The organism is Anaeroplasma bactoclasticum, from assembly GCF_003550015.1.
Lineage (GTDB): Bacteria > Bacillota_I > Bacilli_A > Acholeplasmatales > Anaeroplasmataceae > Anaeroplasma > Anaeroplasma bactoclasticum.
Genome location: NZ_QXEV01000004.1, coordinates 57,672 through 114,727, shown reverse-complemented (window position 1 = coordinate 114,727; position 57,056 = coordinate 57,672). Strand labels below are relative to the sequence as shown.

General features: G+C 32.6%; 59 protein-coding genes, 2 rRNA genes and 1 riboswitch (1 of these 62 only partly in view). Of the genes, 49 read left to right on the top strand and 12 right to left on the bottom strand.

Features of this window, described 5'->3' with window-relative positions; genetic code table 11:
* From EI71_RS03275 to EI71_RS03240, 8 genes are all read left to right on the top strand, one after another.
* A 23S ribosomal RNA gene (locus EI71_RS03275) occupies positions 1–168 on the top strand; the annotation flags it as partial.
* Between the two features lie 42 nt (positions 169–210).
* Positions 211–323: ribosomal RNA gene (gene rrf, locus EI71_RS03270) — 5S ribosomal RNA — on the top strand.
* 147 nt (positions 324–470) lie between these two features.
* On the top strand, positions 471–1,865 hold the full coding sequence (locus EI71_RS03265) for an SPFH domain-containing protein (protein ID WP_119015825.1): 1,395 nt from the start codon (positions 471–473) through the stop codon (positions 1,863–1,865).
* Between the two features lie 46 nt (positions 1,866–1,911).
* Entirely contained in the window at positions 1,912–3,219 is a 1,308-nt protein-coding gene (locus tag EI71_RS03260) for a TFIIB-type zinc ribbon-containing protein (protein ID WP_119015824.1), read from the top strand.
* Positions 3,220–3,315: 96 nt separating this feature from the next.
* Positions 3,316–4,086 carry a CPBP family intramembrane glutamic endopeptidase gene (locus EI71_RS03255; RefSeq protein ID WP_119015823.1) on the top strand — a complete coding sequence of 257 codons (771 nt, stop codon included), beginning with the start codon at positions 3,316–3,318 and terminating at the stop codon, positions 4,084–4,086.
* A 12-nt stretch (positions 4,087–4,098) separates the two neighbouring features.
* Entirely contained in the window at positions 4,099–4,734 is a 636-nt protein-coding gene (locus tag EI71_RS03250) for a zinc ribbon domain-containing protein (protein WP_162849721.1), read from the top strand.
* Entirely contained in the window at positions 4,731–5,234 is a 504-nt protein-coding gene (locus EI71_RS03245) for a flavin reductase family protein (RefSeq protein WP_119015821.1), read from the top strand. Before EI71_RS03250 ends, EI71_RS03245 begins: the two co-directional genes overlap by 4 nt.
* 1 nt (position 5,235) lies before the next feature.
* The gene (locus EI71_RS03240) at positions 5,236–5,934 is read left to right on the top strand and encodes an HAD family hydrolase (protein ID WP_119015820.1); all 699 of its coding nucleotides are present in this window, start codon (positions 5,236–5,238) and stop codon (positions 5,932–5,934) included.
* Positions 5,935–5,969: 35 nt separating this feature from the next.
* Here the strand turns inward: EI71_RS03240 and aguB are convergent, their stop codons facing one another.
* From aguB to EI71_RS03220, 4 genes are all read right to left on the bottom strand, one after another.
* On the bottom strand, positions 5,970–6,833 hold the full coding sequence (gene aguB / locus EI71_RS03235; protein WP_119015819.1) for an N-carbamoylputrescine amidase: 864 nt from the start codon (positions 6,831–6,833) through the stop codon (positions 5,970–5,972).
* A gap of 10 nt (positions 6,834–6,843) precedes the next feature.
* Positions 6,844–7,920, bottom strand: a complete 1,077-nt coding sequence (locus EI71_RS03230; RefSeq protein ID WP_162849720.1) for an agmatine deiminase family protein — start codon at positions 7,918–7,920, stop codon at positions 6,844–6,846.
* Positions 7,913–9,406, bottom strand: a complete 1,494-nt coding sequence (locus EI71_RS03225; protein WP_119015817.1) for an aminotransferase class I/II-fold pyridoxal phosphate-dependent enzyme — start codon at positions 9,404–9,406, stop codon at positions 7,913–7,915. Before EI71_RS03225 ends, EI71_RS03230 begins: the two co-directional genes overlap by 8 nt.
* Before the next feature lie 118 nt (positions 9,407–9,524).
* Complete coding sequence (locus EI71_RS03220) at positions 9,525–10,034, bottom strand: CarD family transcriptional regulator (RefSeq protein ID WP_162849719.1); 510 nt, start codon at positions 10,032–10,034, stop codon at positions 9,525–9,527.
* A gap of 141 nt (positions 10,035–10,175) precedes the next feature.
* On the opposite strand from EI71_RS03220, the gene EI71_RS03215 reads away from it, so the two are divergent.
* From EI71_RS03215 to udk, 4 genes are read left to right on the top strand one after another with little or no spacing between them, the layout of a single operon-like run.
* Positions 10,176–10,796, top strand: a complete 621-nt coding sequence (locus EI71_RS03215; protein ID WP_119015815.1) for an epoxyqueuosine reductase QueH — start codon at positions 10,176–10,178, stop codon at positions 10,794–10,796.
* Positions 10,786–11,652, top strand: a complete 867-nt coding sequence (locus EI71_RS03210) for an RluA family pseudouridine synthase (protein WP_119015814.1) — start codon at positions 10,786–10,788, stop codon at positions 11,650–11,652. The genes EI71_RS03215 and EI71_RS03210 overlap by 11 nt, the downstream gene beginning before the upstream one ends.
* A gap of 1 nt (position 11,653) precedes the next feature.
* The gene (locus EI71_RS03205; RefSeq protein WP_119015813.1) at positions 11,654–12,301 is read left to right on the top strand and encodes a leucine-rich repeat domain-containing protein; all 648 of its coding nucleotides are present in this window, start codon (positions 11,654–11,656) and stop codon (positions 12,299–12,301) included.
* A 9-nt stretch (positions 12,302–12,310) separates the two neighbouring features.
* Positions 12,311–12,934, top strand: coding sequence for a uridine kinase (gene udk / locus EI71_RS03200; protein WP_119015812.1), 624 nt, complete (start codon positions 12,311–12,313; stop codon positions 12,932–12,934).
* 39 nt (positions 12,935–12,973) lie between these two features.
* On the opposite strand, the gene EI71_RS03195 is transcribed toward udk, so the two are convergent.
* Entirely contained in the window at positions 12,974–14,344 is a 1,371-nt protein-coding gene (locus tag EI71_RS03195; RefSeq protein WP_119015811.1) for an aminopeptidase, read from the bottom strand.
* Between the two features lie 141 nt (positions 14,345–14,485).
* On the opposite strand from EI71_RS03195, the gene EI71_RS03190 reads away from it, so the two are divergent.
* The 14 genes from EI71_RS03190 to EI71_RS03125 all read left to right on the top strand — a co-directional run bounded on the left by EI71_RS03190 (position 14,486) and on the right by EI71_RS03125 (position 28,074).
* The gene (locus tag EI71_RS03190) at positions 14,486–15,214 is read left to right on the top strand and encodes a pseudouridine synthase (RefSeq protein WP_245951351.1); all 729 of its coding nucleotides are present in this window, start codon (positions 14,486–14,488) and stop codon (positions 15,212–15,214) included.
* A 59-nt stretch (positions 15,215–15,273) separates the two neighbouring features.
* Positions 15,274–15,942, top strand: a complete 669-nt coding sequence (cmk, locus tag EI71_RS03185) for a (d)CMP kinase (RefSeq protein ID WP_119015810.1) — start codon at positions 15,274–15,276, stop codon at positions 15,940–15,942.
* On the top strand, positions 15,932–17,308 hold the full coding sequence (locus tag EI71_RS03180; protein WP_162849718.1) for a S1 RNA-binding domain-containing protein: 1,377 nt from the start codon (positions 15,932–15,934) through the stop codon (positions 17,306–17,308). Before cmk ends, EI71_RS03180 begins: the two co-directional genes overlap by 11 nt.
* A 32-nt stretch (positions 17,309–17,340) precedes the next feature.
* On the top strand, positions 17,341–18,645 hold the full coding sequence (gene der, locus EI71_RS03175; RefSeq protein ID WP_119015808.1) for a ribosome biogenesis GTPase Der: 1,305 nt from the start codon (positions 17,341–17,343) through the stop codon (positions 18,643–18,645).
* Positions 18,646–18,647: 2 nt separating this feature from the next.
* Entirely contained in the window at positions 18,648–19,649 is a 1,002-nt protein-coding gene (locus EI71_RS03170) for an NAD(P)H-dependent glycerol-3-phosphate dehydrogenase (protein WP_119015807.1), read from the top strand.
* 15 nt (positions 19,650–19,664) lie between these two features.
* Positions 19,665–20,567 (top strand): DegV family protein, encoded by a 903-nt coding sequence (locus EI71_RS03165; protein ID WP_119015806.1) that lies wholly within the window; start codon positions 19,665–19,667, stop codon positions 20,565–20,567.
* A gap of 70 nt (positions 20,568–20,637) precedes the next feature.
* A riboswitch (Lysine riboswitch) is annotated at positions 20,638–20,804 on the top strand.
* A gap of 65 nt (positions 20,805–20,869) precedes the next feature.
* Entirely contained in the window at positions 20,870–22,105 is a 1,236-nt protein-coding gene (lysA, locus tag EI71_RS03160) for a diaminopimelate decarboxylase (protein ID WP_119015805.1), read from the top strand.
* Positions 22,106–22,107: 2 nt separating this feature from the next.
* Positions 22,108–22,923 carry a diaminopimelate epimerase gene (gene dapF / locus EI71_RS03155; RefSeq protein ID WP_119015804.1) on the top strand — a complete coding sequence of 272 codons (816 nt, stop codon included), beginning with the start codon at positions 22,108–22,110 and terminating at the stop codon, positions 22,921–22,923.
* 2 nt (positions 22,924–22,925) lie between these two features.
* The gene (gene dapA / locus EI71_RS03150; RefSeq protein ID WP_119015803.1) at positions 22,926–23,810 is read left to right on the top strand and encodes a 4-hydroxy-tetrahydrodipicolinate synthase; all 885 of its coding nucleotides are present in this window, start codon (positions 22,926–22,928) and stop codon (positions 23,808–23,810) included.
* Positions 23,810–24,523 (top strand): 4-hydroxy-tetrahydrodipicolinate reductase, encoded by a 714-nt coding sequence (dapB, locus tag EI71_RS03145; RefSeq protein ID WP_119015802.1) that lies wholly within the window; start codon positions 23,810–23,812, stop codon positions 24,521–24,523. The genes dapA and dapB overlap by 1 nt, the downstream gene beginning before the upstream one ends.
* Positions 24,524–24,720: 197 nt before the next feature.
* Positions 24,721–25,761, top strand: coding sequence for an aspartate-semialdehyde dehydrogenase (locus EI71_RS03140; RefSeq protein WP_119015801.1), 1,041 nt, complete (start codon positions 24,721–24,723; stop codon positions 25,759–25,761).
* Positions 25,762–25,771: 10 nt separating this feature from the next.
* Positions 25,772–27,076 (top strand): aspartate kinase, encoded by a 1,305-nt coding sequence (locus EI71_RS03135; protein ID WP_119015800.1) that lies wholly within the window; start codon positions 25,772–25,774, stop codon positions 27,074–27,076.
* 92 nt (positions 27,077–27,168) lie between these two features.
* Positions 27,169–27,435 carry a hypothetical protein gene (locus tag EI71_RS03130; protein WP_211321018.1) on the top strand — a complete coding sequence of 89 codons (267 nt, stop codon included), beginning with the start codon at positions 27,169–27,171 and terminating at the stop codon, positions 27,433–27,435.
* Positions 27,436–27,456: 21 nt separating this feature from the next.
* Positions 27,457–28,074, top strand: coding sequence for a hypothetical protein (locus EI71_RS03125; RefSeq protein ID WP_162849717.1), 618 nt, complete (start codon positions 27,457–27,459; stop codon positions 28,072–28,074).
* Between the two features lie 393 nt (positions 28,075–28,467).
* On the opposite strand, the gene EI71_RS03120 is transcribed toward EI71_RS03125, so the two are convergent.
* Positions 28,468–29,661, bottom strand: a complete 1,194-nt coding sequence (locus tag EI71_RS03120; protein WP_119015797.1) for an ATP-grasp domain-containing protein — start codon at positions 29,659–29,661, stop codon at positions 28,468–28,470.
* Positions 29,662–29,787: 126 nt separating this feature from the next.
* Here EI71_RS03120 and EI71_RS03115 point away from each other — a divergent pair, with 126 nt between their 5' ends.
* The 7 genes from EI71_RS03115 (at position 29,788) to EI71_RS03085 (ending at position 40,175) form a co-directional block, all read left to right on the top strand.
* Complete coding sequence (locus tag EI71_RS03115; RefSeq protein ID WP_119015796.1) at positions 29,788–30,813, top strand: hypothetical protein; 1,026 nt, start codon at positions 29,788–29,790, stop codon at positions 30,811–30,813.
* Positions 30,814–31,000: 187 nt separating this feature from the next.
* Positions 31,001–32,281 carry a trigger factor gene (gene tig, locus EI71_RS03110; protein ID WP_119015795.1) on the top strand — a complete coding sequence of 427 codons (1,281 nt, stop codon included), beginning with the start codon at positions 31,001–31,003 and terminating at the stop codon, positions 32,279–32,281.
* Between the two features lie 181 nt (positions 32,282–32,462).
* Positions 32,463–34,784, top strand: a complete 2,322-nt coding sequence (gene lon, locus EI71_RS03105) for an endopeptidase La (protein ID WP_119015794.1) — start codon at positions 32,463–32,465, stop codon at positions 34,782–34,784.
* A 116-nt stretch (positions 34,785–34,900) separates the two neighbouring features.
* Positions 34,901–35,776 (top strand): LysR family transcriptional regulator, encoded by an 876-nt coding sequence (locus tag EI71_RS03100; RefSeq protein WP_162849716.1) that lies wholly within the window; start codon positions 34,901–34,903, stop codon positions 35,774–35,776.
* A gap of 4 nt (positions 35,777–35,780) precedes the next feature.
* Positions 35,781–36,422 (top strand): RluA family pseudouridine synthase, encoded by a 642-nt coding sequence (locus EI71_RS03095; protein WP_211321017.1) that lies wholly within the window; start codon positions 35,781–35,783, stop codon positions 36,420–36,422.
* The gene (locus tag EI71_RS03090; protein ID WP_119015791.1) at positions 36,423–37,379 is read left to right on the top strand and encodes a PhoH family protein; all 957 of its coding nucleotides are present in this window, start codon (positions 36,423–36,425) and stop codon (positions 37,377–37,379) included.
* Between the two features lie 150 nt (positions 37,380–37,529).
* A complete protein-coding gene (locus EI71_RS03085; protein WP_119015790.1) occupies positions 37,530–40,175 on the top strand; it encodes a hypothetical protein in 2,646 nt (881 codons plus the stop codon).
* A gap of 68 nt (positions 40,176–40,243) precedes the next feature.
* Here EI71_RS03085 and EI71_RS03080 read toward each other — a convergent pair whose 3' ends face one another.
* Genes EI71_RS03080 through EI71_RS03070 form a run of 3 tightly spaced genes read right to left on the bottom strand, consistent with a single transcriptional unit; the run spans position 40,244 to position 42,791 of the window.
* Positions 40,244–41,428 (bottom strand): NAD(P)-dependent malic enzyme, encoded by a 1,185-nt coding sequence (locus EI71_RS03080; RefSeq protein WP_119015789.1) that lies wholly within the window; start codon positions 41,426–41,428, stop codon positions 40,244–40,246.
* A 2-nt stretch (positions 41,429–41,430) separates the two neighbouring features.
* Positions 41,431–41,958 carry a FumA C-terminus/TtdB family hydratase beta subunit gene (locus tag EI71_RS03075; protein WP_119015788.1) on the bottom strand — a complete coding sequence of 176 codons (528 nt, stop codon included), beginning with the start codon at positions 41,956–41,958 and terminating at the stop codon, positions 41,431–41,433.
* Positions 41,955–42,791: a fumarate hydratase gene (locus EI71_RS03070; RefSeq protein ID WP_162849715.1), complete on the bottom strand. Its 837-nt coding sequence runs from the start codon at positions 42,789–42,791 to the stop codon at positions 41,955–41,957. Before EI71_RS03070 ends, EI71_RS03075 begins: the two co-directional genes overlap by 4 nt.
* A gap of 119 nt (positions 42,792–42,910) precedes the next feature.
* Between EI71_RS03070 and epsC the strand changes: the two genes are divergently transcribed.
* The 8 genes from epsC to EI71_RS03030 all read left to right on the top strand — a co-directional run bounded on the left by epsC (position 42,911) and on the right by EI71_RS03030 (position 50,941).
* Positions 42,911–43,726, top strand: a complete 816-nt coding sequence (gene epsC / locus EI71_RS03065; RefSeq protein WP_162849714.1) for a serine O-acetyltransferase EpsC — start codon at positions 42,911–42,913, stop codon at positions 43,724–43,726.
* 4 nt (positions 43,727–43,730) lie between these two features.
* Entirely contained in the window at positions 43,731–44,474 is a 744-nt protein-coding gene (locus EI71_RS03060; protein ID WP_119015785.1) for an esterase family protein, read from the top strand.
* A gap of 270 nt (positions 44,475–44,744) precedes the next feature.
* On the top strand, positions 44,745–45,962 hold the full coding sequence (locus EI71_RS10475) for an ABC transporter ATP-binding protein (RefSeq protein WP_425453575.1): 1,218 nt from the start codon (positions 44,745–44,747) through the stop codon (positions 45,960–45,962).
* A 1-nt stretch (position 45,963) separates the two neighbouring features.
* Positions 45,964–46,833 carry an ABC transporter permease gene (locus EI71_RS03050; protein ID WP_162849713.1) on the top strand — a complete coding sequence of 290 codons (870 nt, stop codon included), beginning with the start codon at positions 45,964–45,966 and terminating at the stop codon, positions 46,831–46,833.
* On the top strand, positions 46,830–47,780 hold the full coding sequence (locus tag EI71_RS03045) for an ABC transporter permease (protein WP_119015782.1): 951 nt from the start codon (positions 46,830–46,832) through the stop codon (positions 47,778–47,780). The genes EI71_RS03050 and EI71_RS03045 overlap by 4 nt, the downstream gene beginning before the upstream one ends.
* Entirely contained in the window at positions 47,767–49,263 is a 1,497-nt protein-coding gene (locus EI71_RS03040) for a type 2 periplasmic-binding domain-containing protein (protein WP_119015781.1), read from the top strand. Before EI71_RS03045 ends, EI71_RS03040 begins: the two co-directional genes overlap by 14 nt.
* A 194-nt stretch (positions 49,264–49,457) precedes the next feature.
* Positions 49,458–50,342, top strand: a complete 885-nt coding sequence (locus EI71_RS03035; protein ID WP_119015780.1) for a phosphatidylglycerol lysyltransferase domain-containing protein — start codon at positions 49,458–49,460, stop codon at positions 50,340–50,342.
* 68 nt (positions 50,343–50,410) lie between these two features.
* Positions 50,411–50,941 (top strand): hypothetical protein, encoded by a 531-nt coding sequence (locus EI71_RS03030; protein ID WP_119015779.1) that lies wholly within the window; start codon positions 50,411–50,413, stop codon positions 50,939–50,941.
* A 33-nt stretch (positions 50,942–50,974) separates the two neighbouring features.
* On the opposite strand, the gene EI71_RS10100 is transcribed toward EI71_RS03030, so the two are convergent.
* Positions 50,975–51,139 carry a hypothetical protein gene (locus EI71_RS10100; RefSeq protein ID WP_162849712.1) on the bottom strand — a complete coding sequence of 55 codons (165 nt, stop codon included), beginning with the start codon at positions 51,137–51,139 and terminating at the stop codon, positions 50,975–50,977.
* 42 nt (positions 51,140–51,181) lie between these two features.
* Here EI71_RS10100 and EI71_RS03020 point away from each other — a divergent pair, with 42 nt between their 5' ends.
* Positions 51,182–51,781, top strand: coding sequence for a helix-turn-helix domain-containing protein (locus tag EI71_RS03020; RefSeq protein ID WP_119015777.1), 600 nt, complete (start codon positions 51,182–51,184; stop codon positions 51,779–51,781).
* A 20-nt stretch (positions 51,782–51,801) separates the two neighbouring features.
* On the opposite strand, the gene EI71_RS03015 is transcribed toward EI71_RS03020, so the two are convergent.
* Positions 51,802–52,332, bottom strand: a complete 531-nt coding sequence (locus tag EI71_RS03015) for a hypothetical protein (RefSeq protein ID WP_119015776.1) — start codon at positions 52,330–52,332, stop codon at positions 51,802–51,804.
* A gap of 291 nt (positions 52,333–52,623) precedes the next feature.
* Here EI71_RS03015 and EI71_RS03010 point away from each other — a divergent pair, with 291 nt between their 5' ends.
* The 5 genes from EI71_RS03010 (at position 52,624) to obgE (ending at position 55,330) form a co-directional block, all read left to right on the top strand.
* The gene (locus EI71_RS03010) at positions 52,624–52,917 is read left to right on the top strand and encodes a hypothetical protein (RefSeq protein WP_211321016.1); all 294 of its coding nucleotides are present in this window, start codon (positions 52,624–52,626) and stop codon (positions 52,915–52,917) included.
* Between the two features lie 142 nt (positions 52,918–53,059).
* Positions 53,060–53,368: a 50S ribosomal protein L21 gene (gene rplU, locus EI71_RS03005; protein WP_119015774.1), complete on the top strand. Its 309-nt coding sequence runs from the start codon at positions 53,060–53,062 to the stop codon at positions 53,366–53,368.
* 2 nt (positions 53,369–53,370) lie between these two features.
* Positions 53,371–53,679: a ribosomal-processing cysteine protease Prp gene (locus EI71_RS03000; protein WP_119015773.1), complete on the top strand. Its 309-nt coding sequence runs from the start codon at positions 53,371–53,373 to the stop codon at positions 53,677–53,679.
* Between the two features lie 13 nt (positions 53,680–53,692).
* Positions 53,693–53,980 (top strand): 50S ribosomal protein L27, encoded by a 288-nt coding sequence (gene rpmA / locus EI71_RS02995; RefSeq protein WP_162849711.1) that lies wholly within the window; start codon positions 53,693–53,695, stop codon positions 53,978–53,980.
* A 75-nt stretch (positions 53,981–54,055) separates the two neighbouring features.
* Complete coding sequence (gene obgE / locus EI71_RS02990) at positions 54,056–55,330, top strand: GTPase ObgE (protein WP_119015772.1); 1,275 nt, start codon at positions 54,056–54,058, stop codon at positions 55,328–55,330.
* Between the two features lie 33 nt (positions 55,331–55,363).
* On the opposite strand, the gene EI71_RS02985 is transcribed toward obgE, so the two are convergent.
* The gene (locus EI71_RS02985) at positions 55,364–55,960 is read right to left on the bottom strand and encodes a hypothetical protein (protein ID WP_119015771.1); all 597 of its coding nucleotides are present in this window, start codon (positions 55,958–55,960) and stop codon (positions 55,364–55,366) included.
* A gap of 136 nt (positions 55,961–56,096) precedes the next feature.
* Between EI71_RS02985 and EI71_RS02980 the strand changes: the two genes are divergently transcribed.
* Positions 56,097–56,579 carry an Lrp/AsnC ligand binding domain-containing protein gene (locus tag EI71_RS02980; RefSeq protein WP_119015827.1) on the top strand — a complete coding sequence of 161 codons (483 nt, stop codon included), beginning with the start codon at positions 56,097–56,099 and terminating at the stop codon, positions 56,577–56,579.
* Positions 56,579–57,056, top strand: the 5' portion of a protein-coding gene (locus tag EI71_RS02975; protein ID WP_162849710.1) for a pyridoxal phosphate-dependent aminotransferase. The gene runs 683 nt beyond the window's last position; 478 of the gene's 1,161 nt are visible here — the first part of the coding sequence; it begins with the start codon at positions 56,579–56,581; its stop codon lies off the right edge, out of view. The genes EI71_RS02980 and EI71_RS02975 overlap by 1 nt, the downstream gene beginning before the upstream one ends.

The window sequence follows — 57,056 nt, the reverse complement described above, 5'->3', positions numbered from 1 at the left end:
ACGTATGGAAAGGATAAACGCTGAAAGCATCTAAGCGCGAAGCCTCCTCTAAGATGAGATTTCCCAAATAGTAAGATCCCTTATAGACGATAAGGTTGATAGGCTGGGTGTGGAAGCATGGTGACATGTTCGAGCTGACCAGTACTAATAGATCGAGGACTTAACCTTAACTAATTCGAATAAAATTTTATCTAATTTTCAAAGAAAAGGTCTGGTGGCGATGGCAAAGTGGACACACCTGTTCCCATCCCGAACACAGAAGTTAAGCACTTTTACGCCGATGGTAGTACGTTCGATCGTGCGAGAGTAGGAAGCTGCCAGGCTCTCTCTTTGAATAATATAATTATCCCAAGCGCTAGATTAGCGCTTTTTTTTGAATTCTAGGGTATATAATAGCCTAGAATTTCTTGAAAACGCTTTGATTTTATTCTATAATAAACTTAAATTAAACGATGGAGGTTATAAGTTATATGGGTTTAATTAAAGCTTTTGCTGGCGCATTAGGCAGTACACTTGCTGATCAGTGGAAAGAATACTTCTATTGTGAAGCACTTCCAGCAGACGTAATTGTTTCAAAGGGTCAAAAGAAGACTGGTTGGAGAAGCTCCAATACAAAAGGTAGCGAAAATATTATCTCCAATGGTTCTAAAATAGCTGTAGCTGATGGTCAGTGTATGATTGTTGTTGATGATGGTAAGGTTGTTGAATTCGCAGCAGAGCCAGGTGGATATATATTCGATAAGAGTACTGAAACCTCAGTATTTGCAGGTTCCTTCGGCGAGAGAATTGGTGGTTTCTTTAAGACTATCGGACGTCGTTTCACTTATGGTGGAGATACTGGCCATGATCAAAGAGTTTATTATTTCAATACAAAGGAATTAATGGATAATAAGTTTGGTACTCCAAACCCAGTTCCATTCCGTGTTGTAGATAACAATGTAGGACTAGATATCGATGTATCTGTAAGATGTAATGGTATTTTCTCTTATAAGGTTACTAACCCAATTTTATTCTATCAAAATGTTTGTGGTAACATTTCTGAAGATTATAGAAGAGGAAACCTAGATAATCAGCTTAAGACTGAATTTATTAGTGCACTTCAGCCTGCCTTTGGTAAGCTTTCTGCAATGGAAATGAGACCAAACCAGATTGTTGCACATATTCCTGAATTATGCGAAGCAATGAATGATGCTTTAACTGCAAAGTGGAGAGATCATAGAGGTCTTGAAATTATTTCTATTGCATTAGGCTCTGTTACTCTTCCAAAGGAAGACGAAGAATTAATTAAGGAATTACAAAGAAAGAATGTTCTTGCTAGAAACCCAGGTATGGCTGGTGCTACATTAGTTGAGGCACAGGCTGAAGCTATGAAGGCAGCAGCAGGTAATGCTAATGGTGCAGCAATGGGATTCTATGGATTAAATATGGCAGCTAACGCTGGTGGTATGAATGCTCAGGGATTCTATAATATGAATCAACAGCAACAGCAGCAAGCTCCTCAGCAGAATGCAAATGGTTGGATTTGCCCTAACTGTGGTAAGATGGCATCTGGAAAGTTCTGTCCAGAATGTGGCACACCAAAGCCTGTAGCTGATGGTTGGACTTGCCCTACATGTGGTAAACAGGTAACTGGCAAATTCTGTCCAGAATGTGGTACAGCAAAGCCTTCTGCAGATGGATGGAAGTGTGATTGCGGAACAGTAAATAAGGGTAGATTCTGCGCAAACTGTGGTAAACCAAAACCAGCAGGAACTCCTAAGTATAAGTGTGATAAGTGTGGTTGGGAGCCAAAGGATGCTTCAAATCCACCTAGATTCTGTCCAGAATGTGGCGACCCATTTGACGATAAGGATTTACAAAAATAATATAAGAAAAAGCCTTTAAAAGGCTTTTTTGCTATGGAGGGTTAATATGGCAAATTTAGATTTTAAATGTCCATGCTGTGGTGGTGCTTTAAATTTTGATAATAAGAGTCAAAATATTGTTTGTCCTTATTGTGATACTGAATTTTCAGCAAACGATTTAAAAGCATATACAGATGATATTGCTGAAACTGGAAAAGAAGATACTTCTTGGGATGAATCCCAGGTTCAAGCATATACAAATGAAGATACAAAAGATATTAAAATTTATACTTGTGAATCCTGTGGTGGTGAAATCATTGCAGATGAAACTACATCTTCAACATGCTGCCCATACTGTGGAAATAATTTAGTTGTATCTAAGGAATTAAATGGTGATTTAAAGCCAAATTATATTATTCCTTTTAAGAAAGATAAAGACTTCGCTTTTGATGCATTAAAGAGCTTTATTAGAAAAAGACCATTATTACCAGGCTCTTTCTCTAAAACAAATAAAATGCAGGAAGTACAGGCTTTATATGTACCATTCTGGATTTTTGATGCTGATGTAGATGGTAGAGTTCGTTATGAAGGTACTATTGTAAGAAAGTATGTTCAAGGCGATTATGATGTAAGAGAAGAAAAACACTATTCCGTAGTACGTGATGGTGGTATTGGATTTACTCATGTTCCTGTAGATGGCTCTAAGAAGATGCAAGATCAATTAATGGAATCTATTGAACCATTCGATTTTAATCAAGCAGAACCATTTAATGCAGCTTATTTAGCTGGTTATAGGGCAGACCGTTATGATGTTTCAAAAGAAGAAACATTCAATCGTGCAACAACAAGATTTAGACAAGGTACTGAACAAGCATTTAGAAGAGATATCCATGGATATGATACTCTAGAAGTAAAGGAATCTACTTTACAATTCTCTAATACAGAAGCTAGATATGCATTATATCCTGTATGGTTATTACATACACTTTGGAATGATAAGCATTTCTATTTTGCTGTAAATGGTGAATCTGGTAAGATTGCAGGTAATCTTCCTATTTCTAAGGGAAAATTCTCTTTCTTCCTATTCTTATTCTTGTTAATTTTTGGTGGCGCAATCTTTGGTATTGTCTATGCAGTATCAGGAGACCTAGCTATTTCAGCATTAATTGGCCCTATTGCAGGTTTACTTATTGCTATTTTAATAATGGTTGGAATGCGAAGAAAGATGAAAAATGTTCGATTCCAATATGGTGCTGCAAATTATGAAAAGCCAAATAGCTTAAGAATTACTGGTAGAAAAGATATTTATCTTTATAAGAAGGTTACTAGAACTAAAAGAGCATCTTCATCTTCAAGTTCAAATAGAAGAAGATAGTAACGAATATGCAGGATTTTGTCCTGCATATTTTTTTTCTACTTTTAAATACTATTTAAAAATGGTATAATTTTTTAGGTGAAAGGTGTGTTTTATATGGAAAATCAGAAAAAAAGCTTTACTTCACCAAGTAAGCTAAAAGCGGCAATTGTATATGTTTTAATGATTTTTATAGGAACAACCTTTTTATCTATTTTATGTGGAATGATAGTTGCATCGATAAAAGGTGTTGACGCAAATGCTGTAGCGAATAGCTTTTGGAGTAAAGACCCTATCCCTAGTGATATAAAGGAATGTATGCTTATAGGCCAAGGGTATGGTAATTTTTTAGGCTATTTTATAGCCTTTGGGGCCGTCTTATTATGGATGAGAGATGATTTCATTATAGATTTTAGACAAATCAAAGAAGATAAGAAATTTTATGGTATTATTATTCCAGCCTTTATGATAGGATTTGCTGGTATAGCAATATTAATAGATTACTTATTTGGATTAATCGTAAGTTCTTCTGAAAATCAAAATACGATTGTTGAATTATTAAAATCTGATGGAAGAATTCCTATGATTATTTCAACAGTAATATTTGCTCCTATTATAGAAGAAATGATTTATCGTAAGGCTATATTTAGTGTTACACAATCATATAATTTACCACTTACTTATGTTATGTCTATAATGCTATTCGCATTACCACATATGCTATCAACTTCCGCAAACATTGGAACCTGGTTTTTGCAGCTAATTCCATATGTATTATGCGGTGGATTATTATGTATGATTTATCATTTATCTGGATATAATGTGTATGCATCTATTGCTGCACATATGTTAAATAATATACTTGCAGTTCTATTTGTATTTATTTAGGAGGAGATTATTATGTATTGTAAGAATTGTGGAAATATCTTAGCAAGCAATGCAAATTTCTGCCATGTTTGTGGTGCAAAGGTTGAAATTGATGATATCTTTGATGCACCAAAGACTGAAGAAAAAAATGAAGAAGTTGAAGCATTCAAAGAAGAATTAAAGGATTACTATAATCAAGAAGAGCCTAAAAAAGAAGAACCAAAGCCAGAGCCTGGCTTTTATCAGGATTTTTATGGATATAAATCAAGCCCTGAAGAACAACAAGCATATAGAGATAAAGCAATGAAAAAAAGAGCCTTTATTCCAGGATTAATTGGAACTATTGGTTGTGGCTTTTTGCTTATGGATTCTATAATGACATATCTTGTGAATATTTTCTATTATAATCAGCTATATAATTCTGGCGTTGATTCATCCCAAACTTATTTAGAGAATTGTTATAATGCATTAACTTCAAGCATAGTAACATTAGCCTTAGCTACTATTTTAGGTGGAGTATTAGGTACTATTGGACTTGTAACAGCATCTAAAGTTAACAACAAAAAGGCGCGCATCTTTGGGGCTATTGCAGTAGCTTTAGCTTGTATCGCATTAGCACTTGCAGTATTAGTATTTGTATATCGTGTGGAAGTAGGTAATCACATATGAGAGAATTAGATTTAAAAGAATATAAAAGATGTGTATTTGATGAGATTGATAATAAATGGGGAATCATTACTGCTGGCGATAAAGCTATTGGCTTTAATGGAATGACAGTATCCTGGGGCGGATTAGGTATCCTTTGGAATAAGCCTGTTGCGTATATTTTTGTTAGAAAATCTAGATACACTCATGATTTCTTAGTTAAATCAAAATCCATGAGTATTTCATTTTTATCGGATGAATACAAAAAAGCCAAAGGCTTCTTTGGTAGTAAAAGTGGTAGAAACTTTGATAAGTTTAAAGAAACTGGCTTAACTCCAAGCTATGATGAAAAAACAAATACATACTATATTGAAGAAGCAGATACGGTATTCTTAATGAAGGTATTATATGAAATTGAAATCACAGATAAGGGAATGCCAGAGGAAGTATTAGAAAAATGCTATCCTACAAAGGATATGCATACTATGTATGTTTGTGAAATTTTAAGGTATTTGGAAAAGTAATATGAAGACATTTTTCTTTGACCTAGATTCCACATTACTTGAAATGAATCAGGATGAATTCTTAGGGGCTTATTATAAAAGTATTGCAGAATACTCCTATAAGCTAGGTTATAATCCTAAGGAATTCATGGAGGTATTCTATAAGGCAGCCTATGCCATTATATTAAATGATGGAGCTATGAGTAATGAGGATAGATTTTGGAGCGTAGTAGAAAAGAAATATAAGGAAATAGATTCCTTAAAGGAAGCATTTTATAGCTATTATAGAAATGAATTCCAAAATCTAAAATCCTATATTCATAAAACCAATTATCCTTTAGAAATTATTACTTACCTAAAGAATAAGGGCTATAAGGTAATACTTGCTACAAATCCAGTATTCCCAAAAGTAGCAACAGAAGAAAGAATTAAATGGGCTGGCTTAAGCTATGATATGTTTGATGATGTCACAACCTATGAGAATTGCTATTTTTGTAAGCCAAATCATTTATATTATGAAGAAATCATTAAGAAGCATAATTTAAATCCACAAGATTGTATAATGGTTGGAAATGATGTTGATGATGATTTTTCAGACCTACCAAGTGGAATTAAAGGCTATTTAATTAATGATTATTTAATCAATAGAAGAGATATAATTCTTCCAGTAGAAAGCTTTAAAATAAATGAATTTTATGAATTCATAAAAGAGAACTATTAAAAAATGCCATGAGCTTAATTGCCCATGGCATTTTCTTAATTATTGTCGTTATGCTTAAGAATAGGAGTATATAAATCACATCTACGATCTCTAAATACACCCCAAGAATATCTTTTCTTTTCGATTTCATCTAAATCGAAGGTATGAAGAATAAATCCTTCATCGGTTCTATTCATTTCTTCAACCTTATTACCTTCTTCATTAGCAATGAAAGAAGAACCAAAGAAGGTCATAGAAGAATCACCCTCAGTTTCTGTACCAATACGGTTCGATGCAACAACTGGCATAATATTTGCAGCTGCATGACCACACATTGTATTCTGCCAATGATCCTTAGAATCCTTTGGTAAAACAGGCTCAGAACCAATAGCTGTAGGATAGAATAAGATTTCTGCTCCCTTTAAAGCTAAAATTCTTGCAGTCTCTGGGAACCATTGATCCCAACAAATTCCTGCACCAATTCTACCATACTTAGTCTTAAATACCTTAAAACCTGTATCTCCTGGAGTAAAGTAGAATTTTTCTTCATAACATTCACCAGTAGGGATATGGCTTTTTCTATATAATCCTAAAACAGTTCCATCTGCATCAATCATAGCTAAGCTATTATAAAATACATTTCCTGCTCTTTCGAAGAAAGAGATAGGTAATACAACATCATATTTCTTTGCAATTAGAGAAAAATGATGAATTAATGGATTGTCCTTAAACTCCTTTGCAAGCTTAAAATAATCATAGTTTTCCTTTTGGCAGAAATATGGAGCTTCAAATAACTCCTGAAGTAAAATGATATTTGCGCCAGCCTTAGCTGCATCTTCAATCATTTTATCTGCCTTTTTAATATTGTTTTCAATATCCCATGTAATGGACATTTGTGTTGCTGCAACAGTTACTTTCATATTACCCTCCTTAAATTTGCATAGTAATGCAGTGGATATTACCACCACTAACTAATATATTTCTTGATTCTATAGAATAAATCTTTTTAGTACCCTTATAGAATTCATTTAATAAATTGTAAGCTTCTAAATCCTCTTTAACATTGAATTTAGGTAAAATTATAAAATCCTTACCCATATAGAAATTGACATAAGAAGCAGCAAGTCTATCTCCTTTAAGTCTTTCCTTTGCTCCTGAATCTAGTTTTATTGCATTTGCTTCCTCATTTGTTAAAGCTAAATATGGATTTGGAGTATTTACTAATAATACATTTATTTTTTTACCGGAAGCAGTAGTTTCGTTTTCTAGTATTCTTTTTGCTTCCATACTCCATTTATATTGAATATCATTTGTATCTTTAGATGTTGCAAGTAAAATTGTATTCTCATCTAAAAAACAAGCCATATTATCAATATGCTCATTGGTTTCATCATTATAAATTCCATGAGGAATCCATAATACCTTATCCATTCCAAGCATTTCCTTTAAATGGTTTTCAATTTCTTCTTTAGATAAATTAGAGTTTCTACCTTTAGATAATAAACATGCTTCAGTAGTAAGTAATGTTTTATTACCATTTGTATGAATAGAACCACCTTCTAATATAAAATCCTTATCTAAATAGCATTCTATATTTAATAGCTTAGAAAGATTAGAGCCAAGTTTATTATCATCTTCCCAATTGGAATATAATCCATCAACTTTACCACCCCAAGCATTAAAACCAAAATCTACAGCCTTAATTTTATTATCCTTCTTTAAAAAGATTAAGGTATTATCTCTAGCCCAAGAATCATCATAATCTAATTCATGAATAGATACATTTTTCATATTTAAACAAGAAGTATCATATTTCACCTTTGGACTTTTAATTACATATACGTGCTCATGCATTGAAATAGTTTCAATAATACTTTTAAATTCAGGGAATGCTTTTAATCCACCATCTTCCCAAGTATCTTCTCTATATGGAAGAAGAATAATTGTACCTTCATGGGCTAATCCCTCAAATGGGAATGTATAGCCATCATTTTTTGGACTAATCATCGAATTTATCCTCCACTGCATCTCTATTTGCTAAATATTGGTCATAATCAACAGTAGAAACAGTTAAATCATCATAATCCATTAATACTGTAGCATTTGTTTTCTTATACATCTTAATACGATCAATAATGGATTGATCAAATTTTTCACCAGGAATGATTAGTGGAATTCCTGGAGGATAAATCATAATAGATTCCTTTGAAATTAATCCAATTGCATCATCTAATGGAACTCTTTTAAGTGGTGCCTGATATGCAACTCTTGGACGCATTACCATTTTAGGGAATGGTGTATCATAATGATATTTAGGGTAGCTTCTATCTGCAACATAATATTTTTTAGATATTTCCTTTAATGCATGAATTAGATTATCTAAATGAAGCTTTTTTGTACCTATAGCTAAAATACCTAGAATAACATATTGCTCTGCAAGCTCCATTTGAACATTGTATTCATCTCTTAAGATATTATATAACTCAAAGCCATTTATTGTTAAGCTTTCAAGCTCGATAACAAGCTTTGTAGAATCATATTGATATTCCCCATTAGCTATAAAGTAGTCAGAGCCTCTAGCTTTAATTCCTGGAATTCTATTGATTTCTTCTCTAGCATAATTACCTAAATCAATAATTTCATTTAATTTTTCTTTACCATGTAAAGCCATATATTTTCTTGCAGAATCCAAGGATGCAATTAATAGATTTGAAGGAGAAGTAGTATTGACAACCATTAATGCTTTAAACACATCATAATGGCTTACTCTATTTCCTTTTCTTAATAATACGGATGCTTGTGTTAATGCACCTGCAGTTTTATGCATAGATACTGCAGATAAATCACAATCTGCTTGCATCGCAGATATTGGAAGCTTATCTGTAAATCCTAAGTGAGCACCATGTGCTTCATCTGCAAGGCATAGCATTCCATTATCATGAGCTATTTTACAAATGGTCTTTATATCATTATTTGCACCAAAATATGTTGGATTGATTACAAAGACTGCCTTCGCATTTGGATGTCTTTTTATAGCACGCTCATAATCTTCAATTCTTGGTTGATTTGAAATTTCTAAATTCTTATCAAAGGATGGCATTACAAATACTGGAATAGCACCAGCAATGATAAGTGCATTTATAACAGATTTATGTACATTTCTTGGAAGAATAATTTCTTCATGGGCTTTAACAGTAGCCATAATCATGGCTAAAATACCACTGGATGTACCATTGATAAGGAAGAAGGCCTCATCTGCGCCATAGCAATCTGCCATAAGTGCCTCAGCCTCACTAATGACTCCACTAGGATGATTTAGGTTATCTAATCCTCTTGGGGCATTAACATCTGCAGTATAGGTAAGCTCTCCTATATAATCCTTAAAGTCATTTTCTGCGTTTCCCATATGATGACCTGGAACATCAAAAGGGGATATTCCATCATCAATATATTTCTTTAACGCATCTAAAAAGGGAGTTTTACTTTGATCCATTTCTATTCCTCTCCTTAGATATATAATATCTAAACTTAATAATTCGAACAAAGTTATTATAGTAAAAATAAAATAAAAATCAATATATTTATAAAATAAAAAAAGATTAACCCGAAGATTAATCTTTATCGATATTGAATTTAAGCTTAATTTCCTCTGCAAGAAGTAATCGATCTTTGCCTAAAACATAAGATAATTCATCTAAAATAAGCTTTTCTCCATCTCTCATACATTGTTCATCAGAAACATGAAGCTTTCTACCCTTATTCTTTAAAGTAGAAGCATGAGTATAAATGCTTTTCATCATTTGTAAAATCTTTTCTCTATCTCCACTCTTAACGATATCAGAAAAATCTCTTTTTCTTTGATTATCATTATCAATCCACATATTTTCTAAGAAAGGAATTCTTTCAATGATATCTTTTGCTTCATCTTGATTCATAAGTGTATGTAATCTAGAAAGGATAATAGGATTTTCAGCTGGAATTGTAATTCTTGTTTTAGCATCACTTAATGGTACTAAAACAAAATATTTAGCGTCTGCTCCATTGAATACACGCATAGTTTCTTCTTGAATCGTACATATGCCATATAGTGTATAAATTACAATATCTCCAACATTATACATTTTCCCACTCCTTCCAAAAAACATTTATTATACTCTAATTATAACACCAATTCAAGAAAATTTCTAATTTTTTTTGAAATAAAAATATTTTATTTTTATAGATGGTTGTTATATAATGTTTATGGATAGAAGGTGATTAGGATGAAAATTGAAAATTATAATGATTTTAAGAAGTTTCTAGATACACTTACCTATAAACCAAAGCTATTATTACATGCCTGTTGTGCACCATGTTCTAGTCATTGTCTATTCTTACTTGAAAAGTATTTTGATATTACAATCTTCTATTCCAATGATAATATTTATCCGGAAGAAGAATTTGATAAACGTTTAGATGAAATAGAAAAGTTTACAAATAAATTACCATTTAAGGTTAATGTTATCTCAAATGGATATAATCCTATGGATTATGATAATGCCATTTTGGGATTAGAAGAATTAGGTGAAAAAAGTAAAAGATGCTATATGTGCTATAAAGAGAGGCTAGAAAAAACAGCTATTAAGGCCAAAGAAGAAGGATATGAGTATTTTTCTACTACCCTTTCTATATCTCCATATAAGATTACTAGATGGATCAATGAAATTGGTCGAGATTTAGAAGAAAAATATAATATTAAATATTTATATTCTGATTTCAAAAAGGAAAGTGGTTATCTACATTCCATTGAATTATCAAAGGAATATGGACTATATAGACAAGATTATTGTGGCTGTAAGTACTCCATAAAGGAAATGGAGGAACACAAGAAAAATGCTTCATAAGTTTGATTATAAGGTTTTAGAGGATATTCATTTAAGAGATTATTTATTAAGCTTTTATTTATCTAGATCTAAAATATATAAATTGTTTTTAGAAAAGAAAGTGCTTGTAAATGGTGAATTTAAAAATGAATCCTTTCAATTAAATAAGGGAGATATAGTATCTATATCTTTAGATGAAGAAATAGATTTTAAGCCTATCGATAAGCCTATTGATATTTTATATGAGGATGATTATTTATTAATTATCAATAAGCCTAGTGGAATTATTATTCATTCAGAGGATAAAAATGAAGAATCCTTATCGGATTATGTTGCAGGCTATTATAAAAAGCAAGGCTTACATTTAAATGTAAGATATGCTCATAGGCTAGATAAGGAAACCACAGGAGTTATCGTATATTGTAAGGATATACTTTCTCATGCATATATGAATTATTATATTTCTACTCATGATATTAAAAGAGAATATAGATGCTTAGTCCAAGGATATCCAAAAGAGAAAAGTGCAAGATTATGCTATCCTATTGGTTCCAATAGACATGATTCTAAAAAGATGGTTGTATCTAAAAATGGCAAAGAAGCAATTACTAATTTTGAGCTTTTATATAAATATAAAGGATATTCCTTATTAAGAGTAATACTAGAAACAGGAAGAACTCATCAAATTAGGCTTCATTTGTCTCATTATGGAAATCCACTACTTGGGGATAGTCTATATGGTGGACAAATGATGAAAATTAATCGAGTGGCACTTCATAGCTATAAAATAGAATTTATTCATCCTGTAACAAAAGAGAAAATATCTGTAGTAGCAAATGTACCACAAGATATGAAATCTTTAATGAGGGAGGAATAATATGAAAAGAAAATTATTATATCTTTTAATTCCTCTTATCCCTATTTTAATAGGTATATTCTTTGCAGTCTATTATTCTATTCCAAGATTAGAGTTTGAATATAATTCCCTATATGAAGGATATTTTGTTTCCTATGCTTATGGCGATTTAGAAGAATATACAATTCCTAAGGAATATAAGGGAGCAAAGGTTAAAGGCTTTTCTACAAGAGCATTCTTTAGACATAAAGCTTTAAAAAGAATCATAATAGAAGATGAATTATCTATTGAATATGTTGGAAGATTAGCATTCTCTGAATGCGATAATTTAAATGAAATATCTATTAAATATGCAAAGGAAATAGGCAAAAATGCCTTTGCCTTTGATGTATCACTAAAGAAAATAGAGCTTAGTGCACCACTAATTGGTGGGGCAGCATTTTATGGGTGTGAGGCACTAGAAAGTGTAACCTTGGAGCCTGGAATTATTTCTTTAGGAAGCTATTCTTTTAGTGGATGTAAGAATCTAAAAACATTAACAATACCAGATACTATCATTGATATATATACTGGATGTTTTAATTCATCAGGACTTGAGGAGTTGTTTGTACCAAGTCATATAAAGAATAATGCATATATTCAATCATTAGATTATGTAAAATATTATTAGGAGAAGAAAATGAATCATAAGCCAATTTTAATTTTAATTGCAGGTGGAACTGCAAGTGGAAAAACAACTGTAGTAGATAAAATTATTAAATCCTTTAATCCATATGATGTATCTGTAATATGTATGGATAATTATTATAAAAAAAGAGATGATTTATCCTTTGAAGAAAGAAAGAAAATCAATTATGACCATCCGGATGCAATTGATATGGAATTATTAAAGCGTCATATTCGAGCATTAATGGATAGTAGAAATATTGATTGTCCTGTTTATAATTTTGCACAGCATAATAGAGAAGAGTCAAAAACAATTAAAATTAATCCTGCAAAGGTAATTATTATTGAAGGTATTTTAGCATTATATGATCCAGATATTCGTTCCTTAGCGGATATTCAAATATTCGTTGAATCAGATGCAGATATCAGATTTATAAGAAGATTAAAAAGAGATATGGAAGAGCGTGGAAGAAGCTTAGATAATGTAATTGAACAATACCTAACTACAGTTAAGCCAATGTATGAGGCTTATGTTGTTCCTACAAAGAGATTTGCAGATATCATTATTCCTAATGATACAAAGCATGATATTGCAATAGATATCCTATCTACAAAAATTAAAGATATCATTAGATAAGAAAAAAAGGAAATCCAGTTTTGGGATTTCCTTTTTCTATTACTGGATGTCTTTTACGAATGCTTTATAAGCTAAATAAGCTTCATAAACATCTACTTTAGATACAACCTCGTTTGGAGCATGCATAGATAATACAGGAACACCTGCATCTAATACATTCATGTTTTGGTTACCCATGATGTAGGCGATTGTTCCACCTCCACCAACATCAATTCTACCAAGCTCTGCAGTCTGGTAATTGATATTGTTGTCATCCATTACCTTACGTACATCTCTTACGAATTCAGCAGAAGTATCGTTACAACCAGATTTACCTCTAGCTCCTGTATACTTATTGAAGGTAATACCATTACCTAAATAAGCAGCATTCTTTGCTTCAAATACAGATGGGTATAATGGATCAAAGCCAGCAGATACATCGCTAGATAGCATTCTTGTATTGCTCATAGCACGTCTTAGCTTTAAATCATTATAAGTGCCTTCCTTGGCAATCATTTCAGCTAATACATCACTATACCAAGTGGACTGTGCACCTGTTGCTCCAATAGAACCAACCTCTTCCTTATCCACTAAGTATGCACAAATAGTTCTTTTAGAAGTAGTAGAATCTAAAATAGCACGTAAGGATGTATATGCACAAACTCTATCGTCATGGCCATAGCCAATAATCATAGAGCGGTCAAGGCCTAAGTCTCTAGCCTTACCTGCAGGTACGATTTCAAGCTCTGCAGAGATGAAATCCTCCTCTTCAACATCATACTTATCCTTAAGTAGCTTTAGGATGTTTGCTTTAACAGCATCCTTTTCTTCACCCTCAAGTGGCATATGACCGATAGTTAAATCTAAATCCTCTCCATCAATAGTTTTTGCTGCAGGCTTAGAAAGCTTATCTGCTGCAAGGTGTGGAAGTAAATCTGTGATACATAATACTGGGTCATCTAAATCCTCACCAATATTAACCTCAACAGTAATACCATCCTTTTTGCATAATACACCATGAATAGCTAGGTTTCTTGCAACCCATTGGTATTTAACGATACCACCATAGTAGTGAGTATCTAGCATTGCATATCCGTTTCTTTCATAAAGTGGATTTTGCTTAATATCTAATCTTGGGGAATCGATATGTGCACCAAGTACATTTAAGCCCTTTTCAAGTGGCTCCTCACCCATAATGAATACACAAATATTCTTTTCTCTATTTGTCGCATAAACCTTATCACCAGGTTTTAATGTTTCATATTCAGATAATTCCTTAAATCCATACTTTTCAGCTAATTCAACACTAAATTGAACAGCCTCTCTTTCTGTTTTACATAAAGAGATAAATTCTTTATATTCTTCGTTGAATTTCATTAATTCATCTAGGCTATCGCCTTTATATTTTTCCCATGCATTTTTTGCATACATAATTATAATACCTCCGTTCAGCTTCTTATTATAACATAATAAAATAGCGTTTTAAATATGGATTTTGTAATGGTAAATGGGATTTCTTTATGGTATACTATAAACGTTTATATGTTTTGAAGCAAAGGATTGGTGATTGTCGTGGATGATAATAAAGAAAGACTTCAAAAGGTTATGGCTTCTTGTGGAGTAGCATCTAGAAGAAAGTGCGAAGAAATAATTACCGAAGGTAGAGTTAAGGTGAATGGAGTTAAAGTGACTGAGCTCGGCACTAAGGTAGGTAAAAAAGATATCATTGAAGTAGATGGAAAAATCTTATTTAAGCAAGAACATGTATACTATGTTTTAAATAAGCCTACAGGATATCTTACAACTGTTAGTGATTCTTTAGGTAGAAGAACTGTTATGGATTTATTAGATCCTGAAACAAAAAAGACTAGAGTATTTCCTATAGGACGATTAGATTATGATACATCAGGTGTGCTTTTACTTACAAATGATGGTGATTTATCTTATCGTTTAACAAAGAGTCAAAAGGAAGTAGAAAAGGAATATCAGGTTAGAGTTTCTGGTATTATTGATCAGCCTGCTGTAACTAAGCTTATTAAGGGCGTTATGATTGATGGAGTAATGACGAAAAGAGCAAAGGTACAGATTTTGGAATTGAATAAAAAGAATGACTCCTCCCTTTTAACAATTACAATTACAGAAGGAAGAAATCGTCAGGTAAGAAAAATGTGTGAGACGGTTGGCTTTGAGGTAAAAAAGCTAAAAAGAGTTTCCTTTGGTGGAGTTACTTTAGATGGACTAGGTGTGGGAGAATATAGACCTTTAAAACCACATGAAATAAAGAAATTATATAGTCTGTAGCATTTACAAAATATAATATTTTGTGATAAAATAGAACAAGTAGAGGATTGGACTGAAATATGAAAAATTTTGTTGTTGCCATTGATGGACCTGCAGGAAGTGGAAAGTCTTCCATATCAAAGCTTGTATGTGAAAAGCTTGGCTTTACACATATTGATACGGGAGCAATGTATCGTGCAGTTACTTTAGAGGCGTTGAAAAGAAAAATTGATGTAGAGAATGAAAATGAATATTCCTTCATCGACGAAATTGATGTTGTTTATAAAGACGGAAAGGTATTTTTAAACGGCGAAGATGTAAGTGGATTTATCCGTACATCTGAGGTAACAAATAATGCCTCAGCTGTATCAAGAGTAAAAGCAGTTCGAGATAAGATGGTTGACTTCCAAAGAGGATGTAGAAATTATGGAAATATTCTTATGGATGGTAGAGACATCGGAACTGTAGTTTTCCCTGATGCAGATTTAAAGGTATTTTTAACAGCAACTCCTGAAGAAAGAGCCAAAAGAAGATGCTTAGAAAATAAGACTTTAGGTGTTGAATCAGATTTTAATACAATCCTTGAAGAAATCAAGGCTAGGGATTATAAGGATTCCCATAGAGCAATCGCTCCACTTAAGCAAGCGGACGATGCAATCTTGGTAGATACAACCAATATGTCTATTGATGAGGTTTGCCAAGAAATTTTAAGATTAATTGATGAGAGGTTGAATAAAAATGGAAAATAATGATTTCGCAAGTATGCTAGAAGAGAGCTTTGGAAAGAAAATTAAAAAGGGAGATAAGGTTACTGGTGAAATTGTTTCCATCGTTGATGATAAAACAATCGCAGTATCTTTAGGTACTTTTACAGAAGGTATTATGCATTTAGATCACTTTACTAAGGATAAGAATGTAACATCCTTCAATGGCTTAGTTAATGTAGGTGATACTATTGAGGCTACAGTTACAAGTGTAAATGAAGACCATATTTACTTATCTCACCTAAATCAGCTAGCTGATGAAGAATTTAAAGCATTTGAAGGCTTAAAAGGAACTGATGAGGTAATTAAGGTTACTGTAGTATCTGAAGCAGCAAATAATGCTGGTTTTGTATGTAAGTATAATGGAGTACAGGCTTTCTTACCAAAGTCATTAGCTGGTTCAGCTAAGGTTGGTGAAGCTATCGATGTTAAGATTATCGAGGTTGAAGAATCTAGAAAGAAGCTTGTTGTATCTCGTAAGGCTGTTGAGCAGGATGAATATCAGGCAAACCGTCAAGCTGAATACGAAAAGATTAATGTTGGTGATGTATTAAAGGGTACAATCATCAAGGTTGAAAAATATGGTGCATTAGTTAAATTTAATTTTGTTACTGGCCTATTAAAGGTATCTGAGGTATCTCATGACTTTATTGATATCACTAAGGAATTAAATGTTGGTGATGAAATTGAGGTTAAGGTATTAACTAAGGAAAACAATAAGCTTGAGTTATCTAGAAAGGCTTTAGTTAAGTCTAGCTTTGAGTTATTTGCAGAAGCACATACTGTTGGCGAGACTATTAAGGGTACTGTTGCAAATAAGCTACCTGCAGGCTTATTAATTGAGGTTGCACCAAAGGTTAAGGGCTTATTACATAGAAGTGAATATTCTCATAACCCTAATGATAATTATGCAAGCTATGTTAAGATTGGTGATGAGGTTGAGGTTGCTATTTTAACATTAGATAAAGAAAAGGAAAGAATTGGTCTATCTAGAAAGGCATTAATGGATAATCCTTGGAAGGATGTTAATGCTAAGGTTGGCGATAAGGTTGAAGTAACTGTTAACGAAATCGTACCAAGAGGCTTAAGAGTTAGTGCTTTAGGTGTTGATGGATTCGTTCCAATGTCTGAAGCATCAACAGAAAGAATTGATGATTTAACTAAATATTTCAATGTAGGCGATAAGGAAACTGCTGAGATTATCGAAATTAATCCAAAGGAATGGAAATTAAGATTATCTATTAAGCGTGTTAAGAGAGCTGAATTTGAAAAGGAATATGCTAAGCATATGACTAGTGAAGAAGCTACAACTACTATCGGTGATGTAGTTGCTGACGAATTAAAGAAGTAATTTAAAACATATTGAAATTGGTGGTGAATACTATGTTACCTAAGGTAGCGATTGTAGGTAGACCTAATGTTGGTAAATCTACATTATTTAATCGTATCATTGGTACTAGATTATCCATTACTGATGATCAACCAGGTGTTACAAGGGACAGAATTTATTCTAAGGCAACCTGGCTTTCAAAGGAATTTTTCCTGATTGATACAGGGGGCATTGAACTAGGAGATGCTCCCTTTTTAACAGAAATAAAGGCACAAGCTGAAATCGCAATGGAAGAGGCAGACGTCATTATTTTCGTGGTTGATTGTCGTAGCGGAGTAACAGATGATGATACATATATTGCAAAGCTTTTATATAGAACAAACAAACCGGTTATTCTTGCTGTAAACAAAGTAGATGACCAAAAATTTAGAGAAAACATTTATGATTTTTATGCACTTGGATTAGGTGAACCTATTCCTGTTTCTTCCTCTCATGGTATTGGTACTGGTAATTTATTAGATTTAGTATTAGAATCCTTACCTAAAAAGAGTGAAGAAGAAAAGGATGATGCTATTCATTTTTGTATGATTGGTAGACCTAATGTTGGTAAGTCTTCTTTAACAAATGCTCTATTAAATGATAATCGAGTAATTGTATCTCCTATTGAAGGTACAACAAGAGATTCTATTGATACTCGCTTTAGAGCATATGAAAAGGAATATGTTGCAATTGATACTGCCGGCCTAAGAAAAAGAGGTAAGGTATACGAAAACATTGAAAAGTATTCTGTAATAAGAAGTGTAGATGCTATCGGTAGAAGTGATGTTGTATTATTACTTTTAGATGCTGGTACAGGTATTATTGAACAGGATTTACATGTTGGTCAATATATTGAAGAATATAATAAGCCTTGTATTATTGTAGTGAATAAATGGGATTTAGTTGAGAAGGATTCTAAAACTATGCAAAAGTGGACCGATGATATTCGTGGCTACTACAAGTATTTAGATCATGCTCCTATTGTATTTTTATCTGCAAAAGAGAATAAAAGAGTACAAACCCTATTCCCTGCAATCAATCAGGCATATGAAGCATATCATAGAAGAATTCAAACATCCGTATTCAATGATGTAATCATTGATGCAGTACAGATGTTCCCACCATCTGAATTTAATGGTGGAAAGCTTAAGGTGTTCTATGGATCTCAGGTTGGTGTTGAACCTCCTACATTTAGCTTATTTGTTAATGATCCTAAATTCTTACATTTCTCTTATAAGAGATATTTAGAAAACCAAATTCGTAAGAATTTTGATTTCTTTGCAACACCTATTAAAATTGAGCTTAGAAAGAGGGACTAATTATGAACGTTTCTATATTAGGTGGAGGTGCTTGGGGTACAACCTTAGCACAAACCTTAACAGACAATGGTAATTTAGTTGTCATTCGTGATATCAATAAAGAATTTGTAGAAAAGATTAATGTTGAGCATGTACATCCATTCTTTGGTATGTCCATCCCATCATCTATTCGTGCTACATTGGATTTAAAAGAAACACTAGATTTTAGTGATGTTGTTGTACTATGTGTACCTACAAAGGCTATGCGTATGGTACTTAAAGAATGTAATAAGGAATTAACTAAGCCTACTTTATTCATTAATGTTAGTAAAGGTATTGAGCCTGAAACTTCTTTAAGAGTATCAGAAATTGTAGAAGAAGAAATTGATGAAAAAAACCTAATGGGCTATGTTGCCTTATCGGGACCAAGCCATGCAGAAGAGGTTATCCTAAGAAAAGCAACAGCTTTAGTTGCTGCATCTAAAAATGAAGCTTTAGCTTGTAAGGTACAAGCATTATTCTCTAATGAAAAATATATGAGAGTATATACATCTGATGATGTCATTGGAGTTGAAGCTGGTGGCGCAATGAAAAATGCAATTGCGATTGTATCCGGTGTTGCAAGTGGTATGGGTCTTGGTGAAAACGCAAGAGCCATGCTAATCACTAGAGGAATTAAAGAAATTTTATCTATTGTTTTAGCCTTAGGCGGAAAAATGGAAACTGTATATGGACTTTCTGGAATTGGAGACTTAATTGTTACTGCATCCTCATTAAATTCTAGAAACTTCCAATGTGGATTAAAAATCGGTCGTGGAATGACTGTAGAGGAGGCTATGGGCTCTATTGTACAGTCTGTTGAAGGAGTACGTGCAATTCATGCTGGTCATGAAATTGGTATTAAATATAATTTGGAATTACCAATTATTGATGAAGCATTTAAGGTTGTTGAAGGAAAGCTTTCTGCAAAAGAAGCATTACATAATTTATTAAGTAGAAGCTTAAAGACCGAGAAATACTGGTAAAAGGGGAAATGTATTATGGTAAAGTTTAGAGTGATAACAGATTCCTCATGTGGTATATCCCAAGAGGATGCCAAAAAGCTTGGCGTTACTGTCTTACCGTTAACTCTATCTTATAAAGGGAAAGATTATTTAGATGGTATTGATATTACCACAGATGAATTTTATAAAATGGTTTTTGAAGATGAAAAGAAGGAAAGCCTACTTCAGCAGGTAAAAAACCACTTTAAGGGCTCTTCCATTAAAACATCTATGGTATCTCCTTTGATGTTTGTTGAAGCTATGAAAAGTGCAATAGCGGATGGCTATATTCCTGTTGTACTTCCTATTTCATCTGTTTTAAGTGGAACATATAATTCAGCAAATATCGCAAGAGAATCCTTAGATGAAGAAGAAATTTATGTAGAAGATTCTCATACAGCCTTAGGCTCTGTTAAAGTGATGATATTAAGATTAGTATCTCATACTTATGATACAATCCAAGATGTATTAGATGATATTCATTATATGGTAAAGCATATTAATTTCTATGCTGTACCAGATACACTAGAATACCTATTCCGTGGAGGAAGATTATCTAGAGTATCTGCAACAGTAGGTAATATTTTACAGCTTAAGCCTGTAATTCAGTTAGATAGAACAGGTAAATTAACTCCAATATCTAAACAAAGAGGATTAAGACATGCCTTTATTAAAATCAAGGAATGTGTAAATGGATTACCAATTAATAAGGATTATCCATTTGAATTTGGATATTCTACAGAGATTAAAAATGTTGAATTATTAAAGGAATATTTGAAAGAAGAATTACCTGTAGATTGTGAAATTAATCAAATTTCACCAGTTGTAGGAGCTCATGTAGGACCAGGAGCCTCCGCATTCTTCTATATTTCAGAAAAAGAAGTACCTGATTGTAAATAAAATGCTTTCAAATAAGAAAATATCATACTTTCTTTACAAGTATGTTTTCTTATGCTACAATAGGTACAAGTAAATAATTAGAGGTAGCAGTGCAAATAAGTACTATATGGAAGGGGCACCTAGTGAAGTATAGGAAAGGTAACCACTGCCGAATAGCTATGAAGGCATTCATAGACTATGGGGATATAGGAAATACTTATATCACTCCTGCAATTTTGCAGAGGCGCTAATGAAACAATTTTTTAAGTTTAAAATTAAGAGCGCCAGGCGCTCTTTTTTCTTTCATTTTTAGGAGGATTATTATGAAGATTTCAAATGTTTCAGTTAAAGCTTTAAAAGAAAAATATGGTACTCCATTATATATTTATGATGTCAATCATTTAAAAAAGAATATGGAAGGATACCTAAAGAATTTTAAATCTTTAGAATTTAAAACAGAAGTATTATATGCATCTAAGGCATTTTCTTGTAAAGAAATCTTAAGAATCGCTAAAAATGAAGGAATGAGCTTAGATGTTGTATCTAAAGGAGAACTATATACAGCACTTTCTATTGATTTCCCTAAAGATAGAATTTATTTCCATGGAAATAATAAGACAGTAGATGAGCTATCATATGCAATTGATAACAATATAGGAATGATTGTTGTCGATAATTTAATGGAATTATATGAGATAGAAGAAATAGCTAAAGAAAAGGAAAAGAAGGTAAATTTCTTAATTCGTATGAATGTTGGAGTTGAAGCTCATACACATAAATTTATTGTTACATCTCATGTAGATTCTAAATTTGGTGTATTATATGATTCTTGCGATTATAAAGAAATGATGGAAGTAATTAAAAATAGCTCTTATTTAAATTTTAAAGGCTTCCATTCTCATATTGGATCTCAAATCTTTGATTTAGATGCATTTAAGGCAGCTTTAGAGAAGCTATTAAATATTGTAAAGGATTTTGATTTCCCACTTGTATTAAATTTAGGTGGAGGCTTTGGTGTACATTATACAAATGATGATAAGCCTATCCCATTTGATATAGTTTCTCGCACTTTAATTGAAACTGCAGAGGCAGCATTAAAGAAAAATAATATTAAGCTTGAAAAGCTATGTATTGAACCAGGTCGTTCTATTGTAGCTGAGGCTGGTTATACACTATATACTATAGGCTATATGAAAAAGACTCCAAATAAGCAATATTATTTTATTGATGGTGGTATGACAGATAATATTAGACCAGCATTATATCAAGCAAAATATGATTGTGATATTGTAGGTAAAGAGAATCAAGAAAAAACAGAAGTAGTTACTATTGCAGGTAAATGCTGCGAAAGTGGAGATTTAATTATTGAAGGAGCACATCTTCCTAAGGCAGAAAAGGGTGATTTATTAATCACCTATACAACAGGAGCTTATGGATATTCTATGAGTAGTAATTATAATAAAGCATTAACTCCAGCAGTTGTTTTTGTTGAAGATGGTAAGGATTATTTAGCTATTAGAAGACAAACATTAGATGAGTTAATCGAAAGGGAAGTGTAGTTATGATTCATGTAAAAAAAATGCATGGATGTGGAAATGATTTTTGTCTTATTTCATTTGATCCATATGTAATGGATTATTCCGCTTTAGCACAAAAAATTTGTGATAGAAAACTTGGAATTGGTGCCGATGGATTAATTATTGTAAAAGAAAATCCTTTAGAGATGATTATTTATAACAAGGATGGATCTAGAAGCCCAATGAGTGGTAATGGAATCAGGTGCTTTGCAAAATATGCATATGATTTAGGGCTTTCTAAAAAGAATAAGCTTGAGATTATTACAGGAATTGGTAAGGTAGAAGCCGAGGTATTAACTTCTAATCCATTCCAATGTAAGATTGAAATGGGTAAGCCTATATTTAATAATTCTATGCTTTCTATTGATGATGAATTAAATTGCTTTGGAAGAACTATAAGAGTTAAAGATAGATATGTTACAATTCATTCTTTATTTATGAGTGATATTCATACTGTAATATTCTTAGATGATTTTGATTCACCTGTTTTAGATTATGCAGAAGACATATCGAATTATCCTTTATTTAGAAAGAAAACAAATGTTGATTTTGTTTATATAGTAAATAAGGAGACTATTAAAATTAAAACCTACGAGCGTGGGGTTGGTTGGACACTTGCTAGTGGCAGTGGAGCAGCAGCTTCGGTAGTCGCATCCCAAAAGTTAGGCTACACGAAGACACTAGTAAATGTATTAAATGAATTTGGACAAATTAAAATTGAAATAACAAAGAAAGGAATAGTTTATATGACGGGACCTGCAAAAGAGGTCTTTGAATGTGACTATAATGAGGAGGTATAATTATGGAATTAAAGGGTAGTATTGTAGCACTTGTTACACCATTTAAGGAAAATGGTGATGTAGATTTTGATAAGTTAGGTGAATTACTAGATTATCACTGTGAGAATAATTCTTCAGGAATTGTTATTTTAGGTACAACAGGAGAATCTTCTTGTCTATCTTTTGAAGAAGAAGCAGAAATGGTTGAATTTTCAGTTAAAAGAGTGAATAAAAGAGTTCCATTAATCGTTGGTTCTGGTTCTAATGAAACAGAAAAAGCTGTAAGAATGTCTAAGAAGTATTCTTTACTTGGTGCAGATTATGTACTTGTAATTACTCCTTATTATAATAAGACAAATGAATCTGGCTTAATTAAGCATTTTACTATGGTTGCAGATGAGGCTAAGTGTCCTGTAATTATGTATAATGTTCCAGGAAGAACTGGTATGTCTATGTCTATACATGCTTTAGAGGTATTATCTAAGCATCCTAATATTTGGGGAATTAAAGAGGCATCTGGTAATATGAGCTATGCAGCAAAGGTATCTAGATTATTAAATAAGGATTTCCATATGCTAAGTGGAAATGATGATATTATTGTTCCTATGATGTCTATTGGTGCAGAAGGCGTTATTTCTGTTTTAGCTAATGTTGCCCCTAAACAAACTGCAAAGATTTGTGAATTATGCTTAGAAGAAAAGTATAAGGAAGCGAATAAAATTCAAATGGATTTATTACCATTTATCAATGATTTATTTATTGAGGTTAACCCTATTCCTGTAAAGGAAGCAATGAATTATTTAGGATTCAATGTTGGTGGATACCGTGCACCGCTGGATTATATGGCACCAAATAATAAGGATGTATTAATTGCTGAAATCGAAAGAGTAAAGGAGCTAATTTACTAATGAAGGCATGTGTCGTTGGTTATGGTGCAATGGGAAAAGTAATCTCATCTATGCTAGGTGATGAGCTTGCATTAAATGTTGCAGTGGAATGCGAGACTAAAACATTAAATGATGCAAAGATAGATTTTGATTGTATCATTGATTTTTCAAATCCTGCAAATCTAGATATGATTATAGATTACGTTTCTAAAACAAAAAAGCCAGTTGTATTTGCTACAACAGGCTATACAGAAGAGCAAATTAAGAAAATAGAAGAATTATCTAAGATTGCTCCAGTATTAAGAAGTGCAAATTTCTCCTTAGGAGTAATCTTATTAAATCGTTTAGTAAAGGAGGTCACTCCTATATTAAAGGATTCCTTTGATATTGAAGTAGTAGAAGCACATCATAATAAAAAGGTGGATTCTCCATCTGGTACTGCAAAAATGCTATTAAAATCAATTACAGATGAAACAGGCTATAAGGTAGTTGCAGGTAGAGATGGCTACTCCCCAAGAAGTAAAAATGAGGTTGGAATCCATTCCTTAAGAGGTGGCACTATTGTTGGTGAGCATGAGGTATTGTTCTGCGGAGAAGATGAAATCTTATCCCTTAAGCATTCTGCTCACTCAAAAAAGATATTTGCTGTAGGTGCAATTAAGGCAGCTAAATGGCTTACTTCACAAGCACCTGGCTATTATGATATGGAAGATGTTTTATTTGGTGGAAAATAAAATTTTACGCTCAAGAAATTGGGCGTATCTTTTTTGCAAAAAGGTTGTAAAATAGATAACGCACACATATTTATGTTACTGTACGTTAAACAAGGACATTCGTTTAAATTAAACGTACAGAAAATGTTTTCAATCGTTGAAAACGACTGAAAATAAGCGTATAATACAAGTAATTTATATATACAGGAGATACGTGTATGAAGACATATAATGTAGGTATTTTAGGCGCAACTGGTGCAGTTGGCCGTGAAATGTTAAAGGTATTAGGAGAAAGAAATTTCCCAGTAAATGAATTGAGATTATTAGCCAGTGAAAGAAGTGTTGGTAAAAAGGTAGAATTTCAAGGAAAAGAAATTGAAATCAAGCTTGCATGCCATGACGCTTTTAAAGGCTTAGATATAGTATTAGGCGCTGCATCTAATGCAGTTGCTAAAGAGTTTAAGGATGATATTGTAGCTGCTGGTGCAGTATTTATTGATAACTCTAGCGCATTCCGTCAGGATGCTGATGTACCTTTAGTAGTACCAGAAATTAATGGTGATGATGTATTTAAAAACAAGGGAGTTATTTCTAACCCTAACTGTTCTACAATCATTACATTAATGGCAGTAAAGGGAATTAACCGTCTATCTAAGATTGTTGCAATGAACGCATGTACTTATCAAGCAACATCAGGAGCTGGTGCAGCTGGTCCTGTGGAATTAATGGAGCAAATGGAAGAATTAGATAAGGAATATAAAGAAACTGGTATTATCCCTAATAAGGGTAATGTTGAAGCAAAGGTATTTGCTCACCAGATTGCTGGAAATGTTATTCCTATGATTGGTTCATTAAAGGATAATGGTTATACAACAGAGGAAATGAAGATGCAAAATGAAGGTAGAAAGATTATGCATCTACCAGATTTAAAGGTTACTTGTACTTGTGTACGTGTTCCTGTAGTTCGTTCTCATTCTATTGCGGTTACTGTATATACAGAGGATGTATTAAATGTAGAAGATGTTAAGGCACAAATTGCTAAAGAACAAAATGTTAAATTATATGATGAACCTGAAAATCAGGTTTATCCTATGCCTATTGTAACATCGGATCAGGATATTACTTATGTAGGAAGAATTCGTAAGGATTTAATTCATGATAATGGAATTACATTATTCTGCTGTGGAGATCAGGTACGTAAGGGTGCTGCAACTAACGCAGTACAGATTGCTTTAAAACTTGTTGGTTTAGATTTTTAGGAGGATTTTTATGTTAGCAGTTGCAAAATTCGGAGGAAGCTCTTTATCAAACGCTACTCAATTTGCGAAGGTCAAGAATATTGTATTATCTGACCCTAAAAGACAAATTGTCGTATGTAGTGCTTTAGGAAAAAGAGATAAATCAGATACAAAAATTACAGATTTACTTTATATCCTTCATGCTCATTTAAAGTTTTCTGTTCCATATGAAGATATTTGGGATATGCTATATACAAGATTTACTGGTGTACAAGCAGATTTAGGAATTGATTATGATATTGAAGCGGATTTAAATCAATTAAAATCAGAATTAAATAAATCTATTTCTGAAGAATATTTAGTTTCTCGTGGCGAATATTTAACATCTAAGCTTATGGCATCTTATTTGGGATACCAGTGGGTTGATGCTAAGGATTTATTAAGATATAACTATGATGGTAAGCTTGATGAAATTCAAACAGAAAAGAATGTAAATTTAGCATTCTCTAAATATGGTAAAATCGTAGTACCAGGATTCTATGGTGCTTATCCTAATGGCTCTGTAAAGCTATTATCTAGAGGTGGATCTGATGTTACTGGTGCTATTTTAGCTAAGGCTTTAAATGTTACAGTTTATGAAAACTGGACCGATGTATCTGGTGTATTATCTGCAGATCCTAGATTAGTTAAAAATCCAAAGGCAATTAAAGAAATTACTTATGCTGAATTAAGAGAATTATCTTATATGGGTGCATCAGTATTACATGAAGAAACAGTATTCCCAGTACAGCAATTAAATATTCCTATTAATTTAAGAAATACAAATGAACCAGAAAATCCAGGAACAACAATCCGTGAGGTTTGTAGTGATACAACACAAACTGTTACTGGTATTGCTGGAAAGAAGGATTTCTGTGCATTTAATATTTTCAAAGATCATATGTCTAATGAAGTAGGCTTTATGGCTAAAACATTAGCTATCTTTAAGGATTATGAGGTATCTATTGAGCATGTACCTTCTGGAATTGATTCTTTCTCTGTAGTAGTTCCTTATTCTCAAGTAGAAAAATGTCAATATGAATTAGTTACAGATTTAAAGAAGGAATTAGATGCTGAGGTTACATTTGAAAAGGATTTAGCCTTAGTAGCTGTAGTTGGTAGAAATATGGCTAAAAGAGCTGGTATTTGTGGTAAAATATTTGCTGCACTAGGTGAAGAAAGAGTTAATGTAAGACTATTAGCACAAGGCCCTCAGGAATTAAACATCATCATTGGTGTTTCAGCTTCTGATTATGAAAAGACAATCGCATTATTATATGATGCATTAATTAAGTAAATGGTTGGATTCCAACCATTTTTTTATTATCATGGTATTTAATTACTTTTAATTTCAGGTTATAATTTAATAAATAAACCGATAGAAAGAAGATGAATAATATGTCAGTAACCCTAAACCAAGGCTTAAGGAATTTCCAAGAGGCAGTTACGCACAAAATAGGTTCTTTAAATGTTACAATTAATCTATTTCCATCTGCTTTAAATATTCTAATACAAATTCCTACATTGAATACTAGTGTACATATTATGTCACCAATTCTTATCTATAACTATCAATTAAGAAGTAGTGGTGGAGTATTTAGGGGAGCTAAATTAAATTATTTTCCAACACTATATAAGAAAGGAGAATTGGTTTAAACTATGATGAGAAAAAAAGTATTGTTTATTTATTTAGGCATTGGTGCTTTTGTGGCAGTTTTCCTTTTCGTTTGGATGGTAGTATATGATTCTTATTTTCACCTTTTATTTACCCCTTCGGGATATCAAAATAATAAGATATTTGATGTTTTGATAGAAGATATAGATAGCGAATCATTTGAGAATAATATTATTGATTTTCAAAATAAAACAAAAAAATGCAAAACATTTCCAACTAAGGCTTCATATATAAAATGTCAAGGTTTTTTCTATAGTGAATATAAGCACTATGATTGGGGTGATGATTATAGAGCTGAATGTTATTTGGAATGCTATTATAGTTCAATTGAATTTAAAAAAGAAATAGACAGACTAGAAGAATTTGAAAATAGAGGCAAAAAAGCAATTTTTGTTGAAGATTTATTTTCACTTCCTGCATATGTTGCTGCTTATAATTGGGATTCTAATTATGAATATTCTTTGATTGATGAAGAAAATTATATTATAAGGTATGTTTATCTTTTTGACACTGGAAAAAATATTGATTTTCCTGAAATATTCTTTCCAAAAAAGCTATTAAGAGAATCAAATTTCCCTAATCAAGGTTTTGCGAATGGATATAGTTGCTATGTTTCTTAGCTTGAAATTTATGTTTTCTTCTTAAGCAATCTTCAGTGATTTTTGATTGAAATAAACCGCAATTTAATTGAATTAATGATTATTATGATATAGATAGTGGATATAGTATACTGAATGGATCATTTTCTATTGGAGTATTCTATAATGAAATAACCTATAATTCTAATAGAGTCATTACTGTATTTGTAGAAAATAATACTACAACTACTACAAATTATTATTATGATACAGATGTAGAATTATATTATCTAAAAAGTAGATTCTATAATTCAGTATTATTAAAAATTATAGTTCATGATTCTATAGAATATATATTTATCTAGTATTATTGGATTAAAGTTATATGTAAAAAAGGACTTCAACCTTTAAAATGGTTTTGAAGTCCTTTTATTTCTATTTATCTTTCTTTTTAGATACCATATCTCTAAATTTATATAAATCTTCTAGGAATTCAAATCTTGCAATGAAGAATTCATTTCCCATATCTGAAGCTAATGCTTCATCCATTCTTCCATGCATTTGAATGAATGGATATTCCTTTTTAATTTCTTCATAAGAATATTGATATTCAAAACGATCACGTCTTCCATAGAATACACAATAATACTTAGGATAATCCATATTTACATTTCTAATTTCATCATAACAAATAATATCAGCCCAAATTTGATATGTATCTAAGGATTGTCCAAAGTTAATAATATCTGGTGTAAATCCTCCAGGTGGACGCATATTAACCTCTAAGGCTACAATATCTCCTGCCTTACCAAGACCATGCTTTTCTTCACGTAAGCGGAAGAACTCTAAATGGAAGTAACGGCTCTTAATATTGAATGCCTTTAATACTCTTTGGCCAACTGCTTTAATATCCTCTGGAACATCCTTATTAACATAATAAGAGCATTCCAAATTTTGATTTACAATATCCATAATAGATGGTGGGAAGATTTCATTATCACAGAATACTACATTAGAATTTGAATCACATACACCATCGAAGGATGTGATTTCACCAGTGATGAATTCTTCCATAATATATGGTACTTTGAATCCTTCCTGATAGAATCTTTCTAAATCTTCCTTATTCTCAATTTTATAGGTTGCTGCTGCTCCAACTCCAACATCAGGCTTTACAACTACAGGATATCCTACCATATCGATAAATTTTAAATCTTCCTCTAAAGATTTACAGAAAGCATATCTTGCAACAGGGACACCTGCTTTAATATAGAAGTCCTTCATTTTAGATTTAGAAGTATAATGCTCTACATCCGAAAGCTTATCTCCTTTGATATTAAAATCTGTTCTAAGCTTTGCATCTTGTCTTAGCCAATATTCATTATTGGATTCAAGCATATCAATTTTTCCATATTTAAATGCAAAGAATGCAACAGCTTTATAAACCTCATCATAGTTTTCTAAATTGCATACCTTGTAGTATTCAGTTAATGACGCTTTTACTCTTGAATCTAGTTCATTATATGGTGTATCACCAACACCTAAAACTGTAACCCCATTCTTTTTTAGCCTATCACAAAAATTATAATAATTTTTTGGAAAAGCTGGAGAAATAAATACAAAATTCATAATTATCACCTTTAGGCAAATTATATCACGATGTTATATTCAATTATAGTTTTTTTTACGTTTCTCTCTTTTAAAAACGTTTACGATAAAGTATAATAGGATTATAACTGAAATGGAGGCGATTACATGTTCGGTAAAAAGAAAAATAAAGACGTTGAAAACGAGGTTGAACTAACAGAAGATGACCTTGATTTCGATGGAGATGATAAAGTCATTGAGGATAACTCTTTAGAGGATGACTTTGAAACTGAAGAGGAAAAAGAAGTCCGTTCAAAGAAGGAAGAAAAAGAAGAAAAGAAAGCAAAGAAAAAAGAAGAACTAAAAGAAATTAATGAAACACTAGACCCTACTCCAAAGACTAGGGTTGGTACAAACTTTAGAATGTATAAGTTTATCATTAAGATCTTTATTTTTGCAGTATTGATCGCATTCGCAATCTTAATGTTCATTTATAAGATTGAATTAATTGGTGCTGTATATATGATTACTGCAGTTATAATTCTATTCTCAGCAATCATAAGATTGATTCCACTTCTTAAGACTACGAAATCTAAAAGAGCTCGTTTGATATTATTGATTCAATGCTTAATTCATATTACTATTGGTGCATATTTAATATTAGCTGCATTCTATCACTGGGATAAATGGAATCAACTATTAGCTGACGATGCAAGAGCAAATACTCTTGAGGAATTATATAGAATGTCTGGTGGAAAATTTGCTGAATTTAACGTTCAGGCTTATGCTTATATTTTAGTAATTTTCTTCTATACATTAGCTATGGGCTATTTCTGGGTTACTATTGAATTTAAAGAGAATTCAAAATCAACCTTATTCTGGTTGAATTTCGTTTCAATTACACTAGCTGTTGTCATCGCATTCTTAGCACCACAGGAGTGGTTTGATGCAGAAAAGCTTGTTATTGCGCTTGCTATACTTGCATTATTTGGTGCACTTGTTATTGGTGGTGAGGCAACCGGTGGATATATTAGATACCGTAAGGTAATTGCTGGAGATATTAAGAAAAAAGAAAAGAAGACAGAGGTTGGAAAGGAAGCACCTTCTAGAAAGGATGATACCGAAATTTCTGATATCGATCCTAATATAATTCCTAAGGATGACCCTAGGGATGAGGATTCTGTTGTAAGCTAGAGTCAAATGCCAAGAAATTGGCATTTTTCTTTTATCTATTTTTATAATTTTTCTTTACTTTAATATCAGTTATGATATAATGTTTAAGGTACACTTTAAAAAGGGAATGAAAGAGATACAATTTGTGAATTGGTAATAGGAGGAACAGACTTATCCCTGTTATGTATCTCGGTCTGTGGTGGTAAATATGACAGTAGAAAAGTTAGACAAGAGCCGTGTTAAATTAGTATTCGATGTAACAGCTGATGAATTCGAAAAGGCTCTAGACAAGGCATTTGAAAGAGAAAACGCTAAGGTTACAATTAAGGGATTCCGTAAGGGACATGCTCCAAGAAGCGTATTTGAAAAGACTTATGGTGTAGAGGCATTATTTGAATCTGCACTTAATGTAGTATTAGATTCTAAGTTCCAGGAGGCTATTAAGGATGAGGCTGCTAAGAATTTCTTAGGTAGACCTGAGGCTGGACTTGAAGAAAAGATTGAACGTGGTAAAGATTTCAAGGTATCTTTAACATGGGATGTATATCCAGAAGTAACATTACCTAACTACAAGGGAGTTGAGGTAAAGGCTAAGAACTTAAAGGTTACTGCTAAGGAAGTTGATGAGGCTATTAAGGCTATCACAAAGAAGGATGCAGTAAAGGAGACTAAGACTGAACAGGTTATCGCAAAGAATGATTATGCAACATTCGATTTCGTTGGTACTGTTGATGGCGTTGAGTTCCCTGGTGGAAAGGCTGAGAACTATGAATTACAGATTGGTTCTGGTCAGTTCATTCCTGGATTCGAAGATCAAATGATCGGCTTAAAGGCTGGCGAGACTAAGGATTTAACAGTAACATTCCCTAAGGATTATCAGGAAGCAACACTTGCTGGTAAGGAAGCAGTATTTAAGGTAACAGTTCATGAGGTTAAGGTTGAAAAGTTCCCTAGATTAACTGCTGAATATATCGCAGGCTTAAAGCTTGAGGGTGTTACAACTTCTGAAGAGCTAAAGGCTTCTAAGAAGGCTGAGCTTGAGGCAAAGAAGGCTACTGAAGAAAAGGACCGTCAGTTAAATGACATCATCAATTATGTATTAGACAATGCTAAGGTTGATATGCCTAAGACATTAGTTGATGAAAAGGTTAACCAGTTAAAGAGTCAGTATGAGCAGCAGGCTAAGATGTACAATATTCCATTTGAAACATTCTTAGGCTTCATGGGTACTAATTTAGAAGCATTCAATGAAAATATGGAGAAGCAGGGCGCTCGTCAGGCATTATTCCAGGTTGTAGCTCAGAAGATTATTGAAGTTGAAAAGCTAGCTCCATCTCAGGAAGCTTTAGAGGCTAAGGCTGAAGAAGAGGCTAAGTTACATAATTCAACTAAGGATAAGATGTTAAAGACTAATGTAGCTAAGTATTATTCTGATTTAGCTTACAAGGCTTTAGTTGACTTATTAATCGAAAATGCTAAAGAAATCTAATCTATAATATATAATATTATAAAGGCGGCTGTTTGAGCTGCCTTTTTCATTCAAAATGTAACAAATTATGTGAAAAAGTAAAAAAAGTCAGTTTTTTTGGCACACTACTTGCAAAAGTGCCAAAAATAGTATATATTATAGGTACGCAAAGTAAAAAAGTAGTGAAAGGAAGGTATTTTTTATGGAAGAAAATACAAAAATTGTACTACCTGCCATTGCCGTTAGAGGTCTTGTACCACTTCCGAACAATGAATTTAAAATTGAAGTTGGAAGACCAAATTCCATTCTTGCGTTAGACGCTTCTGAGAAGATGTATGGTGGAAACATTATATTATTAGTTCAAAAGGATGCTAATGTGGTTAATGCTACACCAGAGGATGTTGAATTGGTTGGTGCTTTAGCTAAGGTTACACTTAAGCTAAAATTACCAAATAATAACTACAGAGTTAAATTTAAGGTAACAAACAGAATAAAAGTAACAGAGTATACCTCTGCAGATCCATATTTCGTTGTTGCTTATGAGAAGCTATTCTCCGTTTTAGCAAACGATGAAAAGGAAACTGCATTAATTAAGAATATTTCTTCTGAAATCGCTCAGGCTGGACAGACATTATTTTCATCCCCTGATGAGATTGCAAGATTAATTCAAAATGGCACGAATGCAGATGTACTATCTGATGTTATTGCATATCAATTGAAATTATCTGGTAATTTATCTAAATATCGTTATCTTGAGGAAACTGTTGTTTCTCAAAGATTAGATATGATTTTACAGGATATTGAAAGAGAACGTCAAATTGTAGAAATTGAGAATAAGATTAATAAGGATGTAAAGAAGTCTATTGATGATTCTCAAAAGGAATATTACTTACGTGAGAAGATGCGTGCTATTCAAAATGAGCTTGGAGATAAGGCTCGTCAAGAAGAGGATGTAGAAAAATTACGTAAGGCATTAGAAGAGGCTCATTTACCAAAGGCTATTTATGATAAGGCTATGAATGAACTTCAAAAATATGCTTCTACATCAAATCAGATGGCTGAATCTGGTGTAATTAGATCTTATTTAGATTGGATTATCGAATTACCTTGGTATAAGGCAAGTGAAGATAATAATGATTTAAAGGATGTTGCTGAAAAGCTTGATAAGAATCATTATGGCTTAACTAAGGTTAAAGACCGTATTATTGAATATTTAGCTGTTAAAAAGATGACAGGCAAGAATCCATCTACGATTCTTTGCTTTGCAGGGCCTCCAGGAGTAGGTAAAACTTCTTTAGCTAGAAGTATTAGTGAAGCTTTAGGTAGAAAGTTTGTAAAGCAATCCTTAGGTGGAGTTCGTGATGAATCTGAAATCAGAGGTCATAGAAGAACATATATTGGTGCATTACCAGGCCGTATCCTAAAGGGTATGAAGGATGCTGGTACTGTAAACCCAGTATTCTTACTAGATGAAATCGATAAGATGACTGCAGATTATCGTGGAGATCCAGCTGCAGCTATGCTTGAGGTATTAGACCCAGAGCAAAACAAGTATTTCTCTGATAACTACCTAGAAGAGCCATATGACTTATCTCAGGTAATGTTCATTACTACAGCTAACGATTTATCTGATATTCCAGGACCACTTCGTGATCGTATGGAAATCATTGAATTATCCTCTTATACAGAAATTGAGAAGTTCAATATTGGATTTAAGCATCTACTTCCAAGAGAAATCGAAGCTCATGGCTTAAAGCCAGAACAGCTAACTATTACAGATGATGCAATGTATGCAATCATCCGTGGATATACAAGAGAAGCTGGTGTACGTGAGCTTGATCGTATGATTGCAACAATCTGCCGTAAGACAGTTAAGGGTATTTTAATTGATAATATTACAAGTGTAACTGTTACTCCAGAAAATGTTACAGATTATTTAGGAAAGATTCGTTTCTTCAATAATCAAAATCGTAACGAAAACCAGGTTGGTGTTGTAACTGGCTTAGCATATACTTCCTTCGGTGGAGATACACTAGATATTGAAGTTACAACATATCCAGGTAAGGGTGGCTTAATTTTAACTGGTAAGCTTGGAGATGTAATGAAGGAGTCTGCAACTGCAGCATTCTCCTATGTTAAAGCACACCAAGTAGAATTTAAGATTCCAGAAGGCTTCTTAGAAAAGAATGATGTACATATCCATGTACCAGAAGGGGCTGTACCAAAGGATGGTCCATCTGCAGGTGTAACATTAACTACTGCACTAGTAAGTGCATTATCTAATCGTCCTGTAGATTGTCATTTAGGTATGACAGGTGAAATCACTTTAAGAGGTGCTGTATTACCAATTGGTGGTTTAAGAGAAAAATCTATTGCAGCTGCTAGAAGTGGCTTAACAAAGATTTTCATTCCAAAGGAAAATGAAAGAGATATTGAAGATATTCCAGAAGAGGTACAAAAGGTTCTTGAAATTAAACCTGTGTCTCATGTTTCTGAAATCATCAATGAAATTTTCCCAGCATAGGCATAAGTCAAAGGCTATTGTGTTCACACAATAGTCTTTTTCTATTGATTTTTATAAATAAATTTTATATAATAAACATAATCCATAAATTTAGTTTTGGGAAGGGAGGGTTAAATGTGATTGATACAAAGTTGATTACTTTTCTTACATTATTAGAAGAAAAGAATTATTCAAAGACTGCAGCGCGCCTTTATATTACGCAACCAGCAGTTACTCATCATATTAAATCCCTTGAGAAGGAATACGATATAGCACTTTTCAAAAATTCTAAGACATTTGAACTAACTAAGGCTGGTACAATGCTATTAGAATATGCGAAGAGCTTGAAATTACAAGAAGAGTTCTTACTTGCTAATATGAAAAAGCAAGATTCTTTTGTGTGCAATTTAGGCTTTACTCCTATGGTAAAATCTATGATTCCACCAATTGAATATTTAAGACAAATTTTCTATGAAACTCCTTCATTCAATGCATATACATATGCATATGAGGAAATATTTGAAAAACTAGATTCTGGTAAAATCGATTTTGCCTTTGTAGATAATAGCTTTGATTCTCAAGCCTTTGAATCTGCACTTGTTACTAGTGAAAAGGTTGTTTTAGTTGGTGATCCAAAGGGACAATATGGCTCTAAGGATAGAATAACAAGAGAACAGCTATCTGTTGCTACACTAATTTGGCCAGATGAGAATAGTGGATTATATAAATGTATTCAAAATGCATTAAAATCTAAAAATATAAAATTAAAGAACAATTATTCTGTATCATCCAATGACCCAGATTTAATGAGAAGATTAGTCCCATTAACGGATGGTTTAGCATTTATGTATTATGATACAGTTAAAGAAGATATTGAAGCAGGAAGATTAAAGAAATTTGATATTCTTAATGTTCAAATTACTCAGAATATTTATATTATCTATCCTAAGAATTTAGGATTAGATGATAACCAAAAGAAGCTTCTAGAGATTATTCAAAAAACTAGTAGGTGAAATAATGGTTAATATTCTTTATGAGGATAATCATATCCTAGTTTGTGAAAAGCCTAGAGGGATATTATCCCAAGCGGATGGTTCAGATAAAGAGGATATGCTTTCAATTTTAAAAAACTACATAAAGGAAAAATATAACAAGCCCGGAAATGTATATCTGGGCCTTGTTCATAGATTGGACATAAATACTAAAGGAGTAATGGTTTTTGCGAAAACCTCTAAGGCTGCCTCTAGATTATCTTCATCTGTTTCATCCCATGAATTTCAAAAAAGATATAAAGCTATTGTAGAGGGTACTTTTCTTGATTCAAATACCCATATATTAAAACATTATATATATAAGGATGAGAAGGAGAAGAAATCCTATATAAGAAATGATGGTCAAGAGGCCATCTTGGAATATAGGCCTATTTCTTCATATAAGATTCATAATTTTGATGTAACGGAAGTAGATATTTTATTACATACAGGTAGATTCCATCAAATACGCTGCCAAATGTCAGCGATTGGACATCCTTTATATGGAGATAAGAAATATGGCAGTAAAAATCAAGTAAATCCACTGGATTTCCCTTTATGTGCTTATAGTCTATCTTTTCCACATCCAATTACTAAAGAAATTATGACCTTTACTTTGGAGGATTAAATGAAGTTAAATATTGTACTTGATAATGCTGAAGATTCTAGAAATATTTCTGGAATTCATAATGCAAATTTAAAAATGCTTGAAGAAATTTATAATATTCAAATTGATATCCATGGGGATCAGGTATTAACAGATACAGATAATGCGATTATACTAGCTAAGCTTGAGGATATATTTCAAATTATGAAGTTTATGTCGTTAAATCATCAGGCTATTTCCCCAAGAGATGTTATTTATATAGAAAACATCGTATCTATTGGAAAAAAGATGGAATATATGAATTTCTTATCGAATAGACACCCATTATGCCATACACTACATAATAAGCCTATATATGCAAAAACCTTGAAGCAGGATGAGTACTTAAAATGCTTAAAAAGTAAGGATTTAGTATTCTCCATTGGAGCTGCAGGTACAGGTAAGACTTATTTAGCAGTATGCTATGCTGTAGCAGAACTTAAAAAAGGAAATTATGAAAAAATTATCCTTACTAGACCAGCAGTAGAAGCAGGCGAATCCTTAGGCTTTTTACCAGGAGATTTAAAAGAAAAGGTTGATCCATATTTAAGACCTTTATATGATGCTTTATATGAAATGCTTGGCATGGAGCATGCAGAAGCATTAATAGAAAAGCAAATCATTGAAATAGCTCCTTTAGCTTATATGAGAGGACGTACCTTAGAAAATGCCTTTATTATCCTAGATGAGGCCCAAAATGCTACAATAGATCAGTTAAAGATGTTCTTAACACGTATGGGTTTCCATTCAAAAATGGTAGTTACTGGTGATATTTCACAAATTGATTTACCAAATCAAAAGAAATCTGGACTTAAGTTTTGTGCGGATTTACTTAGGGATTTACCAGAGGTTGGAGATATTGTTTTCGATTATTTTGATGTAGTAAGACATCCACTAGTAGGTAAGATTATTGAAAAATTTGAAAATGCGAATAAATAACATCGTGTTTAAAAAATCTAAAAAAATAAAAAAAGTGCGAAATTTACGAAAAAAACGGCACTTTTTTTCTTTTAAACTCTTGAAAATGCTTTCATTTCAATATAAAATATTAGTGATTGTTTATTTACAATAAAAGGAGCGTGTAAAAAAATGAAGAAGAATTATTTAAAAAGCTATTTTAAATCATTCGGAGTAATCGCTACACTAGCTGTAATTATTTTGTTTGGTGTTCTTGGTTGGTTCGTTTACAAGATGACTTTCCTACCACAAAATTACGCTACATTAGCACAGGCTGCAGTCTTAGCAGTAATGATTGGTGGAGCAATCGTTGGCTTCTCCGGTCTAAGACATGATAAAGTCAATATGACAGACTTTATTCGTATTACATTCTTAGTATCCAATATTGTACTTGGAGTTTTAGCATTGTTAGCTGGTGGCCACAATGTAGCTATGATTATATACTTTGTGCTTGCTGCAGTATTCTTGGTTGAAATTATAGTTCGTTTTACTGCTATTACACAAGATGCTGGTCAGGCTGGTATGAAGGCATACTTTAGTGCCTTAGGATATCGCTACAATCCTATTTGCTTAGTTGTATTAGGTATGGTTGTTGCTATTGTTTTAAGCATTTTAGCTAAGAATGGTGTATTACAGAATGTATATTCTAAAGATACTAAGTTCTATTTAATCGGTGGTGCTGCTGCATTATTAGCTGTATTATTAATTTCTGCATTAGATAAGGATTCTGATACAAACTGGTTAGATGCTATTTTAGTAGTAGTATTCATTGGTTCCATCTATAGCCCAGTAGTACTTGCTGGTACTATTACATCATCCATTGCAAAGCTATTATTAATCTTAATCCTATTAACAATGGGTGGAATTATCGTTCGTTCTGTATTCTATAACAAGGATGTTATTTATGATACAAACCGTGATAAGGCTAGAACATATTATAGAAATATTTTCACAAAATATAATGTACTTGCTGCAGTTATTATTTCCGTAGTAGCTGTTGGATTAATTACTATTGCTACATCTTATGCAATTGGTTCTGGTGATGTATATCGTTTAATGACAAATAACTTACATTTACCTGCTGGAGCTATAACAATTTATGTATGCTCTGCTGTTGCATTATTAATTGGTGTTGTTTTAGGCGCATTATTATTTGTTTTCCGTGATTTCAATAATACAGAGCCAATTAAGACTGACTGGGTATTAATTTCTTTAATCCTAGCTACAGGCTTAGGCTTACCATTCTTTATTTCTTATGCAATTTCTGATTTCGCATTATTAACATCTAACATTTTATTATTAGTTGTTGGTATTGTTTATATGGTATTATTCGTATTAGGCGTAGTAATTCAGATCTTACGTATTAGAAACTTCGATCCAATGGCTGCTATTATTGCTAAGGAAGCTGAAGAGCAGATTGCTCAGAAGAAGGAAGAAAAGCAGGCTGCTAAGGAAGCTGCTGAAGAAGAAGCTAGAGCTGAAAAGGAAAGAAAAGAGAAGGAAGATCCATTTGCTCTTACTGAAGAGGATGAGGCTATCTACGCTGCTCAATACGGTGAAGAAGAAAAGGCTGAAGAGGAAAAGGAAGAGGAAGGTAATCCTTACGAAGAGGAAGAAACTCAACCTGAAGAGGCAACTGAAGAAGTTGTTGAAGAAGAACAGCCTGAGGAAGTTACTGAAGAGCCTAAGGCTGAAGAAACAGATGAATTTGATGAATTCTTAAATTCTGTTCCTGAAAAGGAAGAAGAAAAGCCAGCTGAAGAAGAAAAGCCAGCTGAAGAAGAAAAGCCTGAAGAGGCAACTGAAGAGTCTGAAGAAGACGATGAAGAAGCTGAAGAAGAAGATGATGAAGACGAAGAGAATCCTTATGATGAGGAAGAGGAAGCTGATGAAACTCCATCTGAACCACATGAAAAGACTCTTGAGTCTAACATCGAAGTTCAAGAATATGTTGCAGTTGACGAAAATGGTCAGCCAAAGAAGATTAAGCGTAAGTTCAATACAAAGATGATGTTCGCTCCTTATGAAACTAAGGAATATTATAACGAAGTTAAGAACTACTTAATGATGTATCGTGCTAAGGGTAGATGCTCTGCTAGATGCGAATCCTTCAGATACAAGGGCTTAGTTGCTAAGCTTGCATTAGGTGGAAAGGCTGTTAAGGTATTCTTAGCATTAGATCCAGCTATTATTGAACAGTATCCAAAGTATCATTTAAAGGATGTTTCTGACAAGAAGCAGTATCAAGAAGTTCCAGTAATGATTAAGGTTCGTTCTGATCGTGCATTAAAGTACTGCAAGGAATTAATCGACTTAATGTTTGCTAACCGTCTTGTTAAGCCAAAGAGAAACTTTGAGCCTACAAACTTCATCACTCAGTTAATTCCAAATGGTGAAGCTATTTTAGGTAACTTAGGTATGGAAGCATGGTATCTACAGGATACTATGAATGTAAATGGTATTCCTGAAGAAATGCCAGATAATTTAATTGATTACTTACCAATGATTCCTGGTGAGCCTTTAGAAGAGGAAGAGGAAGAAGCAGTTGTATATCTTGATACATTATGCTTACACTTCGAAGAAGGTTCTGTTATTCAGTTAGATATGTTAAAGAGTGCTCATATTTGCCAGAAGGGAAATATCCTTCGTGTTAAGGCAAGAGGTACATTAGATCGTAAGCTTGTCATCTATGCTGAAAAGTTTGATGAGGATGCATTAAAGATGATTTTATGTACTAATGGTACAGCAATTCGTATCGTTCGTGATTTAGAAGAATAAAATAATAATGCTCATGCTTAGGCATGGGCATTTTTTTCGTATAAGAAAAAGGGATTTTTGAATCCCTTTTACTTATTAGCAACCCCAGTTTTAATTGCTGCTTCACTAACAGCCTTTGCAACAGCAGGAACAACTCTTTTATCGAATGCTCCTGGTACAATATAATCTGGAGATAATTCTTCATCCTTAATAATAGATGCAATAGCATATGCTGCTGCAATCTTCATTTCCTCATTAATCTTTTTTGCTTTAACATCTAATGCTCCTCTAAAGATTCCTGGGAAGGCTAATACATTATTAATTTGATTTGGAAAATCACTTCTACCAGAACCTACAATATAAGCTCCAGCTTCCTTTGCATCATTATATGAAATCTCTGGAGTAGGATTTGCCATCGCAAATACAATTGGGTCCTTCGCCATAGATTTAACCATATCTTTAGATACAAGGTTTGGTGCGGATACTCCGATAAAGGCATCTGCGCCCTTTAAAATAGAAGCAAGTGTATTATCGTGATTATCTGGTGTATCAAAGATACCATCATCAATAAGCTCTTTAATTAAGAAATCATAGGAATCATATTTATTCTTATCAACAACACCACAAATATTATATGCATTGATTGTTCCTACACCTATTTTTTTTAGCATACGAGCTACCATAGACCCTGCAGCTCCTGTACCAGATAATACAACTCTCATATCCTTAAGATTTCTTTTTGTTAATCTTTGAATATTAATAAATGCAGAAGCTACAATAATGGATGTACCATGCTGGTCATCATGGAATACAGGAATATCCATTTCCTCAATTAATCTTCTTTCAATAGTAACACATCTTGGAGCGGATATATCTTCAAGATTAATTGCTCCTAGAGTTGGCTCTAAATATTTGATAGTTGTAATGATTTCTTCAACATCCTGTGTTTTAAGACAAAGAGGGAAGGAATCAACTCCTGCGAGCTCTTTTAATAAAATGGATTTACCCTCCATTACTGGAATTGCAGCGTATGGTCCAATATTTCCTAAACCAAGTACTGCAGAACCATCTGTGATAACTGCAACCATATTAGATTTTGCAGTATAAACATAAGCATCCATTGGATTTGCTTCAATTTCTTTACAAGCATATGCAACACCAGGTGTATATGCTAATGCTAAATCGTGTTGATCCTTAATTCTTACCTTAGAATGAATTTCAAGCTTTCCTTGATGCTCCTTATGTAAGGCTAATGCCTCTTCCTTTAAACCCATTTTTACTTTCCCCCATCAAAAATATTATTTCCATAATAATCTATAGCACAAATCATTTTAAATCCTTCAACCTCTAATCTTTTAATAGATTCAGGGCCTAAATCTAAAAATGCAATTTCTTTAGCTTTTTTAACAGCTTTAGAAAGAAGTGCTCCACAGCCACCTGTTGTAATGAAATATAAAATATGATTATCCTGATAATACTTTGTGCAAGCATTATCTCTTGGCCCCTTACCAATGGTTGCACAAACATTTAATTGTCTCATCATAGGTGCAAACATATCCATACGTGAAGAAGTAGTTGGACCAATAGAACCAATAACATGACCTGGCTTTGTTGGAGTAGGTCCTGCATAATAAATGAATGCTTCATTAAAATCTACTGGTAATTCTTCACCTTTTTCAAGCATATTTTTAATTCTCATATGAGCTGCATCTCTTGCAGTATAAATAACTCCACTAAATTCAATAACATCACCTACATGTATATCTTTTAGCTTATCTTTATCTAAAGGGTAGTTGATTATCATAAAATCACCACCTTATGACGAGATGCATGACATTGTATATTTACCGCTACAGGTAAGGATGCAATATGACATGGATATAAATTTACTTTAACTGCTAAAGCAGTTGTTTTTCCACCTAGTCCCATAGGACCAATATTTAGCTTATTAATTTCTTCAAATAATTCTTTTTCAAGACTTTTTGCATCTAAATCACTAGATTCATCATCAATAGGTCTTAAAAGTGATTCTTTGGCCAATAATGCGCATTTTTCTAAGTCTCCACCAATACCAACACCAACAATTAATGGTGGGCATGGTCTACCACCAGCCTCTTTTACTGTAGTAAGAACAAAATCCTTAATTCCTTGAATTCCATCTGCAGGAACTAGCATTTTAACCCTGCTCATATTTTCGCTTCCAGCTCCCTTAGGGCATACAGTTATTTTTAATGTATCACCTAAGACATGCTTAATATGTACGATTGCAGGAGTGTTATCCTTAGTATTCATTCGGTTTAGTGGTGATTTAACTACACTTTTTCTTAAATATCCTTCTGTATAGCCTAAAGATATTCCTTTATTGATCGCATCATAAATATCTCCAGGAATATATACTTCGTTTCCTATTTCTACAAAAACGATAGTAATACCAGTATCTTGGCACATTGGAACATTTTCACTTGCTGCTAAATTGTCATTTTCTATAATCTGCTCTAATATCGATTTGGCAAGCCCACATTCCTTATTCTTGGCACATTCAAGTACATCAAGAACGTCTTTTTCTAAATAGGTTGCAGCCTCTATCGCAAGTCTTTTAACCTCTTTAGTAATAACATCAGGTTCAATTGTTTTCATAGGTTTACCCCCTTGGTATCATTATATAATAAATTGTTCTTAATTTGATATAGAAAGTGCTTTTATACTTTGAATTACTTTTAAAAAAAGTTATAATGTAAGAAATGGAGTGATTAATTATGGATACAAATTTTGAAAAATGGCTTAAAGCTAAGAAAAATATAGAAATATCCGATGATGCATTACAAGAAGAAGATGTCATTGGCTTTTTAGATAATATGAAGGGTTTCTTATTCCCCGGATATGTAGAGCATGTCAATATTCTATCGGATTATATGGATGAAAAGATGGATGCAATACGTTATTACTTACATAAGCTATTAAGAGCAGTAGAGCGTATTACAAAGAAATCTTTATTATGTGAAAACATGATTGATTGCTTCTTTAATCATATACCAGAAGTAGACGAATTAATTCAAACGGATTTACAGGCTTTATTTGATGGAGATCCAGCTGCAAAAACAAAATCAGAAATCATTTTGACTTATCCTGGCTTAACTGCAATTTTTATATATAGAATTGCTCATGTATTATATGAACTAGAAGTACCAATCCTACCAAGAGCACTAACAGAATATGCACATGGTAAAACTGGAATAGATATACACCCAGGTGCAAAAATTGATGCATATTTCTTCATTGACCATGGTACAGGTATAGTTATAGGTGAAACATCTATCATTGGTAAGCATGTAAAGCTATACCAAGGTGTAACCTTAGGTGCATTATCCTTAAGAGAGGGTCAAAAGCTTTCTGGTACAAAAAGACATCCCACAGTAAAGGATAATGTTACCATTTATTCTGGTGCTTCCGTATTTGGTGGTGAAACCATTATTGGTGAAAATACAACCTTAGGCTCTAATGTATTTATTACATCCTCTGTAGAGCCTAACATGACTGTAACAATACTAGGAGAAAAAAAGCACAAGGAGTGATAATATGAAGGTTGAATATTACAAGGAATACAGTAATATTTTGGGAAGAGATATGGAATTTAAGGTTTTTGGCCATGCTGGGAAACCTTGTATTGCATTTCCAGCAGAGGCAAAGAGATTCTATGATTATGAGGACCATGGCTTAATTGGCGCAATGGAGCCTTATATTGAACAAGGAAGAATTCAGGTTTTTTGCGTGGATGGCCTAGATAATGAATCTTGGAGTGCTACATGGAAAAATCCTAAAGACCGCATATTAGCTCAAGAAGCATATTTTAATTATATAATTAATGAATTTGTTCCAAGAGTATATGAAATTAATAATAGTAATTCGAATGGTATTATGACATTTGGCCTATCCTTAGGCGCATATCATGCCCTAAACTTCTTAGTAAGAAGACCAGATATCTTTAATCAGGTATTGGCTTTATCTGGTATATATCATTCTGGATTCTTTATTAAGGATTATGCTGATGAATTAACTTTCTTAAATTCGCCTTTAGATTCTTTGCAGGTTATGCATAAGAATCATCCATATATAGAGCTTTATAAGCAGGCACGAATTATCATTTGTGTAGGACAGGGTGCATGGGAAGATGTATGCTTAGAAGAAACTAGAAAAGTAGATAAGGCATTAAAGAATTTAGGTGTTCCTGCCTGGGTAGATTATTGGGGGTATGACAGACCTCACGATTGGCCTAGCTGGTTAGAACAAGTTCCTTATTTTTTGTACCATATTTTAGACTAATAAAATTCGAGGATATTTCAATTATCCTCTTTTTTATTTTTAAAAATACCCATTTTTTTAAATATTATTTTGAAAGCCCTTACATAACCAAAAAAAATTCAAAATTTTTATTGCATTATGAAAAATTAAGAATATAATATATCTATCAAAATTATGTTTTGATGAAAAAGGAGACGAATATTCTCTATAATATTCAAAGAAAATTTTTGGGAAAGGAAATTCGAAAGACTGGTGTCTTTCATTCGGTAAACTGAGTTGGCACAACCTATTATCGAATTGCACAACATAGTTAAATACTATGGTGACAATTGTGTTGTAGATGGAATTAATCTTGACATCTACCCTAATGAGTTTGTTACTCTACTAGGTCCTTCTGGATGTGGTAAAACAACTACACTTAGAATGATTGGAGGATTTGAATATCCTTCATCAGGTGAAATCATTGTCAATGGAAAAATTATTAATAATCTTCCTGCTTACGCAAGACCTATTAATACAGTATTCCAAAGATATGCACTATTTCCTCATTTGAACGTTTTTGATAACGTTGCCTTTGGTATCCGTAACCGCGGAAGAAAATTCATGATTGAATTCTATGGTGGTAAGGAAAAGGTTATTCAGGGCTGCATCGAAGAAAAGATTAGAAGAGGTGTACCTGAAGAAAAAGCCAAAAAGGTGTCTTATTTTGACATCAACAAGTATTTGAAACTTTGTGTGAAGGAGTCTGTAACTGCTGCTCTTGAAATGGTAAATCTAGCAGGATTTGAAGAGAGAAGCATTGATAAGATTTCCGGAGGACAAATGCAGAGAGTTGCTATCGCAAGAGCTATCGTATTAAAGCCACAAATTTTATTATTAGATGAGCCACTATCTGCACTTGACTTAAAGCTTCGTCAAAACATGCAATATGAACTTAAAGAAATGCAAAGAAACCTAGGTATTACCTTTATTTTCGTAACTCATGATCAGGAAGAAGCAATGGTTATGTCTGACCGTATTGTAGTAATGAAGGATGGTATTATCCAGCAGCTTGGAACACCTAAGGATATCTACAATGAGCCAGTTAACCGTTATGTTGCAAACTTCATTGGTGAATCTAATATTATTCAGGGTGTTTATATTGGACGTAACCGTGTTAAGTTCTTAGGTGCTGAATTCTATGTTGTTGGATATGAATTCGATGATATGGAATCTGTAGATGTAGTTATTCGTCCTGAAGACTGGGATGTTGTTCCTATGTCTAAGGCTAAGGTAAAGGGTGTTGTTACATCATCTATCTTTAAGGGCGTACACTATGAATTATTAGTTGATATCGAAGGTGTTGAATATGTTGTTCACACATATGAAGATATCAAGGAGGGTGAAATTGTAGGTCTTACAATTGACCCATATGAAATTTGCTTAATGAAGCAGGATGGTTCTCCTAAAAAGCTTATTCCAGTAGAAGAAGTTGAAAGAAGAAAAGACTTGTCTAAAGAGGTAGACTAATATGCAGAAGGCCAATCAAAAAAGGGTCATTCCAGCACATCAGGTTTCCCATAGACTAGATAGAATGGCAAAGCCTTACCTTTATTGGTTATACGCATTTGCTGTAGTACCAATGATTGTAATGTTTTTGCTAATGTTTGTACATTCAGAGGGAATCCGTTTTGAAGGAATGTCATTCAGTGTTTCAAATTTCGCTATTATTACAGAAAATTCTACGATTGTAGCTTTCTGGAATTCTATTAAATTTGCTGTATTAACTACTGCACTTTGTGCTTTCTTTGGTTATTTAGTAGCATATTGCTTATACCAATCCAAGCTTAAAAATAAGTATATGATTCTATTATTATTAATATTACCTTCCTGGACAAATATTCTACTTAGAATCAATGCTTTAGCATCTGTTTTTAAGCCAAACAATATTTTACAAGATATTTTTAACCTACCAGCAGTAGGTGAAGGTATTATTGGTACAGATTGGGCTGTATTACTTGGTATGGTATTTACTTACCTACCATTTATGATTATGCCAATCTATACATCCTTAGAAAAGATTGATCCATTACTTCATGAGGCAGCCTTAGATTTAGGTATGACAGATTTTAAGAAGTTCTGGAAGGTTACATTCCCACTATCTTCTAAAGGTATTGTATCTGGTTCTATCATGGTATTATTACCTTGTATGTCTGGATTCGCAATTCCTCAGATTTTAGGTGATGGTAATATTTTATTAATTGGTAACATTATTGAACAAAGCTTCAAGAACATGTCTTATAACCAGGGTTCTGTATTAGCTATTGTTATTTTAGTTATCATTTTAGGAGCTATCCTAATTATCAATAAGACAGATAAGGAGGGCTCAACATTACTATGATGAATGAAGAAGTTAAAAAGGAATATAATCCTCTAGATTATCCTATTGCTGAAGCTAAGGATTATGGCTATAAAGATCATAAAGCATTAAAAATGACTTGGAAGATTACAAAATATGTATTATTAGCATTTTCTATCTTTATGATTTATTTTGCAGTAATTATTATTGCAATCCAATCCTTTAATTCAACAGATGCAACAACAGAATTTGCATCCTTCACTTTTGCAAATTATGCAAATATGTTTGGTAAAGGATCTTTAAATGATTCTATTAAGAATACCTTCCAAACATCTATTTTAGCAACATTAATTGCTACAGTTATTGGTACTTTAGTTGGTATTGGTGCATATTACTTACCACCTAAGATTAAGAATAGATTATTATTCTTAAACAATATTCCATTATTAAATGCGGATATTGTTACAGGTATTTCTTTAATGTTAATCTTCTCATTATTCTTAGTAATTAATAAGAAGTTCTTTGGTTTCTGGACAATTTTAATTGCGCATATCTATTTCATTTTGCCATATATTATTTTGTCTGTCCATCCAAAGATGAAAGAAATTGACCCTAATATGCTTGATGCATCCCTAGACTTAGGTGTTAAACCATTTAAGTCTGTACTTAAGGTTATTATTCCTGCAGTTAAGGGAGGTATCTTCTCTGGTATGGTACTTGCTTTTACAATAAGCTTTGAAGACTTCGTTGTAGGCTACTATACAAAGGGTAATGGTTATAACACATTATCTATTTGGATTTATTCATCCATTGGTAGAAAGAGCTTATACCCTGGTGTATATGCATTCTCTACAATGGTTACTGCAGCTATGATTTTAGCCGTTGTTCTTTATAACATATTCAAGAAAATTGAACTTGGAAGAAGAATTAAAGGCATTTATAGAAATTTCAAAAAGAAGAAGGAGGCTATGCTTTATGAAGAAAAGTAAGCTAATACTAGGAAGCCTTCTTGCTTCAACCTTCGCATTAGGATTAACATCTTGTGGTGGTAGACAAACCCTATTATTCTTAAACTGGGGTGAGTATATCGATGAAGATATTTTAGATGCTTTTGAGGAAAAATATAATTGTAATGTCTCTATGGATTTAGGTGATTCTAATGAAATCTTCTATTCCATGGTAAGATCTGGTACAACTGTATATGATGTTGTATGCCCATCGGATTATATGGTTGAAAAAATGTATAGTGCTGGTTTATTACAAAAAATTGATTTTTCAAAGCTTACTATGTCTGGATATAATCCAAACACACCTGAGGGAAGAGATTCTATGCGTTTGGGTGTATTATCTATTTTAGATGATATGAATACAAACCTTAAGGCAAATAATCCTGATTATGTAGATAATACAATTCAGAATTATTTTGTACCATATTTATGGGGAACTTGGGGAATTATGTATTCTACAAGTAGAGAAGATTTCCCAGAGGAATATAAAGATTATGTTCCTGGTGAAAAATCTATAAGAGAAGCTGTTACAAACGGTGAAACTGAATGGAGTGCACTATTTGATAGATCATCCCTACCAGAAGGCACAAGAGTTTCTATGTATGATTCTTATCAGCATGTATATTATGCTGCAAGCCGTTATTTAGAAAAGACAAATCCTTTATCTAATGCTTATGGTATAGAGCTTCCTAAATCGGATTTAGATACTATAAAGAATTTAATTTCTGATATGAAATATAATTCTTGGGGAACAGATAATATTAAGAAGGATATTAGTGGTAAAAACTCTGATATTGGTTATATGTGGACTGGAGATTTCTTATATTATTATTGTGAAGAAGCAGCAAAGGCTGCAATAAAAGCATATATAAATGGTGATGTTACCATGGATAATATGGTTTCTATGATTAATGAAATTTGTGATTCTTCAGATAGAGTATATGAGAATAATGGAAATAAATATGGTATTCGATTTGATTTCTTTATTCCTGAGGATACCGTTGCATTCTGTGATAATTTAGTAATTACTAAGGATGCTTCTAATGTTGATTTAGCACATAAGTTTATTGACTTTATGTCTGCATATCAAACTTCAGCTTCCCTAGATGATAATGGAGAAGAAATTGATCCTTCTACATTAGAAGAAGATGAAATCTTAACTCCTTGCTTTAACAATACATATTATGTATGCTATGATGCATGGAATAAAACAGTATATGATGATTTAGTTGCTCTAGCAGATGATTCTATTTTTAATGAAGAAGCTGCCGAGGTATTTGAGGAACAAATAAGTGAAATGCCTGCAGAAGAAACAGATTTATATGGTCTATTATATGATTATGTAACTGGTATCGCATTTAATAAGTATTATCAAAAGGATTCTACTAAGGGCGAAATTCTTGCAACATTTACTCAAGATTATATCGATCAAATCTATACTGCATTTAATAATGCAAGAACTTAAAATTGAGAACCACTCTTATGAGTGGTTTTCTTTATGATATTACATATAATAACAAAGGGTGCAATTGTAATACGGTTTTTAATTTTTTGTACAAAATGAAAAAAATGACTATAAAATTTAAGAGTTGTTTTGAAAATAAATTTAAATGAGATATAATATAAAATAAGAGTTTTGTGTCGAAAGGAGGTGCAAGCATGATCAATTTCCACAAATATGCATTCTTAGACTGCAAAAAGCTAAAAAGATATATAGAAAATGATGACTATTGGCTATGCCAATATAATCCAATTTGGTTATTTGTATGGAGCGATTACTATAAGCCTGAGATTTGCTTTAGACATGATTTTACATTCATCAGATTTATGATGCCTGATGTTGGAATGTGTTATTATCCTCCAATTGGCAAAGGCGATTTAAAAAAGGCTATGAAGGATATCGAAGAGGATGCGAGGGAGCGTGGATTTGATTTTTACTTAGCACCAGTACCAGATTCTATGGTAAACCCTATTTCTAAGTTTAGCGATAAGCTTTATGAAAATAGAGATTTCGATACATATATTTGTTCATCTGATGCCCTATCTTTCTTTAAAGAGAAGGAATATAAAGAAAAAAGAAAGCTTTGTGAAAAGTTTGAAAAGCAGCATAGAGATGCAGTTTATAAACCAATCAAGAAGGATGACTTTGGATTAATATTAGAATTTATTACCGATTGGAATCAAGACCATAAAGATCAATATAATACTCCATATTTTTATAAGCAATTAAATATGATTAAGAAATGTATGGATCACTTATATGAATTAGATTTATTTGGAATTATCCTTATGGATGAAAAAAAGGTATATGGAGTTGCGATTGCATCCTTAGTTGGTAATGTTGCAACATTACATGTAAATTTAGCACTAGATAGTATTCCTGGTGCATCTGAAGAATTAATGCAATGCTTCGCAAGAACTACATCCTTAAGAGCAAGATATATCTCTTTAGAGATGGATAGTGGAAATGAAGAAGAAAGAAAAAAGAAATCTTCTTATAAGCCTATTAAATTAGAGAAGTACTTTGCAACATTTAATCTTTAATTTTCAAACAAAAAGTAATATAATAGTTCATAAAGAGTTTAAGGTCTTTTAGGCCAGGAGGAGTAAAAATGGAAAACAATAAGAGAAATATGCCTAGCACCCCAGACCATATTGAAAGTGCACCAAATCCAAATATTCCAGAAAGTGTATGGGCTGATGGTGTACCAGCAAATATAGATGAGGCTGATAAGATTAAGCCTGAAGAGCTTCATAATATGGCAATTGATTATGTTATGAAGAAGGTAATTCTACCTAAGGGATTTAAGATTGAACAGGGCTTTCCTAGAAGAGATTTCCCTAATATCGTTATGAAAAGGGATGGTATAATCTACATGGTTGTAGTATTCCCATCAGTTTTCCCAAGCTATGCAACACCAAATGACGATTTCCGTTTAAAGATTGTTGAAAACGCAAAGAAGTTTGATGCAGTTGCATTATACGCACCAGTAGGATATAAATCTATTGATGAAGAGCGTGCTAAGGCACAGCTTACATTAAAGGGAGATGTATTCCAAACTACATTCCCAGGATTCATCCGTCTAACAGATGCACCTACACAGGATTTTAATGTAAAGCCTGAGGAATTATTCCGTCCATAGAACAAAAAGAAGATGGTTCAATAATAAAATGAATCATCTTTTTCTTTTTCTCTTCTTATAATGTTTATAAACTAAATACGCAACAGTAATAGAATGTTTATATGCTGATATATGTCCATGATGGATATATTGTTTCATCTTTTGAAAATTATCTGATATTATAATATCATGAGTTAAAGATTTAAAATCTTGATTCATAAAAATCACCATCAATATTGTATCAAAAAAGGAGTTACTCTTATGACTGATTATAATAATCTTTTTGAAAATGAAGAAAAATATTCAAAGATTATAAAATATTTAAACGAAAACCCAATAGATAATTTAGAATTTAATCCTAAAAAAGGCTACATCTTAATTGATTATAATCCAAAGGTTAAATCAAAAAATGATGGAGATACATTACATAGTCTTCCAAAATTTTTTGATATTAGATTTATGGATAAACTAGCAGGTGATAAAAAAGAAGCGATTGAGATAATGGAATATTTTAAGAAGACCAATAAAGGTGCTTTAAAGGAAAATTTAATGAACTATTTGAAAAAAACTGATTTATCTATGGAAAAATTAGGAAAAGAAGCTTGTGTATCTAAACAGACAATATCTAAAATCATTAATGGACAGTTAACTCCTAGAAAGAAGACTATTTTTGGGCTTGCGTTTGCGTTTAAATTAAACTTAAAAGAAACAGAAGAATTATTATCTTATGGAGGATACACTTTCAATCCAACAGATCCATTTGATGTGGTAGTAGAAGGTGCTATAACATATGGATATGATTTAGAAGAAACAAATTATATTTTAGAAAAACTAAATCTAGATACATTTGGGATAAAATAAAAAGGAGGAGTCCCCCCCTTTTATTCTTGGTTTTCAGATACAGATAAGTTATTCTGATGCATAACTTCAATTGCTTCCATATCTTTCTTTACAAATCTGAAACGATGGATATTAATGAATAAGTTAATTAAATATATAATTGGAACTATTGCTGATATTAATAGTGCTAGAAGTACTTTTATTACAAATGCTGCAATAAGCATCATTCCTGCATATAATCTATCTCCTAGTATCCTATCTGCTAATCTTGTGCAAATCTTCCATGCAGGGAAAAAGCAAGCAAGGACATATATGATACCACCAACTATTCCTTGTTCTTTAAACATTTGTGGACCTGTAAAGAAGAAAATGAATATTGCTGTTGCAATTAAGACAATACTACACCAAATGACTCCACCTTTAAGTTCGGCTTTTACTTCATCATGAGAGTTTTTAGCACAATCATAACAATAATGGCCAGTAGTTAAATCGAAGCAGTCCTTGCATAAGTTCTTACCACAGCCTGGACATGTACCAACTGCTTCTCTATTAGAATGATAATAACAAATCATAAATATAGTGAGATATACACTGTACTGTAAATCTCCCTCCCTTTCTTTTTTTCTTGTTGTACAGAACATTTTCCATAATTATAACATCAGTATTTTTTAAAATTGTCACTTCAGAAGCGACACATTTAGAACTCTAAGAATTTATAATTTATTAAATAAATTTTAAAAATTAGGGTGGAAAAAATGGAGAACAAAAGAGAAATGGAGGAAGTTAATATCTATGTTTTAACAAAGATAAAACCTCCTTTTTCTGAGGTTCTCTTTTCTTTTTTGAAAATAAAAAAAGTAAGCTTGAATTCTGTTTTAAAAAAATCTGATTTAGATAGAAGATATGTATCTAAATTTAAAATGAAAACATATAGACCAGCTAAGAATACAGTTAAAGCTTTATCTATAGGTTTAAGGCTAAACTTAGAAGAAACTATATTCTTTTTGAAATCAGCAGGATATTCTTTATCTGAATCATTAGTTGATGATTTAGTTTTTATGTTTTGTATAGAAAAAGAAATATATAATATAGATGAAGTTAATCAATTATTATATGATTTAGGGTTTAGTATACTTGGTACAGTCCCTAGAGAATAAAATAAAAATATTTTTTTCTTGACTCTATATTAATTATTTAATATAATTATGATGTTGTAACATGCACCACTTAGAAAGGGTCAAAAATGGATAAAATCCTACCCTAATAGTGTGTCTTAAATAATGAAGGAGGTAATACGACATGTATGCAATTGTTGAAACTGGTGGAAAGCAAGTAAAGGTTGAAGTTGGCGAAGCTATCTATGTTGAAAAGGTAGAAGTAGCAGAAGGCGAATCTTATACTTTCGATAAGGTTTTATTAGTAGCTGGTGAAAAGACTCTAGTTGGTGCTCCTTATGTTAAGGGCGCAACAGTAGTTGCAAAGTGCGAGAAGCAGGGAAGAGGCAAGAAGATTACAATCTACAAGTATCGTCCTAAGAAGCATTCTGCATCTAAGAAGGGTCATCGTCAGTCATATACTAAGTTTGTTGTTGAAGCTATCAATGCTTAATTATGACTACTTATTATATTGAACGTAAAACAAATGAAGCATTAATTGAGGTTAAGGGACATGCAGGATGTGGCACGAGTGGTCATGACATTGTATGTGCTGCAATCTCTATGGCCTGTCAAATGACAGCTAATCTCATTGACAAATTAGATTTACGTTACAACATCTTAGATCTTGTTTGTGAGGAAGGCTATTTCAGATTACAGGTTAAAACTGATAATCATGTAGTTTTAGGTATCTTTGATAATTTAGAAGAACATCTAATCGAATTACATAGTCAGTATCCTAAATATTTAAAAATGAAGAAATAGGAGGATTCAAGATATGTTACTTAAGCTAAATATTCAGTTATTCGCATCTAAAAAAGGTGTAGGTTCAACTAAGAACGGCCGTGATTCTGAAGCAAAGCGTTTAGGCGCAAAGGCTTCTGATGGCGAGGTTGTTACAGCTGGTTCAATTTTATACCGTCAGAGAGGTACTAAGTTCTTCCCAGGAGAGAATGTTGGTCTTGGTGGAGACGATACTCTATATGCAAAGATTGCTGGAACAGTAAAGTTCGAGCGTAAGGGACGCGACAAGAAGCAGATTTCTGTTTACCCAATCGCTGAATAATTAAATTGCAAGAATTTAGCCCAATGTACCATAATGTATTTTGGGCTTTATTTTTTATGTTAGGAGGGGAAATCCATGTTTATAGATTCCGCTACAATGGAAATCACTGCTGGTAAGGGCGGTGATGGTATAGTTGCATACCGTAGAGAGCTTAAAGTTGAGCGCGGAGGACCATATGGTGGTTCTGGTGGTAAGGGTGGCTCTGTCATCTTTATTGGCGATGAGGGTATGTCAACATTATTAGATTTAAGATACAATAAGGTTGTAAAAGGAAATCCTGGTGAAAAGGGTAAGAATAAGGGTATGTATGGCGCTAATGCTGAAAATACCTATATTAGGGTTCCTGTTGGTACAACTATTTTTGATGATGATAATGGTAAGGTTATTGGCGATATCACTGAAAACAAGCAAGAGGTAATTGTTTGTAAGGGTGGTAGAGGTGGCCGTGGTAATATGGCATTTGCAAATGGTGTAATTAAGTGCCCTGATTTCTGCGAAAAAGGAGAACCAGGTGAGCATAAATTTATTCGCTGTGAATTAAGAGTTTTAGCTGACTGTGGACTCGTTGGCTTCCCTAGTGTAGGTAAGTCTACATTAATTTCTGCAGTAAGCCAGGCTAGACCTAAAATTGCAGCTTACCACTTTACTACATTACAGCCAAACCTAGGTATGGTACGTTTATCTGATGGTAGAGATTTCGTTATGGCAGACTTACCAGGTATCATCGAAGGAGCACATGAGGGTGCTGGCTTAGGACTTCAGTTTTTAAGACACATTGAAAGATGTAAGGTTATCGTTCATATTGTAGATATGGCTGCAGTAGATGGTAGAGATCCATATTCTGATTATGTTATTATTAATAACGAATTAAAGGAATACAAGATGAATCTTGCAAACCGTCCTATGATTGTTGTTGCAAATAAGATGGATCTACCAGGAGCTAAAGAGAATTTAGAGGAATTCAAGAAGAAGGTAGATGTACCTATTTATGAAATTAGTGCATATACAAAGGAAAACCTAGATGCACTACTTTATAAGATTGCAGATACATTAGATTCTACAGAGGCATTTAGCTTATTTGAAGAGGATGAGCTTGATGTTGTTGAATATGGCTTAGAAGAAGAAAAGAAGCCATTTGTTATCGAAAAGCAGGATGATGGTGTTTATAACATTACAGGAGATAAGATTAGAAGAGTTATTGAAATGACTGACTTTGATTCTGATACTGCAAGATACCGTTTTGCACGTCAGTTAAGAGCTTATGGTGTAGATGATGCATTAAGAAAACTTGGCGTTAAAAATGGCGATACTGTAAGAATTTATGATATTGAATTTGAATTCATAGAGTAAAAATTAAGGGAAAACCCATATTGGTTTTCCCTTTTAATTATCCTCTATTCCGGTTTGTTCTAAATATTCTAAATATTCCTCGTGAGGAAGTATTTCCATGTTTTTAACCTTAAAAAGGTTATTTTCTTTTGCAATATACACATAATTTTGTACATTGATAGAAGGATTGTCCATATAAACGTCTATCATTTTGATATAATTATCTATCAAATATCTCACTCTTGCATGACCATCAAGTAGGACATATTCATCATCGATGATACATACAGGCACAACAAATGTTTCGTTTTCTAAGTGCTTTTCAATAGCCTTATATTTATCCATATCTATAAAGAATTTTGAAGGCTGTAAGATATCTATAGGAAGCTTAAATGTTTGGATTTCATCAAATCCTAAATAAAAGCTTCTATCTGAATTATAAAATCTAATGACATTTTTATTATATTTTCTAAATTCATTTATAGCATCCTTGATAAATATAATACTATCATATTTTACTAAAGCTTGATTTTGATTAATCTCAAATTCATAATGATAAATTTCTTTTCCATTATACACTGTAAAGCAATTTCCTAAGGCTTTATTATCAAATGTATAAAAATTATCACATCTATCTCTTTTAATCTGCATTCTATCACCTTTTATGATTATACAAAGTTTTATTTCATTTCACAAGGAGTTAATAGAATTGAATTCTATCACTTTAAGTGATATAATTAGGAAAATATTGCTTTTTATTTGGAGGTATGATTTTATGAACGATTTAATGAGAGAAAAAATTTTAAGAAATCTTGAATCAAATAGCCGTATTGACCTACATGACTTATCTGTTATGCTAGGGGTTGAAGAGGCTATGGTCGCCAATGAAGTCGCCCAAATGGAGAAAGAACATATTATTTGTGGATATACTACCCTAATCAATTGGGATAACACATCAAAGGAAATAGTTACAGCATTAATAGAGGTTAAGGTTACTCCACAAAGAGGAATTGGATTTGATTCTATCGCAGATAGAATTTCTAAATTCCCTGAAGTTACAAGCTGTTATTTAATGAGTGGTGGCTTTGACTTTGCAGTATTTATTGAAGGAAAATCTATGAAGGAAGTTGCAAGATTTGTCTTTGATAAGCTTTCTACCTTAGATTATATCTTATCTACTGCAACTCACTTCGTATTAAAGAAGTATAAGGATCATGGTGTAGATCTTTATGAAGAAAAGAAAGATGAACGTATGTTGGTGAGTGCATAATGCGAAACTTTCTTGCAAAGAAAGTCCTAGATTTAAAGCCAAGTGGAATCCGTAAATTCTTTGATATCGCATCTGAAATTGAAGGCTGTATTTCTTTAGGTGTTGGAGAACCGGATTTCGATACACCATGGCATATAAGAGAAGAAGGTATCTATTCTTTAGAAAGAGGAAAGACACATTATACTTCGAATGCTGGATTAAAGGACTTAAGAATTGAAATATGTAATTATTTAAAAAGAAAAAATAATTTAGATTATAAGTGGGATAGTGACGTATTAGTTACTGTTGGTGGTAGTGAAGCAATTGATATTGCCTTAAGAGCTATGATTGAAGATGGCGATGAGGTAATTATTACTACTCCATGCTATGTATCCTATGAGCCTTGTGCAATTATGGCAGGAGCTAAGGTTAAAACAATTCCGCTTAAAAATGAAAATGAATTCCGCTTAACTGCAAAAGAGCTTGAAGAAGCAATTA

Coding starts and splice junctions, on each gene's coding strand:
- EI71_RS03265 (WP_119015825.1), top strand. CDS start 471: ATGGGTTTAATTAAAGCTTTTGCTGGCGCATTAGGCAGTACACTTGCT.
- EI71_RS03260 (WP_119015824.1), top strand. CDS start 1,912: ATGGCAAATTTAGATTTTAAATGTCCATGCTGTGGTGGTGCTTTAAAT.
- EI71_RS03255 (WP_119015823.1), top strand. CDS start 3,316: ATGGAAAATCAGAAAAAAAGCTTTACTTCACCAAGTAAGCTAAAAGCG.
- EI71_RS03250 (WP_162849721.1), top strand. CDS start 4,099: ATGTATTGTAAGAATTGTGGAAATATCTTAGCAAGCAATGCAAATTTC.
- EI71_RS03245 (WP_119015821.1), top strand. CDS start 4,731: ATGAGAGAATTAGATTTAAAAGAATATAAAAGATGTGTATTTGATGAG.
- EI71_RS03240 (WP_119015820.1), top strand. CDS start 5,236: ATGAAGACATTTTTCTTTGACCTAGATTCCACATTACTTGAAATGAAT.
- aguB (WP_119015819.1), bottom strand. CDS start 6,833: ATGAAAGTAACTGTTGCAGCAACACAAATGTCCATTACATGGGATATT.
- EI71_RS03230 (WP_162849720.1), bottom strand. CDS start 7,920: ATGATTAGTCCAAAAAATGATGGCTATACATTCCCATTTGAGGGATTA.
- EI71_RS03225 (WP_119015817.1), bottom strand. CDS start 9,406: ATGGATCAAAGTAAAACTCCCTTTTTAGATGCGTTAAAGAAATATATT.
- EI71_RS03220 (WP_162849719.1), bottom strand. CDS start 10,034: ATGTATAATGTTGGAGATATTGTAATTTATACACTATATGGCATATGT.
- EI71_RS03215 (WP_119015815.1), top strand. CDS start 10,176: ATGAAAATTGAAAATTATAATGATTTTAAGAAGTTTCTAGATACACTT.
- EI71_RS03210 (WP_119015814.1), top strand. CDS start 10,786: ATGCTTCATAAGTTTGATTATAAGGTTTTAGAGGATATTCATTTAAGA.
- EI71_RS03205 (WP_119015813.1), top strand. CDS start 11,654: ATGAAAAGAAAATTATTATATCTTTTAATTCCTCTTATCCCTATTTTA.
- udk (WP_119015812.1), top strand. CDS start 12,311: ATGAATCATAAGCCAATTTTAATTTTAATTGCAGGTGGAACTGCAAGT.
- EI71_RS03195 (WP_119015811.1), bottom strand. CDS start 14,344: ATGTATGCAAAAAATGCATGGGAAAAATATAAAGGCGATAGCCTAGAT.
- cmk (WP_119015810.1), top strand. CDS start 15,274: ATGAAAAATTTTGTTGTTGCCATTGATGGACCTGCAGGAAGTGGAAAG.
- EI71_RS03180 (WP_162849718.1), top strand. CDS start 15,932: ATGGAAAATAATGATTTCGCAAGTATGCTAGAAGAGAGCTTTGGAAAG.
- der (WP_119015808.1), top strand. CDS start 17,341: ATGTTACCTAAGGTAGCGATTGTAGGTAGACCTAATGTTGGTAAATCT.
- EI71_RS03170 (WP_119015807.1), top strand. CDS start 18,648: ATGAACGTTTCTATATTAGGTGGAGGTGCTTGGGGTACAACCTTAGCA.
- EI71_RS03165 (WP_119015806.1), top strand. CDS start 19,665: ATGGTAAAGTTTAGAGTGATAACAGATTCCTCATGTGGTATATCCCAA.
- lysA (WP_119015805.1), top strand. CDS start 20,870: ATGAAGATTTCAAATGTTTCAGTTAAAGCTTTAAAAGAAAAATATGGT.
- dapF (WP_119015804.1), top strand. CDS start 22,108: ATGATTCATGTAAAAAAAATGCATGGATGTGGAAATGATTTTTGTCTT.
- dapA (WP_119015803.1), top strand. CDS start 22,926: ATGGAATTAAAGGGTAGTATTGTAGCACTTGTTACACCATTTAAGGAA.
- dapB (WP_119015802.1), top strand. CDS start 23,810: ATGAAGGCATGTGTCGTTGGTTATGGTGCAATGGGAAAAGTAATCTCA.
- EI71_RS03140 (WP_119015801.1), top strand. CDS start 24,721: ATGAAGACATATAATGTAGGTATTTTAGGCGCAACTGGTGCAGTTGGC.
- EI71_RS03135 (WP_119015800.1), top strand. CDS start 25,772: ATGTTAGCAGTTGCAAAATTCGGAGGAAGCTCTTTATCAAACGCTACT.
- EI71_RS03130 (WP_211321018.1), top strand. CDS start 27,169: ATGAATAATATGTCAGTAACCCTAAACCAAGGCTTAAGGAATTTCCAA.
- EI71_RS03120 (WP_119015797.1), bottom strand. CDS start 29,661: ATGAATTTTGTATTTATTTCTCCAGCTTTTCCAAAAAATTATTATAAT.
- EI71_RS03115 (WP_119015796.1), top strand. CDS start 29,788: ATGTTCGGTAAAAAGAAAAATAAAGACGTTGAAAACGAGGTTGAACTA.
- tig (WP_119015795.1), top strand. CDS start 31,001: ATGACAGTAGAAAAGTTAGACAAGAGCCGTGTTAAATTAGTATTCGAT.
- lon (WP_119015794.1), top strand. CDS start 32,463: ATGGAAGAAAATACAAAAATTGTACTACCTGCCATTGCCGTTAGAGGT.
- EI71_RS03095 (WP_211321017.1), top strand. CDS start 35,781: ATGGTTAATATTCTTTATGAGGATAATCATATCCTAGTTTGTGAAAAG.
- EI71_RS03090 (WP_119015791.1), top strand. CDS start 36,423: ATGAAGTTAAATATTGTACTTGATAATGCTGAAGATTCTAGAAATATT.
- EI71_RS03085 (WP_119015790.1), top strand. CDS start 37,530: ATGAAGAAGAATTATTTAAAAAGCTATTTTAAATCATTCGGAGTAATC.
- EI71_RS03080 (WP_119015789.1), bottom strand. CDS start 41,428: ATGGGTTTAAAGGAAGAGGCATTAGCCTTACATAAGGAGCATCAAGGA.
- EI71_RS03075 (WP_119015788.1), bottom strand. CDS start 41,958: ATGATAATCAACTACCCTTTAGATAAAGATAAGCTAAAAGATATACAT.
- EI71_RS03070 (WP_162849715.1), bottom strand. CDS start 42,791: ATGAAAACAATTGAACCTGATGTTATTACTAAAGAGGTTAAAAGACTT.
- epsC (WP_162849714.1), top strand. CDS start 42,911: ATGGATACAAATTTTGAAAAATGGCTTAAAGCTAAGAAAAATATAGAA.
- EI71_RS03060 (WP_119015785.1), top strand. CDS start 43,731: ATGAAGGTTGAATATTACAAGGAATACAGTAATATTTTGGGAAGAGAT.
- EI71_RS03050 (WP_162849713.1), top strand. CDS start 45,964: ATGCAGAAGGCCAATCAAAAAAGGGTCATTCCAGCACATCAGGTTTCC.
- EI71_RS03045 (WP_119015782.1), top strand. CDS start 46,830: ATGATGAATGAAGAAGTTAAAAAGGAATATAATCCTCTAGATTATCCT.
- EI71_RS03040 (WP_119015781.1), top strand. CDS start 47,767: ATGAAGAAAAGTAAGCTAATACTAGGAAGCCTTCTTGCTTCAACCTTC.
- EI71_RS03035 (WP_119015780.1), top strand. CDS start 49,458: ATGATCAATTTCCACAAATATGCATTCTTAGACTGCAAAAAGCTAAAA.
- EI71_RS03030 (WP_119015779.1), top strand. CDS start 50,411: ATGGAAAACAATAAGAGAAATATGCCTAGCACCCCAGACCATATTGAA.
- EI71_RS10100 (WP_162849712.1), bottom strand. CDS start 51,139: ATGAATCAAGATTTTAAATCTTTAACTCATGATATTATAATATCAGAT.
- EI71_RS03020 (WP_119015777.1), top strand. CDS start 51,182: ATGACTGATTATAATAATCTTTTTGAAAATGAAGAAAAATATTCAAAG.
- EI71_RS03015 (WP_119015776.1), bottom strand. CDS start 52,332: ATGATTTGTTATTATCATTCTAATAGAGAAGCAGTTGGTACATGTCCA.
- rplU (WP_119015774.1), top strand. CDS start 53,060: ATGTATGCAATTGTTGAAACTGGTGGAAAGCAAGTAAAGGTTGAAGTT.
- EI71_RS03000 (WP_119015773.1), top strand. CDS start 53,371: ATGACTACTTATTATATTGAACGTAAAACAAATGAAGCATTAATTGAG.
- rpmA (WP_162849711.1), top strand. CDS start 53,693: ATGTTACTTAAGCTAAATATTCAGTTATTCGCATCTAAAAAAGGTGTA.
- obgE (WP_119015772.1), top strand. CDS start 54,056: ATGTTTATAGATTCCGCTACAATGGAAATCACTGCTGGTAAGGGCGGT.
- EI71_RS02985 (WP_119015771.1), bottom strand. CDS start 55,960: ATGCAGATTAAAAGAGATAGATGTGATAATTTTTATACATTTGATAAT.
- EI71_RS02980 (WP_119015827.1), top strand. CDS start 56,097: ATGAGAGAAAAAATTTTAAGAAATCTTGAATCAAATAGCCGTATTGAC.